Annotated in this window: 48 protein-coding genes and 1 pseudogene (2 of these 49 only partly in view); 24 read left to right on the top strand and 25 right to left on the bottom strand. The window is 42.7% G+C overall.

Annotation, left to right across the window (positions count from 1 at the left end; translation table 11 throughout):
- The 5 genes from GQR89_RS07740 to GQR89_RS07720 form a co-directional block, all read right to left on the bottom strand.
- A protein-coding gene (locus GQR89_RS07740) for an oleate hydratase (RefSeq protein ID WP_233269117.1) crosses the window boundary here: on the bottom strand, positions 1-135 show its start. It extends 1,881 nt beyond the left edge of the window; 135 of the gene's 2,016 nt are visible here — the first part of the coding sequence; it begins with the start codon at positions 133-135; its stop codon lies beyond the left edge, outside the window.
- Between the two features lie 537 nt (positions 136-672).
- Positions 673-1,053, bottom strand: coding sequence for a response regulator (locus tag GQR89_RS07735; protein WP_158769515.1), 381 nt, complete (start codon positions 1,051-1,053; stop codon positions 673-675).
- 35 nt (positions 1,054-1,088) lie between these two features.
- Positions 1,089-2,963: a PAS domain-containing sensor histidine kinase gene (locus GQR89_RS07730; RefSeq protein WP_158769514.1), complete on the bottom strand. Its 1,875-nt coding sequence runs from the start codon at positions 2,961-2,963 to the stop codon at positions 1,089-1,091.
- 283 nt (positions 2,964-3,246) lie between these two features.
- Positions 3,247-5,520 carry a CehA/McbA family metallohydrolase gene (locus tag GQR89_RS07725; RefSeq protein WP_158769513.1) on the bottom strand — a complete coding sequence of 758 codons (2,274 nt, stop codon included), beginning with the start codon at positions 5,518-5,520 and terminating at the stop codon, positions 3,247-3,249.
- A gap of 172 nt (positions 5,521-5,692) precedes the next feature.
- Positions 5,693-7,738: a bifunctional diguanylate cyclase/phosphodiesterase gene (locus tag GQR89_RS07720; RefSeq protein ID WP_158769512.1), complete on the bottom strand. Its 2,046-nt coding sequence runs from the start codon at positions 7,736-7,738 to the stop codon at positions 5,693-5,695.
- A gap of 719 nt (positions 7,739-8,457) precedes the next feature.
- On the opposite strand from GQR89_RS07720, the gene GQR89_RS07715 reads away from it, so the two are divergent.
- From GQR89_RS07715 to fghA, 11 genes are all read left to right on the top strand, one after another.
- Complete coding sequence (locus GQR89_RS07715; RefSeq protein WP_158769511.1) at positions 8,458-10,590, top strand: TonB-dependent siderophore receptor; 2,133 nt, start codon at positions 8,458-8,460, stop codon at positions 10,588-10,590.
- A 134-nt stretch (positions 10,591-10,724) separates the two neighbouring features.
- Positions 10,725-11,852, top strand: coding sequence for a PepSY domain-containing protein (locus GQR89_RS07710; protein WP_158769510.1), 1,128 nt, complete (start codon positions 10,725-10,727; stop codon positions 11,850-11,852).
- 277 nt (positions 11,853-12,129) lie between these two features.
- The gene (locus GQR89_RS21500; RefSeq protein WP_233269116.1) at positions 12,130-12,549 is read left to right on the top strand and encodes a hypothetical protein; all 420 of its coding nucleotides are present in this window, start codon (positions 12,130-12,132) and stop codon (positions 12,547-12,549) included.
- Positions 12,550-12,685: 136 nt separating this feature from the next.
- Positions 12,686-12,859 (top strand): hypothetical protein, encoded by a 174-nt coding sequence (locus GQR89_RS21495; protein WP_233269115.1) that lies wholly within the window; start codon positions 12,686-12,688, stop codon positions 12,857-12,859.
- A 369-nt stretch (positions 12,860-13,228) separates the two neighbouring features.
- Complete coding sequence (gene rimO / locus GQR89_RS07700) at positions 13,229-14,650, top strand: 30S ribosomal protein S12 methylthiotransferase RimO (RefSeq protein ID WP_158769509.1); 1,422 nt, start codon at positions 13,229-13,231, stop codon at positions 14,648-14,650.
- A 2-nt stretch (positions 14,651-14,652) separates the two neighbouring features.
- Positions 14,653-15,102 (top strand): DUF2721 domain-containing protein, encoded by a 450-nt coding sequence (locus GQR89_RS07695; protein ID WP_158769508.1) that lies wholly within the window; start codon positions 14,653-14,655, stop codon positions 15,100-15,102.
- Positions 15,103-15,153: 51 nt separating this feature from the next.
- Positions 15,154-15,909 (top strand): SDR family NAD(P)-dependent oxidoreductase, encoded by a 756-nt coding sequence (locus tag GQR89_RS07690; protein WP_158769507.1) that lies wholly within the window; start codon positions 15,154-15,156, stop codon positions 15,907-15,909.
- Positions 15,910-15,929: 20 nt separating this feature from the next.
- Complete coding sequence (locus GQR89_RS07685) at positions 15,930-16,790, top strand: amidohydrolase (RefSeq protein WP_158769506.1); 861 nt, start codon at positions 15,930-15,932, stop codon at positions 16,788-16,790.
- Positions 16,791-16,900: 110 nt separating this feature from the next.
- Entirely contained in the window at positions 16,901-17,362 is a 462-nt protein-coding gene (locus GQR89_RS07680; protein WP_233269114.1) for a hypothetical protein, read from the top strand.
- 53 nt (positions 17,363-17,415) lie between these two features.
- On the top strand, positions 17,416-18,534 hold the full coding sequence (locus GQR89_RS07675) for an S-(hydroxymethyl)glutathione dehydrogenase/class III alcohol dehydrogenase (RefSeq protein WP_158769505.1): 1,119 nt from the start codon (positions 17,416-17,418) through the stop codon (positions 18,532-18,534).
- Positions 18,534-19,397, top strand: coding sequence for an S-formylglutathione hydrolase (gene fghA, locus GQR89_RS07670; protein WP_158769504.1), 864 nt, complete (start codon positions 18,534-18,536; stop codon positions 19,395-19,397). Before GQR89_RS07675 ends, fghA begins: the two co-directional genes overlap by 1 nt.
- 107 nt (positions 19,398-19,504) lie before the next feature.
- Here fghA and GQR89_RS07665 read toward each other — a convergent pair whose 3' ends face one another.
- The gene (locus GQR89_RS07665; RefSeq protein WP_158769503.1) at positions 19,505-22,216 is read right to left on the bottom strand and encodes a M14 family metallopeptidase; all 2,712 of its coding nucleotides are present in this window, start codon (positions 22,214-22,216) and stop codon (positions 19,505-19,507) included.
- A 177-nt stretch (positions 22,217-22,393) separates the two neighbouring features.
- On the opposite strand from GQR89_RS07665, the gene GQR89_RS07660 reads away from it, so the two are divergent.
- The 3 genes and pseudogenes from GQR89_RS07660 to GQR89_RS07650 form a co-directional block, all read left to right on the top strand.
- Positions 22,394-22,678, top strand: coding sequence for an aminotransferase class I/II-fold pyridoxal phosphate-dependent enzyme (locus GQR89_RS07660; protein WP_158769502.1), 285 nt, complete (start codon positions 22,394-22,396; stop codon positions 22,676-22,678).
- Between the two features lie 269 nt (positions 22,679-22,947).
- Positions 22,948-24,165 (top strand): YHYH protein, encoded by a 1,218-nt coding sequence (locus GQR89_RS07655; protein ID WP_199271421.1) that lies wholly within the window; start codon positions 22,948-22,950, stop codon positions 24,163-24,165.
- Positions 24,166-24,494: 329 nt separating this feature from the next.
- Positions 24,495-25,104, top strand: a pseudogene (locus GQR89_RS07650) (2OG-Fe(II) oxygenase); the annotation flags it as partial.
- A 100-nt stretch (positions 25,105-25,204) separates the two neighbouring features.
- On the opposite strand, the gene GQR89_RS07645 reads toward GQR89_RS07650, so the two are convergent.
- The 3 genes from GQR89_RS07645 to GQR89_RS07635 form a co-directional block, all read right to left on the bottom strand.
- On the bottom strand, positions 25,205-25,366 hold the full coding sequence (locus tag GQR89_RS07645; protein WP_158769500.1) for a DUF1328 domain-containing protein: 162 nt from the start codon (positions 25,364-25,366) through the stop codon (positions 25,205-25,207).
- A gap of 338 nt (positions 25,367-25,704) precedes the next feature.
- Positions 25,705-25,902 carry a CsbD family protein gene (locus GQR89_RS07640; protein ID WP_158769499.1) on the bottom strand — a complete coding sequence of 66 codons (198 nt, stop codon included), beginning with the start codon at positions 25,900-25,902 and terminating at the stop codon, positions 25,705-25,707.
- A 242-nt stretch (positions 25,903-26,144) separates the two neighbouring features.
- A complete protein-coding gene (locus GQR89_RS07635) occupies positions 26,145-26,606 on the bottom strand; it encodes an MmcQ/YjbR family DNA-binding protein (RefSeq protein WP_158769498.1) in 462 nt (153 codons plus the stop codon).
- Between the two features lie 213 nt (positions 26,607-26,819).
- On the opposite strand from GQR89_RS07635, the gene GQR89_RS07630 reads away from it, so the two are divergent.
- Positions 26,820-27,353 carry a YHS domain-containing (seleno)protein gene (locus GQR89_RS07630; RefSeq protein WP_158769497.1) on the top strand — a complete coding sequence of 178 codons (534 nt, stop codon included), beginning with the start codon at positions 26,820-26,822 and terminating at the stop codon, positions 27,351-27,353.
- Between the two features lie 180 nt (positions 27,354-27,533).
- Here GQR89_RS07630 and GQR89_RS07625 read toward each other — a convergent pair whose 3' ends face one another.
- Both GQR89_RS07625 and GQR89_RS07620 read right to left on the bottom strand, forming a co-directional pair.
- Positions 27,534-28,091: a phosphoribosyltransferase gene (locus GQR89_RS07625; RefSeq protein ID WP_158769496.1), complete on the bottom strand. Its 558-nt coding sequence runs from the start codon at positions 28,089-28,091 to the stop codon at positions 27,534-27,536.
- A 155-nt stretch (positions 28,092-28,246) separates the two neighbouring features.
- A complete protein-coding gene (locus GQR89_RS07620; RefSeq protein WP_158769495.1) occupies positions 28,247-29,458 on the bottom strand; it encodes a lipoprotein-releasing ABC transporter permease subunit in 1,212 nt (403 codons plus the stop codon).
- A 289-nt stretch (positions 29,459-29,747) separates the two neighbouring features.
- Between GQR89_RS07620 and GQR89_RS07615 the strand changes: the two genes are divergently transcribed.
- From GQR89_RS07615 to GQR89_RS07605, 3 genes are read left to right on the top strand one after another with little or no spacing between them, the layout of a single operon-like run.
- Entirely contained in the window at positions 29,748-30,344 is a 597-nt protein-coding gene (locus GQR89_RS07615) for a PilZ domain-containing protein (protein WP_158769494.1), read from the top strand.
- Positions 30,345-30,349: 5 nt separating this feature from the next.
- Positions 30,350-33,832: a transcription-repair coupling factor gene (mfd, locus tag GQR89_RS07610; RefSeq protein ID WP_158769493.1), complete on the top strand. Its 3,483-nt coding sequence runs from the start codon at positions 30,350-30,352 to the stop codon at positions 33,830-33,832.
- Entirely contained in the window at positions 33,832-35,238 is a 1,407-nt protein-coding gene (locus GQR89_RS07605; protein WP_158769492.1) for a CsiV family protein, read from the top strand. Before mfd ends, GQR89_RS07605 begins: the two co-directional genes overlap by 1 nt.
- A 101-nt stretch (positions 35,239-35,339) precedes the next feature.
- On the opposite strand, the gene GQR89_RS07600 is transcribed toward GQR89_RS07605, so the two are convergent.
- The 4 genes from GQR89_RS07600 to GQR89_RS07585 form a co-directional block, all read right to left on the bottom strand.
- The gene (locus GQR89_RS07600) at positions 35,340-37,952 is read right to left on the bottom strand and encodes a TonB-dependent siderophore receptor (protein ID WP_158769491.1); all 2,613 of its coding nucleotides are present in this window, start codon (positions 37,950-37,952) and stop codon (positions 35,340-35,342) included.
- 109 nt (positions 37,953-38,061) lie between these two features.
- A complete protein-coding gene (locus tag GQR89_RS07595; RefSeq protein WP_158769490.1) occupies positions 38,062-38,556 on the bottom strand; it encodes a RidA family protein in 495 nt (164 codons plus the stop codon).
- 19 nt (positions 38,557-38,575) lie between these two features.
- Positions 38,576-39,190: a c-type cytochrome gene (locus tag GQR89_RS07590; protein ID WP_158769489.1), complete on the bottom strand. Its 615-nt coding sequence runs from the start codon at positions 39,188-39,190 to the stop codon at positions 38,576-38,578.
- Positions 39,180-40,769 (bottom strand): FAD-dependent oxidoreductase, encoded by a 1,590-nt coding sequence (locus GQR89_RS07585; protein ID WP_158769488.1) that lies wholly within the window; start codon positions 40,767-40,769, stop codon positions 39,180-39,182. Before GQR89_RS07585 ends, GQR89_RS07590 begins: the two co-directional genes overlap by 11 nt.
- Positions 40,770-41,235: 466 nt before the next feature.
- Between GQR89_RS07585 and GQR89_RS07580 the strand changes: the two genes are divergently transcribed.
- On the top strand, positions 41,236-42,234 hold the full coding sequence (locus GQR89_RS07580) for a LysR family transcriptional regulator (RefSeq protein WP_158769487.1): 999 nt from the start codon (positions 41,236-41,238) through the stop codon (positions 42,232-42,234).
- Positions 42,235-42,323: 89 nt separating this feature from the next.
- On the opposite strand, the gene GQR89_RS07575 is transcribed toward GQR89_RS07580, so the two are convergent.
- From GQR89_RS07575 to nagZ, 3 genes are all read right to left on the bottom strand, one after another.
- The gene (locus tag GQR89_RS07575; protein WP_158769486.1) at positions 42,324-42,650 is read right to left on the bottom strand and encodes a YunC family protein; all 327 of its coding nucleotides are present in this window, start codon (positions 42,648-42,650) and stop codon (positions 42,324-42,326) included.
- A gap of 254 nt (positions 42,651-42,904) precedes the next feature.
- Positions 42,905-44,281: a DASS family sodium-coupled anion symporter gene (locus tag GQR89_RS07570; protein WP_158769485.1), complete on the bottom strand. Its 1,377-nt coding sequence runs from the start codon at positions 44,279-44,281 to the stop codon at positions 42,905-42,907.
- 102 nt (positions 44,282-44,383) lie between these two features.
- On the bottom strand, positions 44,384-45,382 hold the full coding sequence (gene nagZ / locus GQR89_RS07565; protein WP_158772180.1) for a beta-N-acetylhexosaminidase: 999 nt from the start codon (positions 45,380-45,382) through the stop codon (positions 44,384-44,386).
- 267 nt (positions 45,383-45,649) lie between these two features.
- On the opposite strand from nagZ, the gene nadK reads away from it, so the two are divergent.
- From nadK to GQR89_RS07545, 4 genes are all read left to right on the top strand, one after another.
- Positions 45,650-46,525 (top strand): NAD(+) kinase, encoded by an 876-nt coding sequence (gene nadK / locus GQR89_RS07560; protein WP_158769484.1) that lies wholly within the window; start codon positions 45,650-45,652, stop codon positions 46,523-46,525.
- A gap of 94 nt (positions 46,526-46,619) precedes the next feature.
- Complete coding sequence (recN, locus tag GQR89_RS07555; protein WP_158769483.1) at positions 46,620-48,293, top strand: DNA repair protein RecN; 1,674 nt, start codon at positions 46,620-46,622, stop codon at positions 48,291-48,293.
- 113 nt (positions 48,294-48,406) lie between these two features.
- Positions 48,407-48,763 (top strand): outer membrane protein assembly factor BamE, encoded by a 357-nt coding sequence (locus GQR89_RS07550; protein WP_158769482.1) that lies wholly within the window; start codon positions 48,407-48,409, stop codon positions 48,761-48,763.
- Between the two features lie 421 nt (positions 48,764-49,184).
- Positions 49,185-50,777, top strand: a complete 1,593-nt coding sequence (locus GQR89_RS07545) for an ABC-F family ATPase (RefSeq protein WP_158769481.1) — start codon at positions 49,185-49,187, stop codon at positions 50,775-50,777.
- Between the two features lie 121 nt (positions 50,778-50,898).
- On the opposite strand, the gene GQR89_RS21305 is transcribed toward GQR89_RS07545, so the two are convergent.
- A complete protein-coding gene (locus tag GQR89_RS21305) occupies positions 50,899-51,066 on the bottom strand; it encodes a hypothetical protein (RefSeq protein ID WP_199271386.1) in 168 nt (55 codons plus the stop codon).
- 367 nt (positions 51,067-51,433) lie between these two features.
- On the opposite strand from GQR89_RS21305, the gene GQR89_RS07540 reads away from it, so the two are divergent.
- A complete protein-coding gene (locus GQR89_RS07540; RefSeq protein WP_158769480.1) occupies positions 51,434-51,910 on the top strand; it encodes an NYN domain-containing protein in 477 nt (158 codons plus the stop codon).
- Positions 51,911-51,997: 87 nt separating this feature from the next.
- Here GQR89_RS07540 and GQR89_RS07535 read toward each other — a convergent pair whose 3' ends face one another.
- The 6 genes from GQR89_RS07535 to GQR89_RS07510 form a co-directional block, all read right to left on the bottom strand.
- The gene (locus GQR89_RS07535) at positions 51,998-53,815 is read right to left on the bottom strand and encodes a ferrous iron transporter B (protein ID WP_158769479.1); all 1,818 of its coding nucleotides are present in this window, start codon (positions 53,813-53,815) and stop codon (positions 51,998-52,000) included.
- Between the two features lie 112 nt (positions 53,816-53,927).
- On the bottom strand, positions 53,928-54,161 hold the full coding sequence (locus tag GQR89_RS07530) for a FeoA family protein (protein ID WP_158769478.1): 234 nt from the start codon (positions 54,159-54,161) through the stop codon (positions 53,928-53,930).
- 78 nt (positions 54,162-54,239) lie between these two features.
- Positions 54,240-55,583 (bottom strand): class II 3-deoxy-7-phosphoheptulonate synthase, encoded by a 1,344-nt coding sequence (locus tag GQR89_RS07525; protein ID WP_158769477.1) that lies wholly within the window; start codon positions 55,581-55,583, stop codon positions 54,240-54,242.
- Positions 55,584-55,740: 157 nt separating this feature from the next.
- Complete coding sequence (locus GQR89_RS07520; RefSeq protein ID WP_158769476.1) at positions 55,741-56,481, bottom strand: ABC transporter ATP-binding protein; 741 nt, start codon at positions 56,479-56,481, stop codon at positions 55,741-55,743.
- A gap of 3 nt (positions 56,482-56,484) precedes the next feature.
- Complete coding sequence (locus GQR89_RS07515; RefSeq protein WP_158769475.1) at positions 56,485-57,486, bottom strand: iron ABC transporter permease; 1,002 nt, start codon at positions 57,484-57,486, stop codon at positions 56,485-56,487.
- Positions 57,479-57,671, bottom strand: the final stretch of a protein-coding gene (locus GQR89_RS07510) for a low molecular weight protein-tyrosine-phosphatase (RefSeq protein WP_158769474.1). Its footprint extends 299 nt past the window's final position; only the last 193 of its 492 coding nucleotides appear in the window; its start codon lies beyond the right edge, outside the window — the gene reads right to left on this strand; the stop codon is at positions 57,479-57,481. Before GQR89_RS07510 ends, GQR89_RS07515 begins: the two co-directional genes overlap by 8 nt.

Raw genomic sequence — 57,671 nt, 5'->3', positions numbered from 1 at the left:
AGGAGGAAGGGTCGTATCAACCCCATTATGCAAATGATATGTTGAAGCATCTGGAGACACATTAAATGATTTCTTGTTCATAGCTTCGATATGAATTTTGAGTTTTGTTAGGTCAATTTCAGAATTTCGTGACACGGTGTGACTCCTTAGCAAAATAGAAAATATTAAATAAGCCTAGTGTTAGCCACAGTAAAAACGTAACTGAAATGTTCAGGCCTAGCACCTTATAAATATGTTGGCAGTCTACATACATAACAATCCATCCACAGGTCAAATCGTGTTTTCATTGACCTATATCAAGCATGAAATAAGGAGCCTATCGGACGCAACCAGCGCCGCTGATTCGCCTATTTCCAGCATTAAAAGAATGGGTTTACGATTATAATGAAGGCGGTATTTGGTTTATTGCTCGACTACGTGTTCGTTTTTACTTTGCTCACGTATGCAAAATATTGACAATCCATTTGGTCTCAAACTACGTAGCAAAACTGGCAAAAGAATTAAAATTAATGGGCGGAAATAAAAAACCAGAGTACCTAACCCCCTGACTGAATGGATAGATTGAGTAATTAATCCACCTTCGCCATTAAAATAATCTATAGAAGGTTTAGATAAAATTAGCCACCAGCGAAATCTGCATTGCGAACGATAATTTCTGCGACGTATAACGTGTTATTCATTCGCCCCACAAACAATCTCTTCTAGATCGGCTTTCGCTATTGGTTTGGTACGGTATTGTTTGACACTTTGATAGGCAAGAGATTGCTGCTTATCGCTATCTTCATCTGAGGAAGACAGCATAATAACGGCCGAATCATGTTGAGGAAGCGATTCATATACTTTTAAAAATTCATGACCGTTCATACGTGGCATATTGATATCTAAAAAAATAAGTTCAGGCTGACTATCCAAACCCTGCAAAATATCCAGTGCTTCTTTACCATCATAAGCTTGCAAAATTGTAATATCAGCATCGTACTTTTCTATCATGAATTTCAAAATAAATTGGTCTATGTCACTGTCATCAACAATTAGAATGGAACCTACTGTCATTACAATTACTCGCGGTTAATGTATTGTCCATGTTATCAGGTTGACTGTACTGCATTAATAGGCAATACGACAATAAACCTAGTCTCATTTTTTATATCTTCAAATTTAAGCTGACCGTGAAGCTTGTCTACACTTTTTTTCATCAAATACAATCCAAGCCCGGATCCAAAAGACGTTTTGGGATGAAAACGTTTAAACATTTTAAAAAGGTTTTGACGCTGATCTTTTGGAATACCCAACCCATTATCACTCACCTCAAGTACAAAGTTTGTCTTGCTGTTAGAAGTCGAAATTCTAATGAAAGAATGGCTCTTTGTGAGATCCTGATATTTAACTGCATTAGTAAGTAAGTTTTCAATGATTAACGCAAAAGGACTTTTGGGTAAATAAAGAACACCATTGAAGCGTAAATCATACCTGATGTCTAATCGTTCAAAATTAGGCATATGTCGTATTTTATCAATCGTATCGTCGATGAATAGCTGAGTATTAATGCACTGGGAGTCTTCTTCTGCATGTTGCACTTTTGTGATAGTAAGAATGTCTTTAACAAGATCTTCTAGCTTTCCTAAAGACACTTGAATTAACCCTATACTGGCTAGTGCACTATCTGTTTCTCCTTGTTGAATATAGTGTGTAACAATATCCAGTAGTCCAATCGACGAAATCAAAGGAGAGCGAAGATCATGTGAGGTGCGATAAGCAAACTCTTCCAGTTCTGAATTAGCTTGCTTGATATCAGCCTCAGCCTTTTTGCGAACAGAGATGTCACGCACTATCCCGCTATACAATTTACGTCCTTGAACGTTCACTTCACTTACCGATAGGTCCAGGGGAAAGGTGCTACCGTTCTTCCTTAACCCAACGACTTCACGGCCGCTGCCTATGATCTTTTTCGATCCCGTATTATGATAATTTTTTAGATATCCATCATGTTCACTATGATACGGTTCAGGCATCAATATTTTAACATTCTGCCCAACGGCTTCCCTTGCGTTGAAGCCAAAAATAGCTTCGCACGCTTTATTGTAATGCTCAATACACCCGTTCTCATCGATGGTGATTAAACCATCAACCGTATTATCAAGAACCGCAGCAAGACGCTGCTGCGCCTCTTGTAGCTCAGTGATGTCTCTTATAATACCGCTGTATATTTTTTTTCCTTTTATATCGACTTCACTGATAGAGAGATCCATAGGGAAAATGGTACCGTCTTTCTTTTTACCTTCAACCTGACGCCCACTGCCGATGATCTTTCTTGTACCGGAGGTATGGTAATTTTTTAGGTAGCCATCGTGTTCGCTATGATACGGCTCGGGCATGAGCATTTTCACATTATTCCCGATAACTTCTGCAGTCTTATAGCCAAATAGTACTTCACACGCTTTATTAAATGTTTCAACGCGGCCTACTTCATTAATCGTAATCAAACCATCAACCGTGTTATCAACAATCACCTGAAGTGACGCTTGATTGTCTTTTAAATCCTGCTCGGCACTTTTTCTGTCAGATATATCACGAATGGTACCCACGAACATCGTTACCCCTGAAATGGTCATTTCGTTTACATTTAATTCCATGAAAAAGACATTTCCGTCCTTACGCTTAGCTTGCACCTCACGCCCGACTCCAATGACCTTTTTATTGCCGGTAGATAAATAATGTTTAAGGTAGCTATCATGTTCGCTGTAATACGGATCTGGCATGAGCAATTTTACGTTCTGGCCGACGACCTCATCAGCGCTATAACCAAATATGCGTTCTGCCGAACGATTGAAACTCTGGACAATGCCATATTGGCTCATGGTAATGATAGCGTCGGTCACCGTATTTAAAACGGCGGCTAACATCGCCGCATTATCCATTAAATTGTCTTGCGGGGCGTCTATCGAGGTATTTTTTGAAGACATGAATGTGCTTATTAACCTTTAAAAGGGATAGTCAGGTAAGCATAGACACTTTTGCACATTAAGTGACATATTCGAATGGTTGTTTTTCTCCCTGCTCTAGACAACATTTATTGCTCGTCCATTTTTGACAATCAGCCTTATTTGCCTTTTAGAACAAGGGAATAAATTCTCTCACAGATAGGATCAAAAAACGGGGTCATATTAAAATACCTACCCCGTTTTTATATATTAATAAACACGCTAATCAGCGTTTTATTTAACGACTTCGGACGCTACTCCCATATTAAAATTGCGTTTTATCGACCATTTTAAGCCAAATTGGATTTGAGAAGGCTTTGTGTGCCTTAGTATCTTCTACCACCAAACTTACCCAACCGGATTTTTGCGGCACCTCAAAAGCCACCGATACACTCTCCCCGGTTACTGTCCGCTGAGCGATAACACCATCATTGCCAAGAAGCTGCACAGATTTAAGTCCATTGACTGATAACAAGTCAAATTGGATGGATTGGGACTGATTTTCAGCTAGCTTTAACGTGTCGCCAAACATCACGTTTTTGGGGTAGATAATGGGACCAAAAGACACATAGGAATGACCACTTTTCATTGCTTGTGCAAACGCTTTTGCGTCTGGTTTGCTCGCGGTATACACGAACATGCGGTTTAAACCGCTTGTTTCGTTCCACACATCATGAGTATCGGTGCCTGCTGTGTAATAATAAGGCAGTCCTTCGGACCAAAACTGACGCGCTTTCTCAAGGGCCTTCTGGTAATCCACTACTGCATTGATCTCAATCAAGTCAATGGAGGGATCAAAGCCACCTGGCACCGTGTTTTTCTCCAGACTACTCAGATAACCGTAAGGAATATAAGGGTGATTAGAAGCGACAGACGTTGCCCCCATGCGCCGTGCATCTTTAATAATACGATGGATATCATCTATGCCTGGGTCGACAGATAATTGTGCGCCAATATCAATCGGAAATGCATTAAAGTGCCCCCACGACGGCGAAATTTCTATCGATGGAATAAATGGCACCCCACGCTTATCCGATAGCGCCTTAATGGCAGCATGATTTGCTGTTGAGTCATGGTCACTCACAAATGTCACATTCAGACCCGCGGCTAGTTGCGAACGAACCAAATACTCGGCAGACGTTGATCCCTCCATAACATCTGCATGATGATGCAAGTCACCTGCATACCAGCCATGTTGTGTGGGGTAAGTGCTGACAGGAATTGCGCTGGCTAAGTGAGTTGTTTTGTTAGGTGCAACACTGGCGTTAATCAATACAGGCTTAGCGACAAAGTCACCTCCTGCTGAAATGCTAAGCTGATAATCACCCGGGGCCAGTGTGAAATTAGCCTGACCAATATTATCCAGTTCTGTAAAAAAGGTTTGCGCACCAAAAAATTCAATCAGTGGTTTACTGCCTTTTTCGATTTGAATTTTAGCGTCTAATGCAGACTTAGTTTCGGCATCTGTTACCTCAATACTAACTTCCCCAGGAGACAAAAGGTCATCGAATGACAGAACTTGTGACGCATTGTGGGTAATTTTGACGTCATGCATTGTGCTGTTGGCAAAACCTTTACCGGTCGCATACGCCTGATAGTTTCCCACGGGCAGATTAATACTGTACTGGCCATTTTTACCCAATACCCAAATGTATGGCACGCCATCTTTAAGCACCACCACAGCGGGCTCAACAATCCGCTTACCTTCTTGGGTTTTGACGCTTCCGGTTAGTGATCCGGCCTTTTGATTTTTGCGTTCAATCTCTGCCTGCACGACTGGTGAGAGATCACCGCTGGCGAGCACTTGATAATCGCCTTCAAATGACATTGATTCTGATTTACCCAAATTATGCTTGGTATATAAATCACGAGACTGGTTTTTAAGCTCAGTCATATAGGGTGCATGCAGTGCAACGGCCCAATCAGCATCGTAGCCAATAAATCGGTCTGATATAGGATTGTTGACGACCACTTCGGGGTTATTCCCGTAGCCTGGCACGGCAAACTTATAACCACCGTCCGGCCACAAAGTATAACCAGATAACATATCCGTTAATGCCTCGCCTTCATTGGTCATAGTGGTTTTGACATGAATACGGTCAGAACCAGATTCAAGACTGTACACCGTCGTAATAACAACCTTGGCAAAGTCACGCGTAATCTTAACAATTGCCTCATCTTGAGTGTCTTTAAGGATATCAACCCTTTGATAGGTATTAGGCCAGCTTGACCAGTTATTTGGAATGAAATCAGCAAAGGCAACGCGGTCACTGCTTAATGTCCCGTCGTCGGTAACATTAGCAATATCAACAATACAGCCACGAGCAACCCCCCATGGAGGAGCGGAACCTAATGCTAAAGAAAATGCTAACTTGTCATTTCTGATAGTGAGGTCTTTATCAGATGTTGCGTTACCGGCGGGAATAATGGTCTTACCCTGAATAATAGAGACAGCAGCATAACTCTGTGCTGTCCCAACCAAACCAGTGACCAATATAAGAGCACTAGTTACAAGGGCGTTACTAAACGGTTTTATCATGAAGATTACCTGATGATGAATGATGAATAGAATGTCTATTTAGCGAATGCGCGCAGGAAGGGTAAACGTTGCCTGTGATCTAAGCAATGAGCAACGGGTCGTATTGAGCTTGTAATAGTTTCCTTTGAACACATTTATTCAAATCACACTGAAAGCTAATTTAGCAAAAAGATTATTTTTTCTTATTTAAAAGCACCACTAAATCGTTAAATAGCAACGGCTTTGAGAGGTAAAAACCTTGCACATAATCGCATGAAATTGTTCGTAGATAATCAAGTTGTTCTTGGGTCTCAATCCCCTCGCCAATGGTAACTAAATTGTATGACTTAGCGATAGAAACGATCGCATTGACCATCGTCATCTTTGAAGGATTGTTAGCATCAATATCAGCCACAAATGTCCGATCGATTTTCAAGCAATCTACTGGGTAGTTAAGCAGTTGATTAAACGCGGTATAGCCAGTACCAAAGTCGTCTAACGCTAGACTCACTCCTATTATTTTCAACTCATTTAGTATTCGAAAACTGGTTTCATCCGCCTCTATTAGGCTCGTTTCTGTAATTTCCAATTCAATTAGGCTAGGAGGTATACCGTGTTTTTCAATTAAGGTTTTTAATTGTTTTGGAAAATTATTATTGGTTAATTCAATAGCCGATATGTTGATACAAAATACGGGGGCCGTGCGGTTATCGGCAATAAAATACGTATTGATCGTGTTAAAGGTCGTTTCAATGACCCATAAATCGATGCTTTCAATAATGCCAAAATCTTCTGCAATCGGAATAAATATATCGGGAGTAATTCCATGCATGGCCGCTGATTTACATCGAATAAGCACTTCAACTCGAGTGGGTTTTAAATCAGAACACGTAAAAATAGGCATAAATCGAAGCGTAAAATCGTCTTCTAACAATGCATTTTTTAAATTCTCAGCAATGTTCTTTTTGAAATAAATGGCAGATGCAAGACTATCATCAAATAACTTAAACTGACCTTTGCCTTGTTTTTTAGCGCAGTACATCGCTGAATCAGCCCGAGACATCAATTCTTGAAAGGTGATTTTTTCACCATTGGAATACGCTACGCCTAAACTGATACCCACTTTGACTTCACAACCACTGACGGCCAAAGGATCAACTAATACCGCTATAATTCTGCGACTAAATTCAACTGCTTTCTGGTTGTCGCAATCAGTAATCATAAGCACAAATTCGTCACCAGCTAATCTTGCAAATGAAGAATGCACTTTTAAGTTCATTTCAGTTAGCAGTTCGCTCACTTTCAGGCAAATAGCTGCGAGTAGTTCATCACCCACAACGTGCCCGTAGGTATCGTTTATTTTTTTGAAATCATCCACGTCAAAATAAAACAAACTCATTGAATGATTAGCAACAGTGCTTTTGAATTCTTTATCTACTTTTAGAATCAATCCTCGCCTATTAAGCAACCCCGTAAGTGAGTCTGTGGTTGAGATTATTTTAAGACTATTCTTTTGGCGTATAGTCAGTAATACAATCGTCACAAAGAGTAAGAATAAAATCATCATAAGTAGATCAGGTTCAGAAATAATTTCGCCCGATATATGAAAACTGTGCAACGTTAGTACGTAGTCACCTGGAACCTTAGCGTCGTCAATAATAAGTTCAATTAATACAATATTGGATAAATCAACATGGGATTGTTCGTAGCCAATATTTCGTTCTTTTTTCCACCACTGTGCTACAAACAGCGCTTTTGTAGGAACATTTAACGTCGTTATTTCATCACGAATTTCGAACTCAATCGTATTGAATTTATCACTAACGGCAATATCTTCTACTGAATATGCTGGGTTATTATTTCGCAAATGTAACTTTATATTGGTGCGTTCTACTGGACTCTTAATACTGGCTACAATTTCAATTGACTGATAATCAGAAAGATTGATCCCTTGGCTTATTTTTTCGTCATGGCTGTATTTGAGCTTCAAGTCACAAATAGAATAAGTTTTGGTTTGAGAAAGTCTACAAGCCACCGTTATCAGGTGATTGTTCAGATCAAGCGAACTTTGCATGCCGCCTTCATCATAGTTTTCAATACCAACGAGTGTTGTAGGAGATAACAGATCAAGTGAAACGTCCATTAAACCAACGCGATGACCGATTAACGCCAATATTGAACAGGTTATAAATGCAAGTATGGCTCGGGATCTAAAGTCGCGAAAAGCGCTTGTAATCATATTATCTAATTCAGTCAATTATCTAATGTTCAATTAAAAAATATAAATGTATCGGCATTTAATCACTCATTTTGAGCAGTAACAGCATTTTTCAATTATGCTTTTTTAGCTATCTTTTTTAGCTATATAGTACCGAAACATTGGCAAAGTGAAATTTGGGTTTTCATATCGCGTTAAGTTTTTTATCAATCTTATGCAAATTATATTTTTAGTCGGTGGTTAGAATAAACGCTGTTTCTGATCTAAGCAATGAGCAACGCGCGTACTTTCGTACGCAAAAACGCCATAAATAAGTTATTTGAATCCTTTGAAACATAACAAAATTAGAAAGTGAATGCCTCAACTAGATTGAAACAGATTCGTGTTATTGACTGGTCGGTTATCAATACGTAGTCAGAATTCAATCTGTACCTTCCCCCCTCCAGTCACTTATGCCACTTCGATTGTCTGATCGATTTAGTGAGCCGCGCCCTGTAATGAACACCTATAACGTCAAAAATAACCATGCTAACCATTTTTAGCGATTCAAGTACGGCCTCAATAATGAACAATACTTCTTAATGAGACAGGAAAAGTCAGACAAATAGTAAATAATTTATCTTCAGGTATAAACCAAGCCTCCCACTCAAATGATAATAGATATCATTTACATTGCGTTTTGCGTGTGGAATAATCTTGTTACTAAAACACCACTCATTTAAAAGGCATCGTCCACCATCATGATTAAGCAAAGATTTAGTTATTTCACCTTACTGACCGTTTTTACTAATATGGCACTTGCCCAAACAACAAATCAAAACGACGCAAAAGCCATTGAGAAAATCGAAGTAACGGGCTCATATATTGATGGATATGGCGCTCACTCAGCTAGCGGAGCCTCTCGATTAGATTTAGATATATTTGATATTCCCCAGTCAGTATCAGTGATAACCAGCGCGCAAATGCAAGACTTTCAGTTGAACGATATTAATGATGCACTCGACAGTGCCACAGGCGTAAATGTGCAACGTATCGAAACCGACCGTACTTACTACACGGCACGTGGGTTCGATATTACTAACTTTCAAATAGACGGTATCGGACTGCCACTGACCAGCGGAAATAATCACGCAGATGAAGACACCGCTATTTATGAACGAGTTGAAGTAATACGCGGGGCAAATGGCTTAATGACTGGGGTGGGTAATCCATCGGCGACCATTAACTTTATCCGTAAACGACCAACCCTTGATACGCAAGCGAAGGTCAACGCGACCATAGGTTCGTGGAATAATCGGCGTATTGATGCGGATGTATCTACGCCCATTACTGATAACGTGGCCGCACGAGTTGTCGCGGTAAAACAGGAACAAGATTCTTACCTTGACCGCTACGAGCAAGACAAAACGCTAATTTACGGTTTCGTAGAGGCCAATCTGTCCGACAGCACTAAGTTATCATTAAGCCACAGTTACCTTGATAACAAAGCAAAAGGCAACAACTGGGGTGCCCTGCCATTATTTTACACAGACGGCAGTGCGACGGATTATGATACATCTACCAACACCTCAGCTAACTGGTCAAACTGGACGGTGATCAAAAACAACACAGTAGTAGAGCTTAGTCATTACTTTAATGATAATTGGTCGCTACGCAGTACTTATTCCCATAAAAGCACAGATGAAGATACCGAGCTTTTTTATGTATTTGGTACCCCTGATAAAGAAACTGAGCTGGGTCTAACGGGTTATGGAAGTGAGTATGATTTAGACGATGAACATAACTTATTTGATTTGTATGTGAGTGGCGATTTCAGCTTATTTAATCGGGATCACCAAGTGGTATTTGGGCTTAATTACGCCAAAATGAGTTACACAGACTCGTCATTATATGATTACACCACAGGTAACGGATTCCCCCCTATCACCAATTTAAACACGTGGGATGGCAATACCCCTAAACCCACTTTTGCGGATGCCCTAACTGGCAGTGATGTACAAACGAAACAAAAAGCAGCCTATTTTACCGGACGTTTTAATGTTGCCGATGGCTTGCATATTATCGCGGGCGGTCGTTTCAATGAGTGGCACGCACAAGGGACATCTTACGGAGTATTGCAAGATGTTGATGATGATGAGTTTATCCCCTATCTAGGTGCGGTGTATGAATTTATGCCTAACACCGTAGCCTACGCAAGTTATACCGAAACCTTTGTGTCGCAAACTGAAGTCGACATTAATGACGACATCCTTGCTCCTATAACCGGTGAGAGCCGTGAAATAGGAATTAAACGTCAATGGCTAAATGATTCGCTTATTACCTCTTTTGCATACTTCGATATCGAGCAAGTCAATGTGGCTATTGTTGATCCTGCCACCGCTGACCTTCCTATAGCAGAGCAACGCTATATTGGCGCAGACGGTATAAACAGTAACGGGTTTGAGCTTGATATTGCAGGTCAACTGTCTGATGGCTTACAGGTCAGCATCGGCTATACCAATTTTGAAATTGAAGGCGATGAAACGGTAAAAGCGTATACCCCCAGCCAACTATTAAAGCTTGGCGCGACCTATCAGTTTCAGCAGTGGGAGCAATTCAGTGTGGGCGTTAATATGCGCTGGCAGAACAAAACATCACGCAACCAAGGAGTTGTCGGTGAAGGATTCTCTAACGCCGGAGATACTATTACCACCGCACAAGATGCCTATAGCGTGGTGGATTTAATGGCGCGATACCAGATTAACGATGCCATCATCTTAACGGTGAATGTCAATAATGCCACAGATGAAAAATACATTAATAGCTTGTATTGGGCACAAGGTTTTTACGGCGCACCAGTTAATTACAATGCCACCTTAAGCTGGAAGTTATAAACAATCAAAACGATATCCAATAGCCACATTACAGATCAAAACGAGCGCGCTATTTACTAAAAACACACGCTCGATTGAAAACGATATGACAAATAATGCATATCGTTTTTTTGTTAGATTAAGGACCGAATGATATGCGAAAAACACTTCATAAATGGCACGCTTATGGGGCTCTCTTGGCGCTCATTCCCATGCTGCTTATTTCCTTAACCGGCAGTATTCTGGTTTTTAAGGCAGAAATCGATAACCTCTTAATGCCAGAAAAGTTACAAGTCAACGTAGCAAAAACGGCAGAACGATTGCCGCTGGACACATTAATAGACTCAGTAAAAAACGCTCACCCCAATTTTGAGGTTGGCACCTGGGAAATATTTGACGACAAGCAACGTTCAGATGCAGCCTATATTATTCAACACAAAAGTAGCGACTGGTTTAAAGTCTATGTTAACCAATACACAGGCGACTTGCTATCCAAACCAGTGGGCCTTAACAGTGATTTCACGGACTGGTTATTGGACTTGCATTTCACCCTGTTAATGCACAATGCCGGTATCATCATCGGTTTTGTGGTGTCGTGCATTCTGCTGTTTTTAGCCCTTAGTGGACTGATTATTTATCGCAAGTTCTGGCAACGCTTTTTGACCTTACGCTGGCAAGGCGCAAAACGTATTTTGTTTAGTGACATGCATAAAATGGTTGGTATCGTCGCCTCTCCCATATTATTGATTTTATCCATCACCGGTGGTTATTGGAACGCAGCAGAGCTGTTGCATGAATACACTGAGCATGCCCACGACCCAATCCCCACTCAAGTAGCGCCTAGATACGATAAGCAGTTATCAATTCAACACCTACACGACAAAGCCAAAACCCTAATAAGCGAATTTACCCCAACTTATTTGGTACTACCTTATGAAGACGAGATGCAGATAACTTTTTTTGGCGATGTACCAACGTTTAATCCACTTAATAGTGAATACGCCAGTACCATCACGTTCGATAGTCAGACAGGCGAGTGGGTCCACCAACAAGATGTCCGCGATAACACTACTGGAGCGGTGATCATTGACAGTTTCAGAAAATTACATTTTGGCGATTTTGCAGGCTTATTGAGTAAACTTGTTTGGTCCACTCTCGGATTAAGCCCATTGTTACTCGGGTTCACCGGCTGCTATTTATTTTATAAAACCCGTAGAATGAAAACGCAATCGAAGCACAATCGCCGAAAGTTACACAGCAGCAACGCCCAGATATCAGGTTGAACAATTAGCGGTAGATTGCGCATATTTTCGCCCGACATAGTCGAGTCAGGGAGGCCCAAGAAGGAATACATCGTATATTTTTCTTTGGATGAAGGCTTTTTATATAAACCCAAAACAGCACCACACTGCAAAAAGTATCAATCGATACTCATGACACCACACCAACTTTTTCGGTAGGAAACAGCAATCTTACTCTCCCTAAAGAAGCATGTATTCGCAAAATATTTCGCAATCGCAATAATGAGATGACACGAGTATCGACAACGATGGCGTAATTGTGACTGATAACAATGGAGTCTTGTTATCGTCAGGCTCGATAACCAACACAGGAACACCCGACGTTAAATCTGGCACGATTATCAACCAAGGCCAACTCATTAATCGCGGTCACATTGTTGTCAACGACATCTTATTTAATAGCGGTGTTATTAATAATCTCGAAGGTGCTCAGTTCGAAAAAAATGGTCTTATCAATAATACAAAAGGCAGCTTGATTTCTTTTTCTGATGGCGAGACGTTAGATAGGTCAATCATAAACAATGGGCTAATCACAATGGCCGATAATGAGTTACTAACGTTAACAGGTGACATTATGGGCGCAGATATTTTGCTAGCGACGTATTTTTATCGGGCACAAGTATCAGCCCTAGTAATAGCCCCGGTTGATGACCTTCGACGGAGACGTGACCGCACTTAATACAAACCGGGTGTTCGAGATAATGGACACCTAACGAGGATTAAGCTACGACGCGGTCGATATTACCGGTAATCTCACATGGTTGGATTTATACAACTCATTCACTATTTATTCTTTTGTCGATTTTGATACTGTGATGAATTTTGATTACAACTTCTTAAATGTCCCCGGTGATATTCCAGACGGTGACGGCAATGTAATCACTGACCTAGCAACAACTATGCTGACATTTAGTGATAACTGGCTTGGCCGTAGGATTGCAGGCAATGATGGTTTGTCACTGGCATTAGAATATATTGCTGACTTATGACCTATGACCTATGACCTACAATATGTTCAACTACAACGTGATAACACCAATGATGTACCTGAGCCTCCGGTATGGATGTTCCTATTCTTCAGCGCCGCATTTTTTATACTGCGTAAAGAAGACCCTAAGCCAAAGCGAAAAGAGGATTTAACAAAATAAGTCACTACATTTACGTAAGGAAATCGGCGTTATTACGCCGTTTTTTATGTTTGTCAGCTCAGCCCTTCCATTTCTCAGATACTGACGTGCTACTCTCGCTGCGAAGGTAAACTAAAGACAATCATCTTCCATGTGAATCCCATTGTATTTCCGTTATAATCGGCGCAATTTGGCGTTCGTTGCCACACACTACTTTACTTTGAGCATTTGATGACTGTTGAAACCTTTAATCCCAAGCAAACCACGACCCTAGAAACCCCGGTTAAGATCCTTGAAGCCGACAAGCCAGCAACCTTATCAACCGGTTCACGGATCGGTTTCGTTAGCCTGGGCTGTCCTAAAAACTTAGTGGATTCTGAACGTATTCTGACCCAACTGCGCACCGAAGGGTATGACGTGGTAAATACCTATAATGACTCAGACTTAGTCATAGTGAATACCTGTGGCTTTATCGATACGGCTGTACAAGAGTCACTGGACACCATAGGCGAAGCCTTAGCTGAAAACGGTAAAGTGATTGTTACTGGTTGTTTAGGCATTAAAGAAGACGAAATCCGTGAAGTACACCCCAATGTACTTGCTATAACGGGGCCACACGCTTATGAAGAAGTGGTGAATCAAGTGCATCAGCACCTACCACAACCTAGTCATAACCCTTATTTGAACTTGGTACCGGATATAGGCGTTAAGCTTACACCTCGTCATTACGCCTATTTAAAAATATCTGAAGGTTGTAATCATCGTTGCACCTTTTGCATTATTCCATCAATGCGTGGTGATTTGGTCAGCCGTCCTATCGGTGAAATATTAGATGAAGCTCAGCGTCTAAAAAATGCGGGGGTTAAAGAGTTATTAGTGATTTCACAAGACACCAGTGCTTATGGCGTCGATGTGAAAAACAAAATGGGTTTCTGGAATGGTATGCCTGTTAAAACCGGCATGACAGAGTTATGCGAAAAACTCGGCGAAATGGGCATGTGGGTGCGCTTGCACTATGTTTATCCGTATCCTTCGGTCGACAAAATCATGCCGCTGATGGCATCAGGCAAAGTATTACCTTATTTAGACATTCCATTTCAACATGCCAGTCCGCGCATCCTTAAATTGATGAAACGCCCAGCTGCTGCCGAACGCACCATGGAGCGTATCAAAAAGTGGCGTGAGCTATGCCCTGAATTGGTTATTCGCTCGACCTTTATTGTTGGTTTTCCTGGCGAAACAGAAGAAGACTTTCAAATGTTGCTCGACTTCTTAGATGAAGCGCAATTAGACCGTGTAGGCTGCTTCAAATATTCTGACGTAGAGGGCGCCAAAGCCAACGATTTGCCAGACCCTTTAAGCGAAGAAATAAAGCAGGAGCGTTTTGAACGCTTCATGCAAAAACAACAACAGATCAGCACCGCTAAACTACAGCGTAGAATAGGACAAACCATTCAAGTATTAATAGACGAAGTCGACGAAGAAGGCGCTATTGGTCGTAGTTTTGCTGACGCCCCTGAAATCGACGGTTTAGTCTATTTAAATGGCGACGTTACGCTCAAACCTGGCGATTTAATTACTGCCACAGTGGAACATGCTGACGAGTACGATTTATGGGCCTCACGCCCAGTAAACAGCGATGTTAGTCGTTAATAGTGGAATCTTCGATTTCTGATTTGGCTCAGGTTATTCAAATTGTCGTCGCACCGGTCTTTATGTTGACCGGTATTGCGGGCTTCTTAAATGTTATGTCTGGGCGTTTAGGCCGGATAGTTGACAGAGCGAGGATCATTGAAAGGCGTGTAGCCATTCTCAAGAGTCCAGAAAAATTAAAAATCTCACAAATTGAATTAAAATATTTGTGGCGCCGTATAAAAATTATCAATCGCTCAATCGGCATGTGTACTGCTTCGGCACTGTTTGTGTGTGCGGTGGTATGCAGTTTATTTATCGGCGAATTTTTAGTCGTTGATTTGACCAAAACAATCGTCATCTTATTCGTTATTGCCTTATTGCTACTTATCAGCGCATTGATTTCATTTTTAAAAGAAGTGCAGCTGGCCACTCGCACATTGAAAATGGGTAAAGAATTTCATGACGATTAGCTTAATTCGTGTGCAAAGACTGCACCGAACGCACGTATTTTTCGAGGTATTATGACTACGCAAACAAATCACGGGGTTTGTATCGTGACCGGCGGTAGCTTAGGTATTGGTCATGCAATTTGTCGTCTTTTTGCTGCAAAAGGTTACCAAGTAATCAACCTTGACTTACAAGCGCCTCCAGATGATTGCAATAATATTCAATGGTTACAGTGTGACGTATCCCAAGTTGCACAAGTACACAGTTCGATTGACAGTGTCATCAGAAAATATAGCAAGGTAGATTGCTTAATATCCAATGCGGGCGTGCATCTGTCAGCAAATATTGAGCAAACCAGCGAAGACGTATTAGATCGCATGTTCGCGATTAATGTGAAAGGCGCATATGCAGCCATCCAAGCGGTTTTGCCGAGTATGGTGAAGTACCAAGCAGGCTCAATTATTTTGATGGCGTCTGATCAGGCCCTTATCGCTAAGCATAATTCCTTTGCTTACAACCTGACAAAGAGCGCACTCGCGTCGATGGCTAAAACGACTGCCCTTGATTATGCCAAGTATAATATTCGCGCGAACGCCGTTTGCCCCGGCACAATCGAAACGCCCCTTTACCATAATGCTATCGATAAATATCTTGCTCAATCTGGTCGCGACGCCACCGAAGTGCATGCAGAAGAAGCCGCGTTACAGCCCTTAGGTCGATTAGGTCAACCTGATGAAGTGGCGCAGTTGTGTTACTTTTTAGCCAGTGAAAACGCGCAATTTATTACCGGTAGTTTGCAAGTGATTGACGGCGGCTATACAGCCCAATAAACATAAGGTAGCGGTTGACAATGGATATCATTGATCCCCATTTGCACTTATTCAATCTTAAACAAGGTCAATACGATTGGCTGCAACCGTCCAACCCACCTTTTTGGCCTGATAAAAACAAAATCAATCAAAGCTTTAGCCAACAAGATATTAGCCTTGCGCCCACAAATAAGCTTGCTGGTTTTGTACACATTGAAGCCGGGTTTGATAATACTCGCCCTTGGCGCGAAGTAGACTGGCTTGAGCAACATTGCACCCTACCCTTCAAGAGTGTGGCGGGCGGTGATTTATCCAATGAGAACTTCCCTAGCACACTGGCGAAACTGCAAACTCGTGTATCTGTAATTGGTCTTCGCCATATCCTAGATGATGATGCCAAAACACTGCTGAGCAACGCAATATTTCAACAAAACCTGAGCCTACTTGCCGAGCACCAATTAAGCTTCGACGCACAGTTTTCACTGCAAGATGAGTGGGCAACCCAAGCACTGTGCAACATATTAGATAACCTACCGCAGTTGCGCGTGATCATTAATCATGCAGGCTGGCCACCTAAGCTGGAGCAAAGTAACGAATGGCAACAATGGAACAAACACCTCAATAAATTAGCCCGGTATCCGAATGTCGCAATAAAGTTATCGGCTTGGGAGATGCAAAATCGCGCTTACACGCCTGCCGATATGCTGCCCTCCTTGTCCACTTGCCTTCAAGCAATGGGTGACAAACGCGTTATGCTCGCCAGTAATTTCCCGTTAACACTCTTTAGCTGTGCATACTCCGAATTGTGGCAAATATACACGCAAAAGCTAGGTTTAAGTCAATCGTTTAAGTCCTTGTTATTACATGACAACAGCGCATTTTGGTACCGGTTTAACGATTAACATGTCGGCTTTGATATGATTTTATTTATTCACCATACATGTCAATTGTACTGCCCGTGGCAAAGCGTTTAGACTGACTGCTGATATTTTAAAAAAGTGAGTTAATTTAAGTGAAAACACACCTCAAGAACGTGTATAAATGGCCCTTAATCTTACTCGCGGTTGGTCTGTTCGGCTGTGCCAGCAATGAGCCTAAACCCATCGAAACCACAGATCATTTCACCAGTCAGCTTGGTCCTTCCGGCGAGACACAGTTTGCATTTGGTTTGTCTTGGTTTAATTTGCCCGAGGAAAACCCAAGCAGCCCAAGCGGCAGGCGAGAAGGTGGGCGTGATGGCCGACGTGACAGTGGAACCCAAAGGCAAAGCTCACGCCCGATTGGGTCGAACTTTAATCCTCAGCCAGACAACGAAACAAAACTCGCATTGGAAGACAAAGCCGTGCGTAACCTGAAAAACACCCTAGAAAAACAAGATTTATGCCCCAATGGTTACACCATCGATGACATTATTTGGGAGTCAAGGCGCATCCGGTTAATGGGCGCATGCAAATCCGTGTTATCTCAAAAGTAAATTTATCAGGCCTGTATTTACCGGCCTATTTGAATCAATAAGGATTAAACAATATGCAAAGCATTAAAACCCGCGCTGCGGTAGCCTGGGCAGCTGGCGAACCCCTGTCGATTGAAGAAGTTGATTTGATGCCGCCGCAAAAAGGCGAAGTACTTGTTAAAATTATCGCTACTGGCGTGTGTCATACCGATGCTTATACCTTATCCGGCGATGATCCTGAAGGTATATTCCCTGCTATTTTAGGTCACGAAGGTGCCGGTATAGTTGAAGCCATAGGCGAAGGCGTTACCTCGGTTGAAGTTGGCGATCATGTTATCCCTTTGTATACCCCTGAGTGTGGCGAATGTAAATTTTGCTTATCTGGAAAAACCAATTTATGCCAAGCCATTCGTGCTACCCAAGGCAAAGGATTAATGCCTGATGGCACCACGCGTTTTTCTAAAAATGGCAAACCTATTTATCACTATATGGGTACATCAACATTTGCTGAACATACCGTAGTAGCTGAAATTGCTCTGGCCAAAATTCCCAAAGAAGCACCTTTAGAAAAAGTCTGCTTATTGGGCTGCGGCGTGACCACCGGTATGGGCGCTGTTACCAATACAGCCAAGGTTCAAGAAGGCGATACAGTTGCTGTATTTGGTCTTGGCGGCATTGGCTTATCAGTACTAATTGGCGCAAAAATGGCTAAAGCGGGCCGTATTATCGCGATTGATGTAAATGAAGATAAGTTCAAAATTGCTAAACAGCTAGGCGCTACCGATGTTGTTAACCCAAAAGATTACGACAAATCCATTCAAGAAGTGATCGTTGATATGACCGATGGCGGCGTTGATTATTCGTTCGAATGTATCGGCAACGTAAATGTTATGCGTTCAGCACTTGAATGCTGTCACAAAGGATGGGGCGAATCAGTCATTATCGGCGTAGCAGGTGCAGGACAGGAAATATCCACTCGCCCATTTCAATTAGTGACTGGGCGCGTTTGGCGCGGCTCAGCATTTGGTGGCGTAAAAGGCCGTAGTCAACTACCTGACTATGTTCTACGTTACATGGATGGTGAATTTGAGTTAGACACGTTTATCACCCATACCATGCCGCTAGAGGATATCAATACCGCCTTTGATTTAATGCATGAAGGTAAGTCTATCCGTTCAGTGGTGCATTATTAATGAATACGCTCACGGCGCTTACCGAAACAGCAGCGAACCGTTGCTTTGGTGGTTGGCAAAAACGCTTTAAACATCAGTCAAGCACATTAAACTGTGAAATGACGTTTAGTGTGTATTTGCCTCCAGCGGCCGAGCAAGGAAAAACCTTACCCGTCGTATACTGGCTAAGTGGTTTAACCTGCACCGACGAAAACTTTGTTACCAAAGCGGGCGCCCAGCGCATTGCTAGCGAACTGGGTATTATGCTTGTTATGCCTGATACCAGTCCGCGTGGTGAATATGTACCCGATGCTGACGATCAAGCCTATGACCTAGGTTTAGGCGCAGGATTTTATATCAATGCTACGCAAGCGCCTTGGTCTGAGCACTACCGCATGTACGATTATATTGTGGATGAACTGCCCAGCATTATTCAGCAAAGCTTTAATGTACAAGAAAAAGCAGCAATTGCCGGGCATTCAATGGGCGGTCATGGCGCATTGATGATTGCTTTGTCGAATGTGAAACGTTTCACCTCGGTTTCAGCCTTTTCGCCAATCGTGAATCCCGTTGCCTGCCCTTGGGGACAAAAAGCCTTTAGTCATTATTTAGGGGAGGATAAGCGTGAATGGCAACAATATGATAGCTGCGAGTTAATGCGCCAACAAGGTCAGTTCTTACAAATCCCCATGCTTATCGACCAAGGGTTAGCGGATGATTTTTATGAAACGCAAAAATTGGCCAAGCCTCTGGAAGATGTTGCACAGGAGATAAACTATCCAGCAGAATTTCGCTACCATGAAGGCTACGATCACAGTTACTTTTTCATCAGTAGTTTTATTGAGGATCATTTGCGCTTTCATGCCAAACATTTAGCAGAATAAGCCCAGTTAAATCACGCTATATAGTGCAAAAAAAAATGCCAAGTGCTTAGGCCGCTTGGCATTTTTATTTTTAACGAACTAAGGTCAAGTCAGCACTCGCTGCGCCTTTATTTCGCTACATGCGCATGAGCAGGCGCGCTGAAAATAGCATTCAGCAACATCACATTTAAGCCGTCAAGATAGGCTCGCGTGGTGGGCTCTTGCGTAAAGGCGATAACCATTCCATTGCCACTTGGTTGGTGAATTAAAAATGGTTTATATGCCAACTGCTTTTTGTTTTCTTGCCATAAATAGCCACTTGCCAATACTTCTTTTTCTCCTTTGAACCAGGCTAAATTTTTGCCTGAGGCTAAGCGAATAGGCGTAAATATATCATCACCGTAGACCAAACCGACAACGTCTGACGGAATACCAGCAGTTAACCAGTGTTCTTGATCGACTTCTACATTCGCCAATATTCCAGCGACAAAATCAGGACTCTCTTCTAGGTTTTCGCTGTCCTTAACCAAATCAGCGTGTTTGCTGTAGGCTTTTCCCTCGACCGTCGATGCCTTATCTTTAGTATCTGGGACTTTAACGCTACTTTTATCAGTTATCGCTAATTCACGTTTTACATCTAATAAACCTATATCTGCATCCGCTGCAAAACGTGTTGCACTGCCAAGGGTAATAAGTACCCCGCCCGATTCAACCCATCGTTTTATATTATCAGCACCCGCTTTACCTAAGCCATTTTGATATCGCCCAGCAGGTAAAATAAGAACTTGATAATGACGTAAATCAGCGTTCGCCAATGTAGCAGTGCGAATCGCGTTAACCGGATAACCGAACTGTTGCTCAATAACAAAACGGGTACTACCCGCACTTAACGATGACGTAGGTTCGTCCCACGCCATGGCAATTTTAGGAGCGCTCATCAGGTAAGTATCATTGCTACCAAAACTAGGGCCATCGGTTACCCAACTCGTATTAACGCCATCGACCAACGCACCACTTAGAGTGGCCAAATTTTGTACCTTTGTCGCGATATCACCATCATTTGTTGCAACTTCTATAATTAAGCTGCCAGCGGGGTAACGCTGTTTATCGTCTAAAATAAATGCACGATCGGCAGTTTTAATAGCCACACCTTGGCGCAACGCTGCGGTCAAAAACCGCCCTGCGGCCATATCACCCCAAGGCACGATGTAGGCAACAGACGCATTCGGGTTGGTCACTTTACCTTCTAGGGTATCGCTCATTGTCACCAAACGATGATCCCCTGATACACCTTTGCCGCACGTATCTACATCAAGGTTGTACATAAGGGGTAACGACCAACCCGTAACATCATAAATTTGATCACCAAGCTTACGATCACGGCGACGCTCTTGCTCTTTGATAAACGCTTTACTCATGTCTACTTGCTCAGTAAACGTGGTTTTCACAAAACGACCACGAGGTTGTGCGGTGTCAATGTAATAACTGCCAGGCGCATAAGTTTCACCACACAGCTTCACTTTATCAGTGGTTTGGTAGACGTTCACCCCGTGCTCTGTCATCAATTTAGCGAGTTTGAAGTTACCAGCACGGTCTCGTTTATTAGGCAGAATGAACACACGCTCTTTTTTGTCTGATTTACCCGCATCAATGGCGTCTACTTGATATTGGTAATAATCCTTAAGTAATTTCGTACGATTATTGGCGACGGTTTCAGCTGTCGACATTGACGCTACAAAATGACGCAATACCGTATCTTCATAACGTAAATTTTTGCCGTCCAATCGCCGAAATATCTCACCTCGTGACGACGCCACTTCATAAGTTGAAGCCGCGGCCCCATAAAATGTTGGCCAGCTATCACCGTAACCTGGATAGAACGCATCGAATATATCGCGAGTAAAATAATCAAACCCATTGGCATCAAAATGCTTGGCATTATTGCGCCCAACTAAATTGATATTTGCGATCTGTGCTTGTGTCATATGCGGATTGATTGGCTGCGCCGACGGAGCAAAATAATAGCTTTCATCTCCGCCCATTTCGTGTAAATCAATGACGACCAATGGGCGATAGTGATTCATGCTGGCAATACGACCTTTGGTTTCAGGCTGAGTAATAGCTAACCAATCGCGGTTCATATCAAATAAATAATGGTTTGCCCTGCCCCGTGGCCAAGGTTCATTGTGCTCAGCGGTTAATCGGTCACCGCTGTGCTCCATACCCACAGTAGAATAGTAGTTCGCAATAAAACGACTGCGACCATCTGGGTTTTGCAGAGGATCAATAAACACAATGCTGTTTTGCATCACATTTTTGACCGTTGCGTCATCTTTGCCAGCCAGTAAATGATAAGCCGTCATCATCGCGGCATCCGTACTGCTTATTTCATTACCGTGCACACTATATTCTAACCACACCGAAGCAGGTAAATCGTTTATTAGATTTTTAGCTTTGTCTTTATTGGTAACTCTAGGGTCTGACAAGGCCTGCATGCCATCGGAAAATTCTGCCAAGTTAGCGATATTTTGCTCACTGCCAATAGCAGCAAATATGAGTTTTCGTCCTTCCCATGTTTCACCATATTCAAATATTTTAATGTGCTTAGGGGCGGCTTTCTGCAGTGAGTCGAAAAAACGCAACATATCACCATGAGACGTAATACGTTGCCCGACGCTATACCCTAATACATCTTGAATATCAGGAATGCTGTTGTCGTATTGCACGTCAGGCCAATTAGCTAGTGGGCTATCGGTGGATTTATCTGCGGCTGCAGCTAACGCAACAAAGCACGTCATGGTGCTGACTAACAGTGGTTTAATAAGGTGTTTTAGAATCATTTTGTTCCCTGCGTTTATGTGTACTTTTATTAGTCATTGAGGCGACTTTTATTATTCATAGATATCATACCCAATGTCGCCTTAGAACCTAAGAGATTGCCCAATAAAAATCGTAAGTAAATTGTAATAAACCACCCAGTGTCCTATTTAGACATACGTTTCCACAGCCAGATCCTAATGTTTCTGCAAGCGCACTTACCCCCACTGGCACACGTTTTCGCACCAAGCGGTGGGCTGGTTTTATGGCTGACACTGCCAAAGGTGAATACTCAAAAATTAGCCGCATCACTTGCCCAACAAAATGTCTATGTCAAAGCGGGTAATCTGTTTTCAACCACAACGCTATACAAGGATTGCTTGCGCATAAACATGGGCAATATTCCCAATCAATCGTTTCTCGCCCAGTTGCGATTAGTATGTGAACTAGCCAGCATACAAGAAAATAGTAATAATAAAGGGTAAGCAAAAAGCGAAACATATCTGCGCTAATTCTGCACACTTGATGACTAAGTAGCGCACCAAAATTACGTTATAATCCCTTATCGCAAACTCTAATCAATAACCGAACTTATGTTTACGCTAGCGTAACCGTAGGTGCCCCAATTCGTCTCTTTGAGGCCAAACCAACTCGTTTTATCACAAGGTAATGTATGACAAGCCGTCAATTATTAAATCCTAGGAATATAGCGTTCACACGCTTTGGCAAAAACATATTTGCTGGAGCAGGCAAAATGGCATTCGTCGCACTGAGCGCACCCTTATGGTTATCCGCCTGTGACAGTGAAACCACCAGCACCGAAGTACCACATTCAGCACAAATCGCCAATGCGTCGCAAGTGGATATAAACTTATTTAGCGTAAATGCGTTGGCCAAACAACCCGAAATTGTTGACTGTACCTTAGAAAATGGCGATGACGCCCAGTGTGCAAAACTGGTAGTGAAGTATCTACCTGATAATTTAGAGATAGGCCCATTTTGCCCCAAAACGTTAGACGATAAAGGTGGCATATGGGATTGGGATGGCACAAAGGCAGGTCTATACCGATTAGATAAAGCCTTTCTGACCATGTTAAATGAACAAGGCTATACCTTTTACGATGAAGACGGCACAGTTCATATTGTTGATAACGCCACGTCAAAACCTACAGTGGATCATGCCTGCATTCAGGTATCAGAAGATCAAGACGTTAAGATCACCCTGCTTATCCCCACCACTCCAGTTATGGCGCTTAAAACCTCGCGTTTAGGCGTAGTATCAAAAGTGGGCATTGCGCTCGCTGGTGTGCCAATATTTTCTGATGCCCCCAGTGTGAAGCAAACTGGTCACTTACCAGCCCTTGATACTTGCGCTGGTCACGTTGACCCAGGCGGCTGGTATCATTATCACGGGACTTCAAGCGATATCGATACCGTGTACGCCCATGCACACGTGAACGCCAGCTGTACTAACCTGGCCCAAGACCCAGCAGCGCTGTTTGGCTATGCCTTTGACGGCGTGCCCATTTACGGCAGCGTTGATGCAAATAACGTGATACCTACAGACTTAGATGAATGTAACGGCCACACTGGTGTCATCAGTAATAGTGATATCAGTGCTTATCACTACCATTCAAGCAATGAGTTTCCTAACTTGCCCAAATGCCTCAAAGGTGTGGTAGCAAAGAATAACTTTTCGACCACTGCGCAAGCAGGTATAGGCGCTCACCCACCAGCAGGGACTAAAATCACGCGTAACGAACCACCAAGAGGCGGCAGCCAACACCCGGGTAATATGGCTCCTCCGGGTTTTGAACAAGCAGCAGAAAAACTGGGCGTTTCACAACAGCAATTAATGCAAGCCATGCAAGATGCTGGCGGCCCAGAAGCAGATTTGGCGATTGTGGCCGATAAGTTAAACGTTAGCGAAGCGGCATTAAAGTCGGCTCTACCAGAGCGCCCAAGACGATAACTACGAGAAACTGCGATGGCATCAATAATAGCGTTATCGTTATTATTGATGCCGCATAAATGCTGTTACCGCTTTTGAATCAAACCGCTATGCAAATTAATGCACGTCCTCTCTCTTTTAATACGACCAATCAAACCCTGTCCGAGCGTTATCAGCACTCCTACCCCTCCCATACAATTCCACCTATTTTGATCAATCAATTATATACAAATTCTAAATTCTGTTTGCCCTAACAACCTCATTTATTTAGCATATCAGGTGTAATAAATTAACGTCCTCGCCAAGGTACGAACGATCACCTAGCAATCTATTTGAAGTTAATTTAAATGTTGTCACGTAATACCTTACAAGGCGCGAGCGCCAGAACGTTACCTTCTCGAGAAACCATGCTTTACCGTGCGTCGTCTGTACAGAAATTTTGGACCACTAATCAAGAATTATGAAGCAGTCGTGGCAAGACCCTACATCAGAATTAGCAGTAAGGGATTTTTTGCAAGAAGTCGCGCATGACGTTTTCCAGTTTCAATTTTTCGATCCCATGCGTGTTGCAGACTTGAGTGGTTAACTTGAAAATGTATGGAATGTACAGATCCCTCTACGCCCGCCCTATAAAATAGTGCTGGATCGCCGGAGTGCCATGCTCGATCGCCGTTCAGAAGGACATCTGGCAGCACCCAGCTTTCAAACTTTGTACCGTCAACTGATGATCAGTATATGCGACCGATTGCTCGTATGCTGTTTCCAGAAATAATAGGCTACGATTCTCAGGCGTTTGGCTTTTCAATTAATTACCAGCCAAACACAGATAATTCGATTCGCCCGCACACAGATGCCTCCTCAATGACTCTTAACATTAATTTAAATCCGCCAGCAGAGGTATTTACCGGCTCAAATGTCGATTTTTATGACCGAAGCACAGGCAAAATAAAAGGGGTCGCGACTACTCTCGATAGATACCGGCTGGGAGAATAGAAGGTTGAATGAGCAAACGAACAAAAAAAAAGGCTGCACACCGGCAGCCTATTCAACAATAAATTAGCTAGACTTTCCTTCGGCCCATGACCACTGAAATAACCAGTAGTATGAGAAATACGAAGAAAATAATCTTTGCAATGCCGGCTGCAGAACCTGCAATACCGCCAAAACCTAACACTGCTGCAACCAGTGCTATAACGAGAAAAATAACAGCCCAACGTAACATACACATTCCTTATCATGATTTATGGACTCTAGGTAATGCTTCAATTATGCCAACGGAGCTGAAAAGTTTAAAAACCAAGTATTACGTGGCCTAGAAGCGTAAGTCTAACTATCATCACATTGAGAGGAGCATCTTAGCTCTGAATATATTTATTACCTTAGTGTAAAATTTTCACGGGGCACAATGTATGGTGCAGCGCCATCAAACTGACTTTTTGGTGAGATATTTAGGATGATGTCGTAGGTGAGCATAAACAAGAAAGCGCGTGTTGAAGACACTTCCCGTTATTGTGGGCTATCTTCGTCACGCGCTTTTAAAAAGGCTTTTGGCAGTAAACGTTATTTGCTATTGAAGAAGTCGTCTACCTCGCGCTCCGCTTCTTCCTTGGACTTGCCGTATTTCTCTTGAATTTTTCCAATTAATTCTGTGCGGCTGCCTTTCATTTTATCTACATCATCGTCAGTTAAATCACCCCATTTCTGCTGGGCTTTACCTTTCAACTGTTTCCAATTTCCTTCAGCTTGATCTTGATTCATACATATCTCCTATATTGGGAAAATTATCTGAACACTATGCTGTGTACAGAAGTACTTCACAAGTTGAACAGCAATCAACGTGCCACTGCGGGGATTGTTGGCTAACACTCGCGAGTGTTTGAGATATGTTTTGCCCAAGTATGAGAAAAAGGCAAGGCGTCTGGCGGCACCCAGCCTTGTTACGTTGGCTATTAAGTAGGCTTTCACGCCCCCTCCCATCAGGAAAAGTGATCGCGAAAAATCTATAAATGGAGCAAAATCGACACTTGGTCTTTTTTCAGCAACTTATTGACCACCAACATGTATGAGTTATCGATCATGCGCTTAAGCTCACCTTGCGGTAGGCTGCCATCCAATTTAACTGTATTCCAATGTTGCTTGTTCATATGATAGCCAGGCATGACCGCATTAAATACATCACGCAGCATAATGGCTTCTTGTGGATCGCATTTGAGGTTCATCCTGCATTCGTGCACTGGGCCAGCGTCGTTAGCAATTACTGGAGACTTAACGCTTTGGGCCTGCTTGCTCTTTTTGCCGATTATCGCTATAGCTAGCGTCGCATACATTTTGCCTTTAACTTTAAACACCGCCACATCAGGCCCAAACGGAAAATCTTCAGCCGTCTCAGGGAAGTCTAATAACCATTGGCGAGCGTCAGCAAATGCCTGACTATGATCTTGCTTACAGGAATGAATTTTCATATCGAATTACGCACAATATAGCCAGAATCATGGCCTTTTACTATAAACCTTATTTTAGATATAAACCTATTACAAAGCCCATAAGTTAACGCCTTTTCCCAAAGGTTTGCTTTTCATGTATGGAATATTTTGACTAATCTTTGCAATATTATTGCTACTCGCCTTGTCTCTACCAGTACAAAATAACAATTCAGCTGTAAAGGACTCTACAAGATGTTCAGCAATAAATTACTCAAACTCGCCGGTATCTTCCTGACGTTATATGTTCTAGCGATGAATGTGGCGTCAGCCGAATCAATAGACAGAGCCTCACTTGAAAAACAGGCCACGCTAGCATTAGGAGGATATGACGCAACAACGTATTTCAATTTAAGCGGCGCTCAAAAGGGTAATGATGCCTTTCAAGCGGTTTATCATGGCGAACGCTATCTCTTTACGAGTGAAGAGAATCAACAAAAATTTGCTAATAACCCTGCTCAGTATTTGCCTGAGTTTGGTGGCCTGTGTGCGCAATCTCTGGTGATGGAAAAAGACGTGATAGCCAATCCCGCTATTTACACGCTGCAAGAAGGCAAGTTATATATGTTCGTTTCCCAAGAAGCTCGCGCAGAATGGGCACAAGACTCAAGTAAAAATCTTGTTGCGGCAAATAAGCACTGGATGTTCGAGTCTGAAAAACGTCATGAGCAAATCGCGGCCAAAAAACGCTGGAAAACAAACAATACAGTTAAATTATTTAGCTTTTAAGCCATCAAATATAAAGCTATATAATAATGCCTAATGTGCCTGTCTAGATAACGCTTTGATTAGCTAAACCCTTGGCGGACAATGAATGCGATATAGGCGTTTTACCATTCGCTTATTCAGGCACAAAAAAAGGAGCATTAATGCTCCTTATATAAAATCTATGTGCTGGCTTGATATGCTTTACACCAAAATATCTCGTACGTTGGCCAAATCAGTTTTGCCATTAATAATTTCATCTGGTGTCAAACCTGAAATCTCATGAGGGAACACCAACCACTCTTCACTTTCATGCACAAAGTAATCAGGAACAATGTCCGTTTTATTATTTTTTGGCTTGTAATAAGGACACGCGATACGCACGTTTTTAGGCATATTTGCGCGAGATAGCTTCTTGATCTGAGTGATCAATGCATCAACACTGCGACCAGAGTCAAAGACATCATCTACGATTAGCAAGTCATCTTCTGCATTGGCATTTTCAATCAAGTAATGTAAACCATGAACCTTAATAGTTTTTGATTGTTGATCAATACCGTAATAAGAAGAGGTACGCACAGCGATGTGGTCTGTCTCTACTTTTTTGAAATCGAAATACTCTTGCACTGCGATACCAATGGGCGCGCCACCGCGCCAAATACCAATAATGAACTGGGGACGAAAACCGTCTTCGTATACTTTTGATGCTAAGCGGAATGAATCTTCTAATAACTGCTGAGCGGTGATAAATGTTTTTTCCATCGAAAAACCCTTTAAAGCGTGAACTGCCACTGATTGCTTAACACTACAAGCCAGCGTGCGAATATGAAAACATCGCCTATTATACACTGAAATTATGCAATAAGAGATGGGCAATATTGCATATTTATGACGAACTCAACACCATGCACACTGGCTTATTCGTATTTCAACGCGCTAGCAGGGTCGACTTTTAATGCCCGATATGCAGGATAAATACTGGCAACAAAACACAATAATAACGAAAACACGATGAGCATAACGATTTGATGCCAATGCATAATAATAGGTAAGCCCTCGCCGCCTGTGGCAGCCATAATCGGCACATTTAGTATGCTGAGTATATTGTTAAGTTGGCTGACCAGAATCAAGCCCCCTAAGACCCCAAAAAACGTCCCTTTAATACCGTTATATAAACCATTAAATAAAAACACCTTCATAATGCGCCCCCGAGATAACCCTTGGGTTAGCAATATCGCGATATCGCCTTTTTTCTCGGTCACGACCATGACCAATGCCGATACGATATTAAATGCCGCCACGGCAATAATCAGCAGCAGCATTAACGCCATCATGTTCTTTTCCATTTTAACCGCATCAAATAGCGGGCCTTGTCGTGTGCGCCAATCATCACTCGCCAGACCTAGTTCCGAGACCTTTTCTACCACCGTTTTATACTCGAATGGATCCTGTAAGAACAAGCGAGTTTGGGCGATACGGCTGACTTTATTACGCATAAGTTTGGCACTGTCTTTGATGTTCATCAGGATCACTTTGGCGTCAAGTTCAGAACCCACATCAAACACCCCAACAACAGTGAATAAACGCTGGCTGGGCATCTGACCAAATGGCCCAAACACACTACCTTGGGCTGAAATAATTCGCGTTTGCTCGCCTACTCGCAAACCAATTCGTGTTGCCAGTGCTCGCCCAACAACAATGCCGTAGCTGCCAGGGGTTAAATCGCTGATCTGCCCTACCAACATATTGTTGGCAATAATAGAATGCTGTCCGGTCACCTCAGGCTCTACGCCTTGGATCATCACGCCTTCTAAACTACGAGGCGATTGAATGACCCCTTCGGTTTCAATAAAGTCACTGGTAGCCGCAACGCCAGGCAACTGCCCAAGCGATGAAATGATCTCATTGTTAGCACCTCTCGTATCGACCACAACATGGGGCGCAATACCTAAAATACGGTCTTTTAAGTCACCTTCAAAACCGTTCATTACCGACAAAACAACAATCAAAGACATTAAGCCAAGCGCAATACCGATAGCTGAAAAAGCGTTGATAAACGCAATAAAATGGTTACCTTTAGAAGATTTTGCATAACGCAAACCGATAAATGCGGAAACAGAGTGAAACATGCTTGCAATAGACTCTTAGCCAAGGGTTAGGGATAATTCAGCGTTAACAATAACGATGCACGACAAACGCGATAATAAATAATCGCTTAACTCATGGTAAAGTAAAACGTTTTTTGAATAATACGCTCTGGTCATAGTGCAAACAAGGTTACAATGTTAAACCAACGCACTTAACGCAAAGAATCTTTGGAATTTATCTTATATTTCCCTTGGGTTAAGCTGGTCAGCGAGTTGCCGAGTAATTGATTAGGTAAAGGCCCTAAGTGGCAGGATAAATAGCGGAGAATACATGCACGGCTTAAGCCTTGAAGAAAAACAGCAGCAGTTCAATGAGTTCTTTACTATAGAGCACGCTATTCGCGTTAATTTCAAAGCGCTTGAGCCAAATTTTGTGCTGCCCGAAGCAGAAGACCTAAGTGAACATATGCCCTATGCCTTTCGCGTGGCTAGCGAAGCCTCCGCTATTGATGCACAGGCACTGCGGCCGTTGCGTAATATGGGTGAACATGCCGCTGAACTGGCAAATTTTTTGAATGCACAATCCCGTAAAATAGACTTATTGATGTCATTAGTACTGCAGCAGCAAGATGACCCCAGCCTTGCTTACGAGTCTTATAGATTTGGCGGGGGGGGCATAGTCGTGATGTGTGATGAGCCCTACAGTGTCGAGCAGAATATTGAACTTAAGCTATTTCTAAAAGAAGAAGCGTCGGCAATTTTTTGCTATGGCGAAGTCATCAAATGTGAACAAGTGGGTGAAAAACACCACGTTTCACTCATTTATAACTGTATTCGTGAAGAGGACCAAGATCTTCTCGTACGTGCCAGTTTACATCTTCAAACGGCGCAGCTTCGCAAACGCGCCAAGCACCAAAAGAACGACTGACCTACATGACAACAAGTATTTTTAATCCGACCTTGGCCAAAGGCCAAGGAGATGCAATCCAGTGGGGCAACCTTCATGGCAGTAGCTTAGCCATGTCGATTGCCAATGCAGCAGGCAAAACCAAAGGGCCAATTCTGTTGGTCACCGCTGATACCCCCAGCGCAATGAAATTAGAAAAAGAATTGAGCTTTTTCTTACTCGGAAAAAAAGTGCAAGTGCAGCTTTTTCCCGATTGGGAAACCCTGCCCTATGATAATTTTTCTCCCCATCAGGATATTATCTCACAGCGCCTTGAAACCCTGTACCGGCTAACACAAGCCCAAAACAGCGTATTTATAGTGCCGGTGAATACCTTAATGCTGCGCATGGCACCGGTAGATTACTTAAGCAAATATTTGCTGATTTTAAAAGTGAATCAAACCTTAGACCTCGATGCTTTTCGTTTGAGTCTAGAGCGCGCTGGATACCAGCATGTTAATCAGGTTATGGGTCATAGTGAGTTTTCGATACGTGGTAGTATTATTGATTTATTTCCCATGGGTAGTCAGCAACCGTTTCGAATCGATTTGTTTGATAACGACATTGACAGCATTCGCTACTTTGATCCCGACAGCCAACGTTCTGGCGACAAAATTGATGAAATAAAATTGTTACCCGCACGGGAATTTCCCACTGATAAAGACGGTATCGCACTATTTCGCCAACAGTATTTAGAAAAATTCGACCCGAACAACGCCAAAGATTCGCTTTATTATCAAGTGGGTAAAGGCATGATGCCCGGCGGCATCGAATATTACTTACCGCTATTTTTCGCTCACACAGCCACTTTATTTGATTACCTGCATCCGGATACATTGCTGATGATGCATGGTGATTTGGCCTCCGCCTGTGAATTTTTCTGGAAGGACGTTAACGAGCGCTACGATCAATTACGCTATAACTTAAGCCGCCCATTAATGTCGCCTGCAGACTTATTTTTACGCAACGAAGAACTGTTTGGCGCGTTTAAAAAATGGCCGCGTATCACCATAGATCACAACGCCAAGGAACAAAAAGCTGGCGTGACCAATTTCGAGACTCGCACCATCGGCGATATCGCGATTAAATCCCAGAACAAAGTGCCTTGGGCAACGCTCAAGCAGCGAGTAGCAGACTGGCTTAAAAGCGATAGCAAAGTCTTGTTTAGCGCTGAATCTCAAGGTCGCCGTGAAAGCCTACTGGATTTATTGTCCAAGGCGGGCATTAAGCCCAAAGCTTTTGAACACCTAGACGCCTTTAACAAGAGTAAAGAGCAGATAGGCATCACCATTGGTTTAGCTGAGCACAGTTTCGTGTTGTTTGAAGACAATCATGAGCTGGCGTTTATCACAGAAACCGAGTTACTTGGGCACAAAATAAGCCAGCGTCGTTTACGAGATAAACGCCAAGCAACAGACGAAAACGCGGTTATCCGTAATTTAGCAGAGCTTGCCATTGGCCAGCCTGTGGTGCATTTAGATCACGGCGTGGGACGTTACCTTGGCCTGCAAACATTAGACGCAGGCGGTATCACCACAGAATACTTGTCTATTGAATACGCCAAACAGGCCAAACTATATGTGCCCGTATCAGCACTGCATTTAATTAGTCGCTACAGTGGCGGCGATCTAGAAAAAGCCCCGTTACATAATCTGGGTACCGAAACTTGGAGTAAAGCCAAACGTAAGGCAGCCGAGCGCGTCCGAGATGTGGCCGCTCAACTGCTCGATGTTTACGCCAGACGCGCCGCCAAACCAGGCTATTCGTACAAAATAGCCTGGGACGAATATCAAGCCTTCAGTGATAGTTTCCCGTTTGAAGAAACCTTAGATCAGCAACAAGCTATTAATGCGGTTATTCAAGATATGGGTAGCAGCAACGCCATGGACCGATTAGTCTGTGGTGATGTAGGTTTTGGTAAGACCGAAGTCGCTATGCGAGCCGCTTTTATCGCCGCTAATCAAGGTAAACAAGTAGCGATTTTGGTGCCCACTACCCTACTCGCCCAGCAACACTATGAAAACTTTAAAGACCGCTTTGCAGACTGGCCTTTCAAAATAGAGGTGATGTCTCGTTTCGCTAATGCCAAAGACCAAAAAGATGTCATGGCAGGCTTAACAGATGGCAAAGTCGATATCGTGATCGGCACGCATAAGCTACTACAAAACGATATTAAATTTGCCGACTTAGGCTTGGTTGTTATCGACGAAGAGCACAGATTTGGCGTACGTCAGAAAGAAAAATTTAAAGCCCTACGTTCAGACGTGGACATTCTAACCTTAACCGCAACGCCCATACCACGAACGCTAAATATGGCGTTATCCGGTATGCGTGATCTATCGATTATTGCCACGCCACCAGCCAAACGTTTAGCCATTAAAACCTTTGTTCAGCAGCGCAGTAAAGAGCTGATTCGCGAGGCGATCATGCGAGAAATCTTGCGGGGTGGTCAAGTATACTTCCTGCATAATGAAGTCGAAAGCATTGAGCGTACCGCCGAAGAAATAGCCGAGATTATACCGGAAGCCCGAGTGGCCATTGGTCACGGTCAAATGCGCGAACGCGAATTAGAAAAAGTCATGGGTGATTTTTACCATCAGCGACATAACGTACTGGTTTGTACCACGATTATTGAAACCGGTATTGATGTGCCTTCAGCCAATACCATTATTATGGACCGAGCTGATCACCTAGGCTTGGCCCAACTACACCAGTTACGTGGTCGTGTTGGACGCTCTCATCATCAGGCTTATGCTTACTTGCTAACGCCCCATCCAAAACGCATGAGCAAAGATGCGATTAAACGACTTGATGCGATCTCTTCACTTGAAGATTTAGGTGCTGGTTTTGCATTAGCCACCCACGACCTAGAAATTCGTGGTGCGGGAGAGCTACTCGGTGACGACCAAACTGGGCAAATTACTACCATCGGTTTTACGTTGTATATGGAGATGCTCGAACAAGCGGTTGAAGCATTAAAAGAGGGTAAAGAACCATCTCTTGATGCAGCATTGGCCAATCAAACTGAGATTGAACTGCGCCTACCTGCGTTATTCCCAGACGATTATATTAATGATGTGAATACACGTTTATCTTTATATAAAAAGCTCGCGAGCTGCAAAAACGAAAGACAGATCAACGAGTTACAAATCGAACTCATCGATCGCTTTGGCTTACTGCCTGATGCAGCCAAAAACCTCGTGCAAATAAGCTTGATGAAGCTCGTGGCCAAGCAAATAGGTATCAGTAAAATTGAAGCCAATAATGCAGGTGGCGCAATCGAGTTTTCAGACAAAACCCAAATAGATCCAAGGTTTATCATTAAGCTTATCCAGTCTCAGCCGCGCATTTATCGTTTGGAAGGTGCAAATAAATTGAAGTTTAATGTGCCAACCGAATCAGCCAGCGATAGACTGCAACTTATCCTGGATATGTTAAATGAATTTAGCCAGCAACTACGAGCCGCTTAATGCCAAAAATTTTTAGTCATCGTTCAACATCAATACCCACAAAAAAATTGGGTAAACCAACACTCGCTATCACACTTTTAGCGCTAAGTTGTGCCCTAGCCACACGTGCTCATGCCAATGACTGGTGGTTTGATGTGGAGGTTATCGTTTTCAAACGCAATATATCAACGCAATCCATTGCCGAGAGCTTCGATCATCAAAAACCTAAGTTTGCCTCGCAGACTGCCTTGGATCTGCTCAGTGACTATATATCGCCGAACTTGACTTACGTTAGTGCCGGCTTGCCTATTTGCAACATGTCAGTGGCAAATAGTTCTGATAGTCCAGAGCCTGAGGGGCAAAAACCGTTAGCCTTGGTAAATGATATTTTTGCAGTAGCTGATTTCTCACATCTTGAAACTCAATTAAATCCGTTGACAGAAGGCGTTTTGAATATTAATTCAGCCGCTAATGCTCGTGATAGCTTCGCACAAGTCGAAGGTGATAATTCAGGCGATGAAGAACCAAACGGCTCGCAAGATACAGACGTGGTGAGTTATCAATACATGATGACCCCGCCTAAATGGGTCAATTGGCAACTACCTGCAACACTCCCTTGTAGCTTTTCTCAGGACAGAGTGTTGTTGGCTGGGCCATACGATCACCTAATACCTGAACCTCAGCCTGCGAACGTTCCACTAAATATTGATGGTGTGGAATGGCCCAATCGTCAAAGCGCCTATCTACTGCCCAAAAGTGAGCAACAACTGGTTAAACTTGAAGAACATATTCGCTGGCAAAAAGACCTGACACCGATACTACATGTTACTTGGCGTCAGCCTGTGGTATTCGGTCATGATAAAGCGCAACCGTTCAAGTTGATCGCAGGTAAAAATTACGCCACTGAATTTGCTCAAGATGGCCAACGAAAAATTGAAAAAGTAAATATCGAAAACCAAGACAGCCGTTTTCTAGCCGACGAACTAGCGCAACAAGTAGCGCCAGTAGGCCTATCGAATGACGCATTATTTACCCAAATAAATGCCGCTTTGCGCTCACCAGAGCCAGCTAAAATCGTCGATTTAAGGGAATCTTTACCTGATCTCAATGCAACCAGCATCGATCCGCAAGACTTTACCCAAGTAGCCGAACGCCCACTATGGCAGCTAGAGGGTGACGTGAGTGTTTACCTACAAAATGTTGGTCGCACGCCTTATTTGCACATCGACAGCAATTTGGATTTCAGGGCACCAATAACGTTATCCCTACCAGGCGAAACCGACGTTAAAACGGATAATTTTTTACAAAGCTACCACTTTGATCAGCTTCGCCGGGTGATATCTAAACAGCTACATTATTTTGACCACCCCTTGTTTGGTATGGTGGTACAAATTCGCCGCTACGAGCCCCCCAAAAGTAATAACTAAAGTGCTAATGATCAAGACAACGGTTGGTTTAGGTTAGAAATTAAAATAAAAAAAGCGGCTCGTGAGCCGCTTTTTCATGTTTGTTACTGAGTTACCTAAGGTTAGAAAACAGTATTCAAACGCATGTAGTAGTAACCGCCTTGCCAATCAACAATGTTGCTTGACCAGTAAACTGCACCACAACACTCATCGCCATTATCTTTGTCAGGGTATTCATCAAAGATGTTACGTGCGCCCGCTGCAATAGTGACATTGTCAGAGATTTTGTAGCTAGCTTCTAAATCAAAGAATACAGTTGGATCGTAGTCTTGTTTAGTGGAAGCATCAGACGCGATAGCATTAGTATATGAACCATATACATTAGCACGTACCAACAAGGTCAATGCATCAAAGCTATGTTTAGCCGATGCCACGCCACGCCATTCTGGTATCGCATTTTCTAAATCATATTGATCTTCAGCGTTCAAGAAGTCTGATGCATCAGAATCAATTTCAGTTTTGTTATAGTTGATAGAGGTGCTAAGTACCGTATCACCCATGGTGTAAGTCACCACAAAATCCATACCGTTAGTGACGGTATCAAACGCATTTTGGAAGTAGTTAACGCCACCGATAGTGTTGGCACCGGCTACGCCAGCCGCTTCTAATTTAAGATAGTTAGCATATGCATCAGCATCTGTTTCATCCGTCGAAACATCTAAAGTAGATACCGCATAGAAACGATCTTCAAGTTCGATACGATAGAAATCTAGCGTCACGTTCAAATCATCAATACTGCCTGTTACGCCCAAGCTATAGTTAAGTGATTTTTCAGGTTTAAGTGCTTCTGCACCTAATGCTTGACCCACAGCGCTTAATGCCGGGAACAAGCCTGTAGCAACCGGCAAACCATCAGGTAAACGAGTAGAAACGTTAGTGGTACCTTGCTGACCTGGTGTCGGTGCTCTGAAACCCGTACCCACTGAGCCGCGCATATTGAAGTCGTCATTCAGACTGTACTTAAAGGCAAGTTTTGCCACTAGCTCCGAACCAAAATCTGAATAATCTTCATAACGCATAGCTGCTTGTAAGTACAAAGATTCACTTACATCACTGCTGACATCACCATAGATACCGTACATATCACGATCGTATTTCCCAGAATATTCAGGGGAATAACCAGGGAAGCCATTGGAGCCAACACCCACTGCTGTATAAACAGCATCATCACTATCAGCACAATTTAATGTTGAACCATTGCCAATAACGGCTAGACCTGCGGCGGTAGCACCGCCATTATCATCACAAAATCCCCAAGGATCTGGCAGAGAATAGGGTCCTGCAGAATAAGAGTCTTCATCGCCACCTTCTAATTCGTAGCTCTCATCCATATAGGTTGCGCCAAATGCAAACAACACATCTGAATACATGCCGAAATCAAGGTATTTAGTGAAATCTGCTGAAAATTGCGTTTCTTCGTTGATCAAATTACCTGGTTTGAATGTCGTAGGTGAATCAGCGCCCATCGATGGGTTGATGGTGTTTTTCAAGGTATATTTGATTTCGTTAGAGCCAAAACGGCCGCTGAAATCATAGGTCATTCCATTAGCGAACTCACCTTCCAAGCCACCAACAAATGAGAAGTCAGTAATATCGCCAAAGAAGCGCGGCGTAAAGCCACCAGGGAATTTCTCTAACGGGCTATAGATCGAACCATCTTCTTGGCGTAAATCTTCAATGGTACCGTTACCTGGATAACGATAATAGAATGATGCATCACCTTCACTTTCTGAATAGTTACCGAAAGCGTAGAACTTCATATCATCGTTAAATTCATAACCAGAGTTAAAAAATACTCGGGTAGCAGAGGTATTTGGCTGACCCCAAGGCTGAACCACGTTCTCGCCACCTAAATTTGCATTCGCCAAACCGGCAACAAAGTCAGGATCGCTTAAGTATGGATTAGCAGCGCCCCTAGGGTCGCTCGCGTCAGCACAAAACCAGTCTTCACAGTATTGCTCACCACGATTAGTTGAATCTGAATCGGCGTATTCACCTGACAAGCTAAAGAAACCTTTTTCGCCTAGAGCAAAACCAATGTTACCGGTAATGGTTACTTGATCACCATCGCCTTCATAATACTGACCACCTTCAACAGAGAAAGAACCCCCTTCATCATTATCTTTTAAGACGAAGTTAATAACCCCTGCGATAGCATCTGAACCATATTGGGCAGCCGCACCATCTCTTAATACTTCCACACCTTTAAGAGCAGAAGCCGGAATAGTCGCGATATCTGGTCCTTGGGTACCTGAACCACCGATTTGCACCAAGGCTGAACGGTGGCGGCGTTTTGAGTTAACTAACACTAAAGTTTTATCCGTTGGCATACCACGTAAAGTAGCTGGGCGGATAAACGAAGCGCCATCTGAAATAGGCTGACGTTGCAGTGAATAAGACGGTACCAAGGTTTTTAAAATATCATTGGTATCGGAAAACGGTACGCTAGCTAAGTCATCTTCACTTAATACGTCAACTGGTACTGGAGAGTCCGCTAATGATCTGGGCGCACCGCGAGAGCCGGTAATAACCACTTTTTCGTAGGATGCATCTACTGCAGCCTCATCAGGCGCTTGGGTTTCTTGTGCCATTGCTGACGATAACGCTACTGTACTGATGGCGCATGTCATCAAACCGGTTTTTATTGCTTTGCTAAGTTTATTTTGCTTAAGCATGTGTGTTCACCTTTTATTATTTTAAATTCTTGCGAGCTAATTAACTTTACAAATTTCCGTTGTTGCACTGCCCACTAATCCTTAGTGGGCCTCTGAGTTGCTTGGCCAATTATTCTGGCTTTGCTAACACGACTTCGATTTCAATCAACATATTTGGTCCACCGGCCAATCCTGCGATTTGAAAAGCTGAACGCGACGGTTTATTAGGCTGTTCTTTAGTTCCGAAATATTTACTATAAGATTTCATAAAACCAGCAAAATCCATTTTCCCACCCATCTCTGGGTCACCGACCATAAAGACCTGCATTTTGATGACATCACCAAAACCGACGCCTAATTCTTTGAACGAGCCTTCTAAGCGTTTAAAAACACTTAATGCTTGGGTTTCGGTGTCACCGTAGTACTCGCGACTTCCCTTTTCTGCTTCTGCATTCACTGGGCCTGGCGTCATACCAGCGTGAAAAATCAATGTAGTATCTGGAGTGACTTCAACCGCACGAGAAATTGGAAACGGATTATTATTTGGCAACGCATGGCGCGTTACTTCAGCAAAACTGTTTGCACTGAATAAGGCGACTGCTGCAAGTAGGACGTGTTTTTTCATTTATGTGTTACTCCAAAGATTAATTAAGTTGGTTGATATAAGCGGCAAGATTTACCGCATCAGGATCTGATTGCACCATAGAAACGGCGGCTTTCATTTGTTGTCCGTAAACATCCTTCGGCTCAGAGCCTCGAACACCTGAACGGAAGTGATTAATTTGAGTCAGTAAATACCAATCATTGATACCGCTCAAAGCTGGCGCGCCTATGGCTTTGTTGCCTGATGCATCAGCTCCATGACAAGCAGCACAGGCTTGATAAAGACTTTTACCGGCCTCAATATCTCCGTGAATAGTTGGTTCAGGTGCAGGCGATTCAGTTTTACCTATCCATGCGGCAATAGCAGAAATATCACTAGCCGTTAAATGTCTTGCCATGGCTAGCATTTCACTGCCTGTTGCATCGTCGGAATGAGCGCCACGAACACCGTTTTTAAAATTGGTAAGTTGGCGCTCTATATACCATCTTGATAAACCACCGAGTCTAGGCGCTCCTATGTTGGCATTACCTTTCAATTGGCTACCGTGACATACAGTGCAGTACTCTAACCCTTCAGGTGTCGGCGCTTCTGATGCATATATAGGGCTTGTGACAGTGGCAAAAAACAGAATAAATAGAGTAGATTTAAGCGACATGACTGGCTTCTCCACTTTTAGTGTTAGAACTGACTAATCGGTTAAATTGTTGTAATGCTTGTTCGCTAGATGCCAATGCACCCTCTTGCCAACCACTATGATGACTAATTTGATCGCCAATCATAAAATGCCGGCCCTCAGGTTTTTGCAGAAGTCGGTAGTACTGGTCAAAATCTTCTGGACTCATGCGCATACCACACCCCATTTGGTGATTCATTCGCGCCCAAGGGATGCTGATACCATTCTCAATGTACTTGCTATAACCAGGATGAATTTTCTCGGCATATAAAGCACCAGCGGTAAGTCGCTCTTGTGGCGTCATTTTTTCAAACATAGCCCCCACTTTAGGATCCCAAGTGTAGGCACCGAGCAAGATGCCTTTTTGTGCGTGAATATCATGTGACGGATACCAAATTTGACCGATAGGATCTGTGGTATAACTAATGCCACCGTAAATACCGTCTCGCTCCCAGAAGCGCTCACTCATCTGGTACGCAATTTTGAATAAGTGCCCACGTTTTACGCTGTCTAAGCCAGACTGATAATCAGTTGAGAAGTTGTTGTCGATACCGGCCATAAAGTAGGCTGGAATATTGTTGAAACAGTAATCAGCTTGCACGGTATGCAGCTGACCGCCCTGCTCGTACGTCACTTCCACGCCGTTATCACGGTTATAAATTTTCTTAACCTGAGCATTTAATACCGGTTGGTTTTTTAGGTTGCGCAAAAAGCCCTTTATTACGCCATCCATGCCGCCTACAGGCTCCATTAATGGTTCACACCAATCGTAGAGTTCAGCGCCCATTAACCCGCCATACCAAAATTGGCTGTCGAGCATAGCTTTTAATTCAATAGGTGCATGGGGTTTAGGAAACTCCAACATGCGGTCAGTCGTAGAGCCCGCACGTCCACTACCAATATATTTACCATTTTCAGTCAAGTCGCCGTAAGTCTGGGAAAACTTCATCAGCTTGGCAACATCGTCTTCACTTAATAATTGATCGTATTGATTGTTTTCAGCTGACTTCCAAAGCAATTCTGACATCAAACCACGTACGTCAGTGTGGTACTCGATAATGCGTTTAGGTTTACCACCCAGTGAATCATCATCGTGAAAATAAGCCATCTTGCTACTATTAGCTTTGATCTGTAATGGCACATTCAATGCTCTGCAATAGTGCAACAGACGTCTATGGTGACCAGGAATTCGTGCAGGACCGCAGTTAAAAAACAAATTATCTTGTTTATCGAATTGGCAAATTTGTGGGTTGCCCATTTCATCGATTTTGTCCCCATTGCGCACAGTTAAATTACGCCCACCAGGTCGAAAAGAGGCCTCTAAAATAGTGCAATGAATACCGGCTTTTTCTAATTCGAGGGCTGTGGCTAAGCCCGCTACACCAGCGCCTAAAATAAGGGCCGTGGGTTGCTCGCCATTCGCTGCAGGCTTGATTTTGACGGGGCCTGCGTAATTGTCATCAGGCATTAACCCTAAAGCGAGACTGGTCTTGAGTAAAGCGGATGAACCACCTGCTGCCCCTACATAACTGAGAAATTGTCTTCGAGTAATATTTAGCATAAATAATCTAAGGTGAATCCTAATTAAGCGTTGCTGGAAAGTCGAAAAATCAGATTAGTATGCTAACGGCACACACTGAATGACAGAACGCACAATAATGTTGAGCCGCCCCATATTTTGTTACACCCCCCTTATCTTACGCGGGACACAGCGATACAATAGGTAAGTTAAATAACCAAAAAATTTAAAAGTACAAAAAATGGATAAGTTATTCGGCATCAAAATTGCGTTTAATAAGAAATAACAAATAAACCCTGAACGAAGCAGCATTTTTGTAGATGTGAATTGAGCAGTAAGAAATTAGATTTGATCGGTTTAAACAACGTTTGTAGTGTGTATTTGATAAACCCATATCGAATATATGCTCAACGAATAAGCAAAAGCCCATTTCGGTATAATGCTTGCAGTTTATCGATCAGTAGCAAAAATACTTTATGTAAAACACTAGGTTAATTTGGACAATGTGATGAACACAAAACAATTAGAATATTTTTTAGCAACTGCAGAGCAAGGAAGCATATCAGGCGCAGCAAAAATTTTAGACGTGGCCCAACCCGCAATCAGTTTACAACTTGCAAATTTAGAGCACGAACTGAAAATAAAACTGTTCGAACGTAATTTTCGTGGTGTTGCTTTGACCACCGCAGGTGAGCAATTTGAAGAACACGCCCGGCTTATTTTAAATCAAATAGACAAGGCGAAACTGGAGATTATTGGCCAGCAAACCCAATGTAAAGGCAAAGTGGTTGTAGGCCTGAGTCAATCTATCTGCAATGTATTATCGATCCAATTACAAACTGAACTTGAACATCGTTTCCCTAATGTTGAACTAGCGTTTAGGGTCGGACCATCTTATAAGGTAGAAAATTGGTTTGCAGATCAGAAAATAGATATCGCCTTATGCTACAACGCAGAACTGAATAAAAACGCGGCAACCACCTTGCCCCTGTTAAGCGAGAAATTGTATTTATACATATCCCCTCGCCCGAAAAACCCCAGTTATAGCGAATTGTCATTGTACGGTTCCATTCCCTTTGAGTCATTACAAGACTACGAGCTATTTATGCCCGATAGACGAGACGCTCTACCAGTGTTATTAACCGCTGAAGCTGACAACTTAGGGATTAAACTTAAAACGAGAAACGCATTTGGTCAGTTAATGACGACCTTACATTATGTTTCACAAGGTTTTGGCTTAGCCATTTACCCGTCATCTGCCACTTGTCATTTAGAAGCGAGTAAGCAAATAAGAGCCATTAAGATTATTCAACCTGAATTAAAACGCGATGTGTATTTACGATTATCAGATCATCAACGAAAAAATGCCGCAGTAGCCGCCGTGTTTGAATTAATACGAGAAACCACCGCTAACGCTCATGCTGATAACAGTTGGCGAGGTACACTGTTAGACACAAAGTACCGTCACCCTTCGGTGGTAAATATTGATAGCGCAGTTGTTGGTTAATTATGATATCACCCCAGCGTGAGGCACTTATGCTAAACGCCTCACGCTGGGAGTTAAAAAGCTTAGTTATAAATAATAATCTTAATAAATTAACGCATTAATTCCAATGCTTGTGTGCCGGTCATACCCATCTCTACGCCTAATAAACGAGCCGCATTTGATACAGCCAGTACTGGTTTTGTCAGCATATCATCATGAGTACGCACGCCAGATACAATGGCACATGCTTCGCCGGTTTTATTACACGTGTCAACGTCAACATAGCCACAGGCTAGTAGCCCGTTTTCACCTTGTACCGTAAGCAAAGGCAATTGTAGATCAATGCGACTAAGTTTTAAGGCGCCCCAGTCAAACGTTTCAGCATGCACATTACCAACCATAAATAAGCTAAACGCTACCCCAATTACTTTCATCATATACTGACTCCTTAAATTAACTGACTAATATACATCTGAGCCTAGCCCTAATGCTTTGCGGGGCTACTCTGTGCAGTATTAATGCCATAGAGGCGTATCCCGTTAATTAAGGGATTGAGGGTAAGTGTCTGATTTTATTGCACCAAATTAGCAATAATAAAGATAGCTTTGCACAATATGTATTCATGTTGTTTGGAATATTTGTACGGCATGCCCGTGTTCAGAGTGAAGTGACGGTCTAACTATTGGCTATATTAACGCAACAGTGCAAAGCATATTAGACCCACAATCGTTGAAATCAAAAAGCTCAAAATGGCCCCTTCCTTAACCATATCTTTTATCTCAATCTCACCGGTGCCATAAGCAATAGCATTCGGGGCAGTAGCGACGGGTAACATAAAGGCACAACTTGCAGCCATAGCGGCGGGGATCATAAATAATGCAGGGTCGTTACCCGATGACACAGCAGCCACAGCTAAAATCGGCATAAGCAAGGTTGCGGTTGCTGTATTACTGGTGATTTCAGTGAGGTAAGTCACAATTAAACAAATGGCCAAAATAACCATAACTAACGGCAAGCTGGTTAAACCAAGTAACCAATCACCCAAAATCTGACTTAAGCCAGATGCACTAAATCCTTTCGCTAATGCAATACCACCAGCAAACAGTAACAATATCCCCCAAGGGATCGACTTAGCCGTTTCCCAATCTAATAAGCGGTTACCTTTGCCATTTGGCACAATAAACATCACCACAACGGCCGTAAGCGCAATAGTGCTGTCGCCGGCATAAAAGATATCAAACCAACCGCTCCAGCCACCGAATGGCTCGTTACGCGTGATCCATGCTAATGCGGTTAAACCAAAAACCCATAAGGTCCGAGACTCTTCTTTACGCCACGGGCCTAGTTCAGGTAATTCTATGTCCTGCTCAAGTGTGACATTGCGCGTCAGCCACAAGGCAATAATCGGCAAACACACCACAACAACGGGAATTCCCACTTTCATCCACGCCAGAAAACCAAACTCTTGTCCGGTTTGCTCTTGATAAATGCCGGCAAATATCACATTAGGCGGGGTTCCAATTAAAGTCCCAAGGCCGCCTACACTTGCTGAATAAGCAATACCTAGAATAAGCGCAACTTTTAATTTGGGGTTATCTACATGTGATAACACTGCTAATGCCATTGGTAGGATAATCAGCACGGTGGCAGTATTTGATATCCACATACTGAGAAAACCTGTGGCTAGCACAAAGCCCATAACCAGACGCCGGCCGCTGCTGACCCCGACCATTCGTACCATATAGACAGCTAATCGTTCATGAGCGCCACTGCGCTCAAGCGCCGTTGAGAGCATAAACGCCCCCATTAATAACAAAATTACATGACTACCTAAGGCTGAAGCAGCCGTTGCGTGATCAAGCACACCAAACAAAGGCAATAAAGCAAAAGGTACAATAGATGTCGCTGGAATAGGTATTGCTTCGCTTACCCACCAAATAACCGTTAAGGTGGTAATGGCAGCAGTTACCGCAGGCAGATAATCCACGTTCGTGTAACGTAAAAATGCATAAAATCCGATGGCGAGCAAAGGGCCAATCAATATAAAGTGCTGCCGGGTTAAATGCATAATATTCGTATCCTACTTAATTTAGCGCTAAGTGCTGTGGTAACGGACTAACCATCAGCCCTGCACACTTGTACTTTGAGTAACCATTTTTCAAACAGAAGACTAATCGTAATATTCAGCCAACTTACGCTGCGCAGATGAGTATTCCTGTGAATTTTTTAAAGCGGTAAAATCGCCACACGGTACTTTAGCTAATCGAGCCAAACGGGGATTGCTAGCAGTATCACTGGGTAAACTATCGATTACCTGTGCTGCGGCATCTGGGTTATTACACACTAACACCATATCGCAACCGGCGTGCATAGCCGCTTTTGCTCGTGCCGCGAAATCACCGATAAATGCTGCACCCTGCATAGACAAATCATCAGAAAATATCACACCGTCGAAATTCATTTTTTCTCGTAAGTAAGTTTGCAGCCATATCTTAGAAAATCCAGCAGGCATATCATCCACCTCGGGATAGACTACATGGGCTGGCATAATGCCGTCTAATAAACCTTTAGCATGCAACTCAGTAAAAACACGCATATCAAGTTCGGTGATTTGCGCTAAGCTACGCCCATCGACGGGCATCGCGATATGAGAGTCCTCTTTGACATTGCCGTGACCCGGAAAGTGCTTTCCTGTGGCCTTCATACCAGCACGATGCATACCTTTAATAAAGTGACTGGCCAAATTAATCAGCGGCTCAGGTTTGCGATGAAATGAACGATCGCCAATAACATCTGACACGCCGTTTAAATCAAGCACTGGCGCGAAGCTCAAATCGATATCAAATGCTAAACATTCAGCCGCCATTAACCAACCAAACGTGTCACAGTATTGCTCAGCCTTAGCCATAACCTCATGACTTCTATTGAAAATTTCCCCCATGGCGGGAATGGCACTAAAACCGTGGCGAAAACGCTGCACTCTGCCACCTTCATGATCCACCCCAATTAATATGTTATTGCGTGCCGACAGACGTATTTGTCCGATCAGTTCCGCTAATTGTTTTTGGTCATAGTAATTGCGGCTAAACAAAATAACGCCACCTACAAGGGGATGGTCGAGTAACTCTCTGTCGTCAGGTGTAAGTTCACAACCTGCGACATCTAACATTAATGGGCCCATGGATAAATCTTATAACTTATTGAATTAGATGCACTATAAGAGAACGACGACAAGAAAAAAAGCATCAATACACGCAATATGCAGATAATTACCCGTAAAATAAATATCGTTACCTTGACGATGATACAAAGTGATTGCACATCGCCTATAAATTAATCATTAGAACCCATAGAAAAATCATAGACATAAAAAGTTATGACTTTCACCACTGGGGATGATTATACTATCCTAAATCAGCTATTTTAATGAGTTACTATGGGTTTTCACACCGTCGGATTGATAGGCAAACACGCCCATCAAGGAGCCAATTTAAGCTTGCAAGCGCTGATTGTTTATCTTAAACAAAAGGACTGCAGAGTGATCGTAGAGCAAAGTTGCGCATCACAATTAACAGGCAATGGCTTTGAAATAGCCGATCTCGATACAATAGGCACCCAGGCAGATTTAGCTATAGTGGTCGGTGGTGACGGAAATATGCTTGGAGCAGCAAGGGTACTCGCTAAACACAATGTTGCGGTAGTGGGCATTAACCGTGGTAACTTGGGCTTTTTGACCGACATAAACCCAGATGATATTGAGCGTCAATTAGACACGATATTTAACGGTGATTGCCAAATTGAACAACGTTTTTTATTGGAGCTAGAAGTTTACCGTGACGGTCAGTTACAAAGTACAAATTCTGCGGTTAATGAAGTGGTAATGCACCATGGAAAAGTTGCTCATATGATGGAATTTGAAGTCTATTTGGATGAAAATTTCGTCTTTAGTCAACGTTCCGATGGACTAATTGTTGCTACCCCTACAGGCTCAACGGCCTATTCTTTATCTGGCGGAGGACCTATCCTCACTCCAAACTTAGATGCCCTCAGTTTGGTGCCTATGTTCCCCCATACACTAAGTGCTCGCCCAATAGTTGTCGATGCGAATAGCACAGTACGAATAAAAGTATCGCCAGAAAATAGAGACAACCTCCAGGTTAGTTGTGACAGCCACATCGTACTGACGGTCTTACCTGGTGATGAAATAATTATTCGCAAAAACCCAGCAAAACTATCGTTAATTCATCCCAAAGATTATAACTATTTCAACGTGTTGCGCACCAAATTAGGCTGGGGTAGTAAACTCTACTAAACATCTACACTAGAATAAATTTTAGGCAACTACTAGACAGCATCAAAAATATGTATATATTTACAGCTACTGTATATTTAAACATGTGTTGTGTATGTTACTTCATCTCTCAATTCGTAATTTCGCGGTGGTTAAATCTTTAGATATCGATTTGGCGCTAGGCATGACAGCAGTGACAGGCGAAACCGGTGCTGGTAAGTCTATTTCTGTTGATGCTTTAGGCTTGTGTCTTGGGGATAGAGCCGATGCTAGCTTTGTGCGCACGGGTGCGAGTAAAGCTGAAGTCTGCGCCACTTTTGATGTGGCAAATTTGCCTCTTGCTCAGAAATGGCTACAAGAACAAGAACTAGACGACGAAAACGATTGTTTAATTAGACGTGTTATATCTAGCGAAGGACGTTCAAAAGCCTTTATTAATGGTACCGCAGTTCCATTGCAGCAACTCAAAAACCTAGGCCAATATTTACTAAGTATTCATGGGCAACATGCTCATCAGCAAATATTGAAGGCAGAGACTCAACGAGATTTGCTCGATAATTTTGCCGAACACCCTTCCCTACTAGCTAATGTTGCACAGCATTATGGCGCACTTCAACAAAAACAGAAACATTACCGAGAGCTGTTAGCTGGACAACAACAACGAACAGACCGTTATCAACTGCTGTCGTATCAAGTTACTGAGCTTGATGAGTTTGCCATTGCTGATGACGAATTTCTTGAGCTAGAAATAGAGCACAAGAAACTCAGTAATAGCCAAACGTTACTTGAACAAACTCAATTAACCTTTCATCAACTCTATGAAGCTGATGATTTTAATGCCTTATCAGCAGTGCAAAACAGCATAGATATACTCAGCGAATTGCAAGAACACGATCCTACGCTTACCCCCATCTTAGGTTTGTTAACTGAAGCGAGCATCCAGATTGATGAAGCCGCTCAAGAGCTTAGACACTACACCGAGCAGTTAGAAATTGATCCAATGAAAATGCAACAGGTTGAGGCGCGTTATTCTCAAGCCTTAGACTTAGCAAGGAAACATCAGGTACAACCTGAAGCCTTGTATGCGCATCATCAAAGCTTAGTGCAGGAATTGTCTCAGTTATCTAATGATGATGAGCTTCTTGATAGCATGAAAGATGAATTGTTGGCGCTTGAGAAGTTATATTTCCAAAGTGCTGAAAAGCTCAGCCTTTCTCGTAATAAAGCAGCAAGTAAATTAGCAAAACGAGTCGAGTGTGAAATTCATAAGATGAATATGGGTGACGCAGTGTTTAAGATAGAAGTTGAACATTTAGCGCAAAGTGCCCCGCAGAAGTCAGGTTTAGATAGCGTACATTTCAAAGTTTCGACCAACAAAGGTCAAGATCTCGATAAAATCGAAAAAGTGGTGTCCGGTGGAGAGTTGTCACGTATCGGCTTAGCAATTCAGGTAATTAGTTCACACAGTAGCCAAGTAGCAACCATGATTTTTGATGAAGTTGATACCGGTATTAGTGGCTCAACGGCATCTGTAGTGGGTCAGTTACTGCGTAAGTTAGGTGAAACTTGTCAGGTTATATGTGTGACTCATTTGCCTCAAGTAGCGGCTCGCGCGCACAATCAAATGTTTGTGACTAAGTTCAGTGATAAGAAAACCACTGAAACTCATATGATTTCTTTGCAAGAAAATGAACGAATTGCGGAGTTGGCACGTCTATTAGCAGGTGACAAATTGACAGATTCTGCACTCGCCAACGCCAAAGAGTTACTACAAATCAGTAATTCTTAACAATTATGCATTGATTAGGCTGTCTTGGCTGAGTTAGGATGCTTCGCCTAACGGCCTTTAGCGAATTACCTGCAGGGTCATTATTTTCCTAACAGCTGAGATATTAAAAAAGAATGAAGTTTAGAAATTTATTGGTGGTGATTGCCGCCGCATTGATGTTGTCTGCCTGTGCCGACTGGATCTATCGAATTGACGTTCCTCAGGGTAACTTTTTAGATGAGCGTGATGTTGAAAAATTGCGTGTAAATATGACCAAAGAGCAAGTTGAATATGTGCTCGGAAAGCCTGTTGTTGAAGACTCGTTTGATCATGACACTTGGTATTATTTGTATCAAATGAAACGAGGTATGAGCAAGCGCGGTAAAGACTTTCGTAAAGAACTAAAAATTCACTTTTTAGATAATCATGTCAGCGAGGTAACCGGTGATTTTGAGTTATCTGAAGACTTCAATACTTCCCTTGATGAGTAAGAACCACACAAGGTAATTATTAATGTCGATAGGTCTTTTCCGCTACCGCTTTTGAGCGCTTGCGGAAAAAACCGCACGGCTTCCAATTGCGTTATTAATTACTCAGTGCGTTATCTTGCCCCTTGATTGCCCCCTATACCGTCTTTGTTGTTATTTTGATTCTTTACCTATGCAATACTTAATCGGTAATTGTATTAATTTAATTTGTTGTCTCGAAATTTATCCGCCGTTTGTCATAAAAATATCGGTAATTCGGGCTAAAGTTAGCCGAGCTACCGATAATTGTGGCATAATATGCGCCGAATTTTTCCTCAAGTCGCCTCTTCTTTCTTAGAAACTGAATTGCAATAGCAACATCAGACAAGAGGCATATTAATGGCTAGGAATAACACTTTTCACCTTAAATACTCGGAAGAAAACATTGTTAACGACCGCAAACATCACTATGCAATTTGGCGAAAAGCCATTGTTCGAAAATGTCTCAGTTAAATTTGGTAACGGAAATCGTTATGGCCTAATCGGCGCCAATGGCTGTGGTAAGTCAACCTTCATGAAAATATTAGGGGGCGATTTAGAGCAATCGGCAGGTAATGTCTCCACTGATCCCGGTGAGCGCATTGGTAAATTGAAACAAGACCAATTTGCTTACGAACAGTATAGCGTAATTGATACGGTAGTGATGGGACATACTGAGCTGTGGAAAGTGAAAGCAGAACGTGACGCAATTTATGCAAATCCTGAGATGACAGAAGAGGATGGTATTCGTGTTGCCGATTTAGAGTCAGAGTTTGCGGAGATGGACGGTTACACCGCCGAAGCACGAGCGGGTGAATTACTGATCGGTGTCGGTATTCCTGTTGAGCAGCATTATGGCCCCATGAGCGAAATTGCTCCAGGTTGGAAATTGCGCGTATTGCTCGCTCAGGTTATTTTCTCTGATCCTGACATTATGTTACTTGATGAACCAACCAACAACTTGGATATCAATACCATTCGATGGCTTGAGGATGTCCTTAATGAGCGTAATTGCTCTATGATCATCATCTCGCACGATCGTCACTTTTTGAACAGTGTATGTACACATATGGCAGATTTGGATTACGGCGAAATCCGCCTTTTCCCTGGCAACTACGACGAATACATGACAGCGTCAACCCAAGCCCGAGAACGCTTGGTCTCAGACAATGCCAAGAAAAAAGCACAAATTGCCGAATTGAGGACATTTGTAAGCCGTTTTTCTGCAAATGCGTCTAAATCTAAACAAGCGACTTCCCGCGCTAGGCAAATTGATAAAATTAAATTAGATGATATTAAACCCTCTAGCCGACAAACACCGTTCATACGCTTTGAACAAACGAAGAAACTACATCGCTTAGCACTTGAAGTGTCAGGCCTGTATAAATCGTATGAAAACGAATTGTATAACGGTTTAAATTTGATGGTTGAAGTCGGTGAACGCATTGCTGTTATCGGTGAAAACGGTTTGGGTAAAACAACCTTGTTGAAATGTTTAGTCGGTGATACCGATTTAACTGCTGGGGAAGTGAAGTGGTCTGAAAATGCCAACATTGGCTATTATGCGCAAGATCACGCCCACGAATTTGAAAAAGAAATGACCTTAATGGAATGGATGTATCAATGGGCGCAAGAAGGTGATGATGAACAAGTCATGCGCGGTACTTTAGGTCGGTTATTATTTTCACAAAATGAAATTACTAAATCAGTTAAAGTGATATCAGGAGGCGAGCAAGGCAGAATGATGTTTGGCAAGCTAATGCTTCAGCGGCCAAACATTCTGGTTATGGATGAACCCACTAACCATATGGATATGGAATCCATTGAATCATTGAATATGGCGTTAGAAAATTATGCTGGCACGCTAATATTTGTCAGTCACGATCGTGAATTCGTATCGTCAGTTGCCACTCGTATAATTGAGATTACGCCTAATGGCATCGTAGATTTCCGTGGAAATTACGAAAGTTATTTAGAAAGCTTAGCTACGGCTAAATAGGTTATTTACGTCAGTGTCTGGGGATAAGATATTTATCCACAGACACAAAAAAGCCTGAGTGACATTAATGTGACTCAGGCTTTTTTTTATGAATTTAGGACATTAAGACCTTAATTTTTGATTAGGCGTTAACTAACCATTTAACAAATTGCTTGGCTTCAATTGCATTAGCAAATTTAGTATTTTGACGACCTTGTTTGTCGGCAAATGCCACGCTTTGTTTGTTTACAGAAATAGAATGCACTGGGTGCGAAACACGGATCTGCGAACCGTTATATAAATAAGACATAATAAAACTCTCTTTCAATTAGCGCGATATTTTAACGCGCGAAATTCAACGAAGCTTCACTATTAGATTTGACGATTACTTTGCGACTTTATATAAGTCTAGGAGTGATAAATAGCAAGCATATGCTCGCTCATTCGCCTTTCAATAATTCAGCTTAATATTTTTGTTTTTTTAAATGCTGGCTGACTGGATCAAGGTAAGACAAGACATTAACAAGCTACCGAAATGGCAGCAATGCTTATAAATGCGGAGGTTGATTCATAAGCAAGACCGGACATTACAGTAGTTTGAAAATAAACACAATAGCTATTTTAGGAATGTTTAGTGTTATTATCACAAATCGGTACCTATATTATTAGAAACATCTATGGCCACTAAAATTGCTGTCTTTGTAGACGTGCAGAATATCTATTACACCACACGAGACGCATATCAAAAGCAATTTAATTATCGTAAATTCTGGCAACACCTGAGTGCACAAGGCGAAATTGTAATAGCCAATGCTTATGCAACTGAACGCCATGATGCTCAACAGCAAAAGTTTCAAGCGGCGTTGAAACATATTGGATTTAACGTAAAGTTAAAACCTTTTATACAGCGCAGTGATGGCTCAGCAAAGGGGGATTGGGACGTGGGTATTACTATAGACGTACTCTACGCTGCAGAGCATGTAGATCTTGTCGTATTGCTTTCAGGGGATGGCGATTTTGACTTACTGCTAAAAGCAATAAAAGACAAACATAAGGTTAATACCCAAGTGTATGGTGTGCCATCTTTGACCGCAAATTCGTTAATTAATGCATGTGATGAATTCTTCGAAATTGATAAATCACTGCTTCAGTGAACATTCAACATCAATAAATTATAGCCTGTCCACTGGGTAAGAATCGACAGGCTGTTCCTCACGAATAAAACGACAATTTTATAAGCTCTAAAATATATGGGAAACGATAAATGCGAGGCTATACGCAAGCATACCGTAGCCTACAAACAACCCCCAAGCAATTTTCCTACTACCTGTTTCGCCCTTCAATGTAGCAACCGTAGCGACGCACTGCAGCGCTATTACGTAAAATATCAGTAGTCCTAGGCCTGCCCCTAGTGTCAGTCCATCGGCTTGTATATTGGCCGCTAAACCGGCTATATTTTCATCAGCGCCTTCTATACCAAATAACGTACCTAAGGCGCCTACAAATACTTCTCGGGCCAGAAACGAGACTAAAATAGCAACGCCATAGCGCCAGTCTAACCCTAATGGTTCGAAAATTGGTTCGATCCATTGTCCGATGACGGCTAAATATGAACCTTGTAGTTCATGCTCAGGGCTTGGAAAATATCCCAAAAACCAAATAACAACCGACACGACAAAGATCACGGGACCCGCACGGCGGATAAACTGCTTAGCACTGGTGATAACTCTTAGCATCAAGGGCTTCCAGTGCGGTAATCGGTAGTTAGGTAATTCTAAAATAAATGGCATTTCAGCCTTATCGCTGTCTCTATTAGTAAATTTATCAAGTAAAACACTGACCGTTAAAGCAGTAAATATACCTAAGAAATACAGTACAAAGAATGCCGTTCCCTGAAGACTAAAGAACCCGCCTACGTATGTAGTATCAGGGATCAAAACGGCAATAAGCAATGCATAAACAGGTAATCGAGCTGAACATGACATCAGTGGAATAGTCATCATAGTGATCAAACGTTTACGAGGCGACTCTATGGTACGGGCAGCCATAATTGCTGGGATTGCGCAAGCGTGACCCGAAAGGTAAGGAATAAAGCTTCGACCAGATAATCCGAAATAACTCAACGGCTTATGACATATCAATGCAGCTCTAGCAAGATAGCCACTGTCTTCCAGCAAACCTATAATGAAGGTTAAGACCATAATTTGCGGTACAAAGACAAGGAACGAACCAAACCCGCCAAAAAGCGCATCTTGCAAAAAATCGTTAATTATTCCCGGGCCGATGGCAGAAGTAGTGATCTGTGCAAGCACACCAATTACATTTTCAACCCCATCCATCAAAGGAGTAGCCCAGGTAAATATGCTTTGAAAAAGCAAAAACATAATTCCAAAGAACGCGATGCCACCCAACACGTTATTCAGTAAAAAACTATCAATACGGTTTTGTTGTTTTAGGACGATGTCCGCGTGAATTCCATACCGCTTGGCGATAAGACGACTAACATTAAATACGCTGTTATCTTCTGCCACACTTATGGTCGGTATAAATTTTTCTGGTTGTTTAACGATATCATTGAGAGCAACTTTAAATTCATGTAGCCCAATCAGTGTTTTTGCAGATAATGGAAAAACCGCCACACCTAGGTCTTTTCCTAACTGCTCGCAATCCACGTGATGACTAAATCGTTCAACTTCATCAATCATATTCAATGCGAAAATCAGGGCTTTATCATGCTGCTTGGCTAAATCCCGCACTTGTAAACCAAACACCAAGCTTCGTTCTAATCGCGTGGCATCCAAGTTACACACGATGAGGCTGGTGTTATCGTCGTGCATGGCTTCATGAATTTTTTCAACGGCTATCTCTTCATCTCTAGACAATGTACTGAGGGAATATGCTCCAGGAAAATCGACCAATCGGTATTCTCCAAACTTTCCGCTTTTAAGCTCAACGGTCACACCTGGAAAGTTCGCTACTTTTTGGCGCATTCCAGTCAATTGATTAAACAACAGACTTTTCCCAGAGTTGGGTTTACCGACTAAAATTATATTTTTCATTACAATACTTGATTAAAAAGCCACTTAATAAGTAGCTAAGAGAAATAAGAAAGATGCCTAATAACTGTGCATTATGGCTGAATACGCCAAAGTCAGTGTTTAACGAGGAATATTAAGAGAGGCCGCTGATAGCAACCTTATCGGCAATACTTTGCTCAAGAGTATATACGCAATCACCGATTTGAACGACGAGAGGCCCGCGCAGAGGGCTGCGACGCAGGCAGCGAACAGTTTGACCATCGCTCAATCCCATTTCCAATAAGCGATTCATTACCGCCGGTACTAGTGAATTATCTAGACCGCTAATCAGCGCTGATTTTTTTGCCGGAATATCCCAAAGAGTCATAGCACCCTCACTTATCAATACAAATGAAAACTATTTTCATTTATAACATATGATAGGCTTTGGGCGCAATGTGATTCCTTAACTTACCTTGAGGTGGTCAGCAACTAAAAATGCCATTTCTAGCACTTGGTCTGCGTTCAAACGTGGGTCGCACTGGGTTTTGTACGCTTGTGCTAAATCGTCATCGCTAATTTGATAAGCACCACCAGTACATTCTGTTACATGTTGGCCAGTCATTTCTAGATGAATACCACCAGCATGCGTACCTTCAGCACGGTGGGCAGCGAAGAACTGTTGTATTTCACGTAATATCGCGTCAAAGTTGCGCGTTTTATACCCGCTTGATGCTTTGAAGGTATTACCATGCATAGGATCTGAACTCCAGACTACATTACGCCCTTCTTGCTTCACGCGGCGTAACAAGGCCGGTAATTTCTGCTCAAGGTTGTCAGCCCCCATGCGCGTAATTAGCGTTAAGCGTCCTGACGTATTATCAGGGTTTAACGCATCAATTAAACGAATTAGTTCATCACCTTGCATGCTTGGTCCGACTTTCACGCCTATTGGATTATGGATCCCACGGAAAAACTCAATATGAGCATGATCTAGTTGACGTGTGCGCTCACCTATCCACAACATATGAGCAGAACAGTTGTACCATTTATCAGTTAACGTATCGACGCGAGTTAGCGCTTGCTCGTAGTTAAGTAAAAGCGCTTCATGAGAAGTATATAAACTGGTTTCATGTAGTGTTGGCGTGTTATTGGTATTGATACCCATCACATTCATGAATTCTAAGGAATCTTGAATACGACGCGCCACGTCTTGATATCGCTCCTTAAGAGGATTGTTTTCAACGAATGCCATATTCCAACGATTCACTTGGTGCAAATCAGCTAAGCCACCTTGGGCGAAAGCGCGCAGCAAGTTCAGTGTCGAGGCACTGCGATGATATGCATCTAACATACGTTGCGGATCTGGCATACGCGATGCTTCAGTAAATTCAAAGCTATTGATGATATCCCCACGATAACTGGGTAACGACACACCGTCGATAGTTTCTAAATCACCTGAGCGAGGTTTAGCATATTGCCCTGCCATGCGGGCAACTTTTGTTACCGGGCAGCGACCTGCGAAAGTCAGTACGATAGCCATTTGTAAAATTACTTTGAACGTGTCACGAATTTTAGGCGCATTAAATTCATCGAAGGATTCTGCACAATCGCCACCTTGCAGCAAAAAGCCTTTACCATCAGCTACTTGGCCTAACTCTTTAAATAATTGTCGCGTTTCGGCAGCAAAAACGAGTGGTGGATAAGATTTAAGCTTCTGCTCAACATCGCGCAAGTGTTGTTGATTCTGGTAAGTAGGTTGTTGCAATATTGGCTTTTGACGCCAACTATCAGGTTGCCATTGGCTCACAGTGTGTCCTTAAAATAAAAATGAGATCGAAAAAGAGAAATTTAGTTCATAAAGAAGATGTTTTCAACATCGCTTCAGACGCTTTATCATACCTGATATCCTAGCCTATGAAATACGCGCATGGAAAGTTTACCGATAAAAACCCAATTTAAATGCTTTACCGGAGGTAAGTTTGCAAGATGCTATTACCTTCAGAGTCGTTAAATTCACGAACTTGGCAATCAAAAATATTGCTTAGTATAGCTGGCGTCATTACATCTTTAACCTCTCCGAAATGTTCCAATATCCCAGAACGCATTAACCAAACACGATTTGCATACTGAGTCGATATATTAAGATCGTGGTGGCTCATCAACACGATATTTCCAAGCTTTGTCAGTTCAACAAGACAGGACAACAACAAGTGTTGGTGACGAAAATCTAATCCTTGGCTCGGCTCATCGAGAAGTATTAACGCTTGGCCCTGCTCAATCGTCGGCCAAATTTGCAATAATGCGCGAGCAATTTGCACTCGACGACTTTCCCCCCCGGACAGAGTAAGCAAGGAGCGGGTCATAAACGGCTCTATTTCGAGGGCATTTTCTAATATCGCAGGCATAACTAAATTATGCGCAAAAAACGAGAGAGACTCTCGCACGGTAATCGCAAATATATGACTTTGCTGCTGCTCTTGAAAACAGCGAAAACGCGCCAGCTCAATCATGGTTAGTTGAGCTATATCGCAGTTATCAAAGGTAACGCGACCGATATCTGGTAAGCCAAGACCTGAAACAATCTGCAGTAAGCTTGATTTCCCCGCCCCATTTGGCCCTAGTAAGTGAACAAATTGTCCTGATTCAGCATACACATTAATATTGTCTAAACGCTGCGAAAATGTGAGGTTTTCAATAACAAGCATCTGCTAATTCATCTGCCGATCGAGTCGCAGTATTGAATACAGAAAAATTGGACCGCCTAACGTAGCGGTCAACATAGAAACGGGGACACTTGCATCCCCAGCGACACGTCCAATTAGCACAACGACCATTAGCACAATTCCGCCCAATAACGCAGAAGCAGGAAGAATAAAGCGATTATCAAAACCAAAAAAATTGCGCAGCATATGAGGAACAAGCAAACCGACAAAAGCAATAGAACCAGCAATAGACACCGCAATACCTACTACTAGCGCACACGTTAACAACATGATCTTGTGAAATCGCGGGACGTTCAATCCTGCCAATTGGGCACTACTGGCCCCAAAATAGAGCCAATTCAATGCCCTGCCCTGACACATTAAATAAACCAGCGATAGTAATAAAATTGGAGCTGCTACAAGTAATACCTTCCAGTCCGCCTGATTCAAGCTACCCATCAGCCAAAATGTCATGTTACGCATGGTTTGCGCATCAGATAAGAAATGTAGCCAGGCAATTACAGCGCCACTTAAAGTGGAAATAGCAATACCTGCTAAGATAACGCCGGAATGAATACCAGTTAAACGTTTGGAAATAAAATAGATTGCCGCCGTTGAAAGTAAAGCCCCGAAAAAGCAAAATACCGGTAACAAATACTGCACATATAAAAATGGCAACGTACTGCCAAAGACTAAAAATAGTGCGGCGGCAAGGCTCGCACCACTACTGATACCAATAATTCCTGGGTCCGCTAATGGGTTACGTAATAAAACCTGAAGCACAGCAGAGCTTACGGCTAAACCTGCCCCCACGATAAGCGCAGTTATCACCAATGGAACACGTAATTGCCAAAATATTCGCAGCTCGATAGGATCAAAAAATAAACTGGCTTGATTATCAATGTTCAGTCCACCAAGCATTACCCAAGCACTGCTCCCTACAAGTATGCCTAATAATAACGCGAGCCAATATTTTTGTTTGCGCGCTAGATACTTAGGGTTAGACAAAACGCGCCTTAATATGGTCAATTAAACCGTCAGATGCTTTTTCAATAAGATCTAGGACATATTCAAAGCCGCGCTTGCCGCCGAAATAAGGGTCCGGCACTTCCTCTTCTTCTGCATCACAGAAACTCATCATCAAGGCAATTTTATGTTGGTATTCCTCAGGACATATTTCTAATAAGGCACGC

The organism is Paraglaciecola sp. L1A13 (assembly GCF_009796745.1).
Taxonomy (GTDB): Bacteria; Pseudomonadota; Gammaproteobacteria; order Enterobacterales; family Alteromonadaceae; genus Paraglaciecola.
Note: the sequence above shows the minus strand (reverse complement) of the source record. Positions and strands in the feature narration are given on the sequence as shown.

Coding starts and splice junctions, on each gene's coding strand:
- GQR89_RS07735 (WP_158769515.1), bottom strand. CDS start 1,053: ATGACAGTAGGTTCCATTCTAATTGTTGATGACAGTGACATAGACCAA.
- GQR89_RS07730 (WP_158769514.1), bottom strand. CDS start 2,963: ATGTCTTCAAAAAATACCTCGATAGACGCCCCGCAAGACAATTTAATG.
- GQR89_RS07725 (WP_158769513.1), bottom strand. CDS start 5,520: ATGATAAAACCGTTTAGTAACGCCCTTGTAACTAGTGCTCTTATATTG.
- GQR89_RS07720 (WP_158769512.1), bottom strand. CDS start 7,738: ATGATTACAAGCGCTTTTCGCGACTTTAGATCCCGAGCCATACTTGCA.
- GQR89_RS07715 (WP_158769511.1), top strand. CDS start 8,458: ATGATTAAGCAAAGATTTAGTTATTTCACCTTACTGACCGTTTTTACT.
- GQR89_RS07710 (WP_158769510.1), top strand. CDS start 10,725: ATGCGAAAAACACTTCATAAATGGCACGCTTATGGGGCTCTCTTGGCG.
- GQR89_RS21495 (WP_233269115.1), top strand. CDS start 12,686: ATGAATTTTGATTACAACTTCTTAAATGTCCCCGGTGATATTCCAGAC.
- rimO (WP_158769509.1), top strand. CDS start 13,229: ATGACTGTTGAAACCTTTAATCCCAAGCAAACCACGACCCTAGAAACC.
- GQR89_RS07690 (WP_158769507.1), top strand. CDS start 15,154: ATGACTACGCAAACAAATCACGGGGTTTGTATCGTGACCGGCGGTAGC.
- GQR89_RS07685 (WP_158769506.1), top strand. CDS start 15,930: ATGGATATCATTGATCCCCATTTGCACTTATTCAATCTTAAACAAGGT.
- GQR89_RS07675 (WP_158769505.1), top strand. CDS start 17,416: ATGCAAAGCATTAAAACCCGCGCTGCGGTAGCCTGGGCAGCTGGCGAA.
- fghA (WP_158769504.1), top strand. CDS start 18,534: ATGAATACGCTCACGGCGCTTACCGAAACAGCAGCGAACCGTTGCTTT.
- GQR89_RS07665 (WP_158769503.1), bottom strand. CDS start 22,216: ATGATTCTAAAACACCTTATTAAACCACTGTTAGTCAGCACCATGACG.
- GQR89_RS07660 (WP_158769502.1), top strand. CDS start 22,394: ATGTTTCTGCAAGCGCACTTACCCCCACTGGCACACGTTTTCGCACCA.
- GQR89_RS07655 (WP_199271421.1), top strand. CDS start 22,948: ATGGCATTCGTCGCACTGAGCGCACCCTTATGGTTATCCGCCTGTGAC.
- GQR89_RS07645 (WP_158769500.1), bottom strand. CDS start 25,366: ATGTTACGTTGGGCTGTTATTTTTCTCGTTATAGCACTGGTTGCAGCA.
- GQR89_RS07640 (WP_158769499.1), bottom strand. CDS start 25,902: ATGAATCAAGATCAAGCTGAAGGAAATTGGAAACAGTTGAAAGGTAAA.
- GQR89_RS07635 (WP_158769498.1), bottom strand. CDS start 26,606: ATGAAAATTCATTCCTGTAAGCAAGATCATAGTCAGGCATTTGCTGAC.
- GQR89_RS07630 (WP_158769497.1), top strand. CDS start 26,820: ATGTTCAGCAATAAATTACTCAAACTCGCCGGTATCTTCCTGACGTTA.
- GQR89_RS07625 (WP_158769496.1), bottom strand. CDS start 28,091: ATGGAAAAAACATTTATCACCGCTCAGCAGTTATTAGAAGATTCATTC.
- GQR89_RS07620 (WP_158769495.1), bottom strand. CDS start 29,458: ATGTTTCACTCTGTTTCCGCATTTATCGGTTTGCGTTATGCAAAATCT.
- GQR89_RS07615 (WP_158769494.1), top strand. CDS start 29,748: ATGCACGGCTTAAGCCTTGAAGAAAAACAGCAGCAGTTCAATGAGTTC.
- mfd (WP_158769493.1), top strand. CDS start 30,350: ATGACAACAAGTATTTTTAATCCGACCTTGGCCAAAGGCCAAGGAGAT.
- GQR89_RS07605 (WP_158769492.1), top strand. CDS start 33,832: ATGCCAAAAATTTTTAGTCATCGTTCAACATCAATACCCACAAAAAAA.
- GQR89_RS07600 (WP_158769491.1), bottom strand. CDS start 37,952: ATGCTTAAGCAAAATAAACTTAGCAAAGCAATAAAAACCGGTTTGATG.
- GQR89_RS07595 (WP_158769490.1), bottom strand. CDS start 38,556: ATGAAAAAACACGTCCTACTTGCAGCAGTCGCCTTATTCAGTGCAAAC.
- GQR89_RS07590 (WP_158769489.1), bottom strand. CDS start 39,190: ATGTCGCTTAAATCTACTCTATTTATTCTGTTTTTTGCCACTGTCACA.
- GQR89_RS07585 (WP_158769488.1), bottom strand. CDS start 40,769: ATGCTAAATATTACTCGAAGACAATTTCTCAGTTATGTAGGGGCAGCA.
- GQR89_RS07580 (WP_158769487.1), top strand. CDS start 41,236: ATGAACACAAAACAATTAGAATATTTTTTAGCAACTGCAGAGCAAGGA.
- GQR89_RS07575 (WP_158769486.1), bottom strand. CDS start 42,650: ATGATGAAAGTAATTGGGGTAGCGTTTAGCTTATTTATGGTTGGTAAT.
- GQR89_RS07570 (WP_158769485.1), bottom strand. CDS start 44,281: ATGCATTTAACCCGGCAGCACTTTATATTGATTGGCCCTTTGCTCGCC.
- nagZ (WP_158772180.1), bottom strand. CDS start 45,382: ATGTTAGATGTCGCAGGTTGTGAACTTACACCTGACGACAGAGAGTTA.
- nadK (WP_158769484.1), top strand. CDS start 45,650: ATGGGTTTTCACACCGTCGGATTGATAGGCAAACACGCCCATCAAGGA.
- recN (WP_158769483.1), top strand. CDS start 46,620: ATGTTACTTCATCTCTCAATTCGTAATTTCGCGGTGGTTAAATCTTTA.
- GQR89_RS07550 (WP_158769482.1), top strand. CDS start 48,407: ATGAAGTTTAGAAATTTATTGGTGGTGATTGCCGCCGCATTGATGTTG.
- GQR89_RS21305 (WP_199271386.1), bottom strand. CDS start 51,066: ATGTCTTATTTATATAACGGTTCGCAGATCCGTGTTTCGCACCCAGTG.
- GQR89_RS07540 (WP_158769480.1), top strand. CDS start 51,434: ATGGCCACTAAAATTGCTGTCTTTGTAGACGTGCAGAATATCTATTAC.
- GQR89_RS07535 (WP_158769479.1), bottom strand. CDS start 53,815: ATGAAAAATATAATTTTAGTCGGTAAACCCAACTCTGGGAAAAGTCTG.
- GQR89_RS07530 (WP_158769478.1), bottom strand. CDS start 54,161: ATGACTCTTTGGGATATTCCGGCAAAAAAATCAGCGCTGATTAGCGGT.
- GQR89_RS07520 (WP_158769476.1), bottom strand. CDS start 56,481: ATGCTTGTTATTGAAAACCTCACATTTTCGCAGCGTTTAGACAATATT.